A 49,920-nucleotide genomic window follows, 5' to 3' on the forward strand; every position below is an offset into this window, starting at 1 on the left:
AGGGACGGCCCATCGCGGCGACCCACGGAGCAATGCCGGAGAGAGGGCATGCCGAGCCTTAGCGAGGCACCAAGTGGTGGGGCAAAGCCTTTTGCTTACTTTTCGCTGGGCCGGCACTCCGGCGTTTGGAAAAGTGAGTCGCTGTAAGAGCGAAACCATAGGCGGCCGTTACCGCAGCAATGGATATGCCCCCAATCCAGTGCTTATATACAACCCCATGCCTAACTGAACAGCACTACACTAAAGACCCCCGCTGTTCAGGTGGAGAACACGATGGATCGGTCAGGACTTTCACGCACGATAACGTTGCTCGGCATGCTGCTATTCGCCGCAGGCAACAGCTCTGCAGCAGATCAGATGCAACCCGGTGATCAGGACATCGCCGATTCGTACATTTACCTGCTCGGCCGCCTGCACGTGACGCGCCAGCAACAACTGGATTTCCAGAAAGGTTTCAAATGGAATGAAATCCTCCACCGCACGCCCGGAGCAGTCGATTGGCCCAACCCCAACCTTGATGTGGCCTATTCGGAAGCCTGGGTCGCGGTCGATGAGTCCAGTTGCACCATCGTGTCGGTGCCGAAAATCCAGGATCGCTACTTCACCGTGCAGTTTCTCAACGGCTGGGGCGAGACGCTTGCCAATATCAACGAGCGGGTGTTTCCCAGGCAGTCGTGGGGCGATTTTGCCGTGTGCCTCAAAGGCGCCAAGGTCAAGTTGCCAGACGGCCTGACGAGCCGCATCGATTTGCCGGTCAAGCAGGCGCGGATCCTGGCGCGTGTGGCACTGGGCAGCGACCCGGAGGCCGCCGTTGCCCTGCAGCATCAGTTCAAGCTCGCGGCCACCGGCAGTCCCAAGCTGCCAGAGATCCCCAAGACGCCGATCTTCGAGCTGGAGACGTTGCCCGGCGTCGAAGCCTTCGATGCCGCGCAAGTTGCACTCGATAGCGAGCCGGACCTCAGTGTAGGCCTGGAGCCGCTGCAACAGACAACGCGCGCGGTGGCCAAGGCCATCAGCGATCCTGCCGAACGGGCGCGTGTCGACAAGATCATTCGCACCGTGGCCTTCGCGCAGATCGGCAAGGCCGGTCGACTCATCGGCCATGGCACCGCTGAAAATGGCTGGGCACGTCCGGGGGTCGTTGGAGAATACGGGCTCGACTATCTGGCGCGGACCCTGGTCAACCATGGCGGGATCTGGGCCAACATCAAGCCCGAGGTCCTCTACTATCGAGGAGGCAGCGATTCGACGGGCGCCGAGCTCAATGGCAACAACGTCTATACGTTGACGTTCCCGGCCGACGCCTTGCCAACCCGGTTTGCCAAGTACTTCTGGTCGGTCATTGCCGTCGACAGCGTGCTTTTTCGCGTGCTGCCCAACCCTGAAAAACGCTATTTGCTCAATGAGCAGACCAAGCCCCAGCGCGGGGCGGATGGTTCGCTCACGCTGTATTTTGCTGCCGAGAAACCGGAGAACGCGCCGCCGGGAAACTGGCTTCCCACGCCCAAGGGCAGTGTCTACCGCCTGACGATGCGTTTCTACGGCCCGCTGGACGGCGTGGCCAACGGGACTTACTTCCCGCCGCCACTGGTCAAGGTCCTGTAGGAGCCAGCGGTGCGGCGATCCGACTTGCCGGCGAAGAACGATGACGCGGTATTACTGCTACACCGCGGCGTCTGGTTCGCCTGTAGGAGCCAGCGGTGCGGCGATCCGACTTGCCGGTGAAGAACGATGACGCGGTATTACTGATACACCGCGGCGTCTGGTTCGCCTGTAGGAGCCAGGCTTGCCGGCGAAGAACGATGACGCGGTATGACTGATACACCGCGGTGTCTGGTTCGCGGGCAAGCCTCGCTCCTACAGGGGAGCGAGTTCATTCGCGGGAACTGGCGTTTTACAGGCTACCGACCAGATGCCCGCCGTCCACCGCCAGCACCGCGCCTGTCATGAAGGCGCCAGCCTCGCTCGCAAGCAGGAGAAACGGGCCTTCCAGTTCCTGCAAAGTGCCCAGGCGCCGCATCGGCACGGTGTCGCGTAAGTACGCCTGGCCGCCTTCGCTGTCGAACCAGTCACCGGTCATTTCGGTCTTGAAGTAACCTGGCGCAATCGCATTCACGCGGATCTGGTAGCGCGCCAGTTCCAGCGCCAGGGATTTGCTCAGTTGCACCACGCCAGCCTTCGCCGCGCAGTAGTGGCTGTAGCCGGTGCCCACGCGCAGGCCGAGCATCGAGGCAATGTTGACGATGCTGCCGGGTCGCTGTGCCTTGGCGAGCCGTTGCGCCGCACACTGGGCAACGCGCCAGACGCCGTCGAGGTTGGTCGACAGCATCGCGCGCCAATCCGCCTCGCTGATCTCCAGCACCCGCTGGCCATTGCCGATACCGGCATTGTTGAGCACCACGTCCACAACACCGAAAACGCCTTCGGCGGCATCAAACGCGGCTTCAACGCTGTCCCGATCGGTAACGTCCAACGCCACGGCCAGAGCCTCACCACCACTCTGGCGAATCTCGCCTGCCAGCTGTTGCAAGCGCTCGACACGTCGGGCGCCCAGCACCACGCGCGCACCCGCATCGCTGGCCACGCGCGCCAGATGCGCGCCGATGCCGCTGGAGGCGCCAGTGACCAACACCGTTTTGCCTTTCAGGGAAAAACCGAGGTTTTCTTTCATCGTATTGCTCCTGTTGGGGAGTGGTTCGGCCACCCTGGGTGGCCGATCCGCACTCAGATTCGTTCGATGCGGGTCTTGCCGGCAGCGACCAGGCGCTCCAGTAACGGGGCAGGGTGGAACCACATCTCGCCGTATTCGCCGAGGGCCTTGCGGTAATGGCGGATACCGGCCAGCACCTTGTCCAGGCCGATCTGCTCGGCATAGTGCATCGGCCCGCCGAGCCAGGTCGGGAAGCCGTAGCCGTTGATCCACACCAGGTCGATATCGCCACTGCGTTCGGCGATGCCTTCGTCGAGAAGCTGCAGGCCTTCGTTGATCAGCATGAACAGGCAGCGGTCATGAATCTCCTGCGTGGTGATCGGCCGGCGCGGGATGTCCAGTTCGCCGGCGATGCGTTCGGCCAGGGTGATGACCTCGAAGTCTTCCTTGCGCTCGCGGCCCTCGTAGATGTAGGCGCCGCGCTTGCTCTTCTGGCCGAAGCGACCGAGGGCGTTCAGTTCGTCAGCCAGACGGCAGTAGCTCAGGTCATGGGCAATCGCCTCGCGGCGCGACTCGCGCACCAGGAAGCTGACGTCGATTCCGGCCAGGTCGTGCATCGCCATCACCCCCATGGCCAGGCCCAGGTCAGTCAGCACCTGGTCGATCTGCGCTGGGGTCGCGCCCTCCAACACCAGGCGGTGGGCTTCGCGGGAGTAGGGTTCGAGCATGCGATTGCCGATGAAGCCGAAGCACACGCCGGACACCACGGGAATTTTTCCAATGGTCTTGCCCAGTTTCAGCGTGGTCGCCAGCACCTCGGGCGCGGTGAGTTTGCCGCGAACCACTTCGAGCAGGCGCATCACATTGGCCGGACTGAAGAAGTGCAGGCCGATGACATCTTGCGGGCGACGGGTGACCGCGGCGATCTGGTCGACATCGAGGGTGGAGGTGTTGCTGGCCAGAATCGCCCCTGGCTTGCACACCTCATCCAGGGTGCGGAACACTTGCTGCTTGATCGGCAGGCTTTCGAACACCGCCTCGATCACCAGGTCGCACTCGGCAATGTCGGCATACTCTAGGGTGCCGGTGAGTAAGGCCATGCGCTGGTCAAGCTGTTCCTGGGTCAGCTTGCCGCGTTGCAGGCTGATCTGGTAGCTGTTGCGGATCTGCCCCAGCCCGCGCTCCAGCGCCTCGGGCTTGAGCTCCAGCAGCGTGACGGGAATGCCGACATTGGCGAAGTTCATGGCGATGCCACCGCCCATGGTCCCGGCGCCGATCACCGCCACTCGGGTGACCGGACGCAAGGCTGTAGACGCGCTGACACCGGCCACTTTGCCGGCTTCGCGCTCGGCGAAAAACACGTGGCGCAGGGCCTGGGATTGCGTCGAGGCTTCGGCTTCCTTGAACAGCGCGACTTCGCGCTCCAGGCCGGCCTGCAACGGCAGCACGCAGGCCGATTCGACGGCCGCCAGCACCAGCCGCGGTGCCAGGCGGTTTTTCCAGCGCGGTTCGTGGCTGGCGCGATAGTCCGTGAAATAGCCATCGGGCAGGGCGGCAGCCGGATTGGCGTGACGTTCTGCGGGACGCGCCGGTGCGCCTTCGCTGATCAGTTCGCGGGCGAAGGCGCGTGCGCCGTCGTGCAGGCAGTCGCCTTCCCCGAGCAGGCAATCGATCAGGCCAAGCTCAAGGGCACGGCCCGCGCTGACAGGCTGGCCGGACATCATCATCTCCAGTGCCGGTTCGGCCCCGATCAGTCGCGGCAAACGCTGGGTCCCACCCGCACCGGGCAAAAGGCCCAGGTTGATTTCCGGCAGGCCGAGGCGGCTGTCGGCAGCGCTGATGCGATAACCGCAGGCCAGCGCCAGTTCCAGCCCGCCACCGAGGGCGAAGCGGCCGATGCTGGCAATCAGTGGCTTGTCGATCTGGGTCAGGCGCAGCAGCAGGTCGGGCAGGGACGGGGCGGCGAACGACCCGGGGAGTCCGAATTCGCTGATGTCGGCACCGGCGCAGAACAAGCCGTTAGCACCGTGCACGATGATCGCCGAGATACCAGGGTCGCTGGCGGCGCGCTCACAGGCCTCGAGAATGGCCGCGCGCAGGGGTTGTCCCAATGCGTTGACGGGCTTTGATGCCAGGCCGATCAGGGCGAAATTGTCTTCGACGTGGTAGGTGACCAAGTTGCTCATGATGCTTTCCTGAAATTTATTGTTATCACCGACCCTTGTAGGAGCGAGCCTGCTCGCGATGGACTAAAGAACACCGCGTGAACCCAGAAAGCACGCGTTATCGTTGACGACCATCGCGAGCAGGCTCGCTCCTACAGGGGAGGGGCGTTAGAACCAGCGGTCCTGCATGTAATAGGCGACATGGTTGGCTTCAGTGAGCAGGCGCCCCTGGGACGCCAGCGACGCCAGTTCCCAGGTCATGAAGTAATGCGCGGCCTGCAACTTGCCTTGATAGAAATCCGCGTCGCCATCGCCTGCGCCCGTCACCAGGGCGCGGCTGGCCAGCAGCGCCTGGCGCAACCAGATCCAGCCGACCACCACGCGTCCAAACAGATCCAGATAGGGCGTGGCATTGGCCATGCCGAGATTGGCATCGGCCACCACCTGCGCTTGCAGGCTGGCGGTGACTTGCTCGAGCACGCTCAAGGCATCGGCCAGCAGTGCCGCGAGCGGCGCGCAGTGTGCGTCGCTGTTGGCGGCTAGCAGGGTGGCAAGCACTTCGGCGGTGAACAGTCGATAGCCGTCACCCCCGCGCGGCCCCAGTTTGCGACCCAGCAGGTCAATCGCCTGGATGCCTTCGGTGCCTTCATGGATCGGGTTCAGGCGGTTGTCGCGGTAGTACTGCTCCAACGGGTATTCGCGGGTATAACCGGCACCGCCAAGCACCTGCACGCCAATCTCGGACGCGAGCAGGCCGTAGCGCGAAGGGTAGGTCTTGACCACCGGCGTCAGCACGTCGAGCAGTTCGGCGGCGTTGTTGCGCTCAAGCGGCGTGGAGCCGGTGTGGGCATCTTCCACCAGGCTGCTGGCATACAGGCACAGCGCCAGGCTGCCCTCGGCATAGACCTTCTGTTGCAGCAGCATCCGGCGCACATCGGCATGCTCGACGATGCGCACCTGGGGCGCTGCCGGGTTCTTGTTCCCGGGCAGGCGACCCTGTGGGCGCTGGCGGGCATAGTCCAGGGCGTGAATGTAGCTCTGGTAGGCGAGGCTCGCGGCCCCCAGGCCGACACCGATGCGGGCCTCGTTCATCATCTGGAACATGTAGCTCAGGCCCTGATGCGCTTCACCGACCAGGTAACCCACGGCGCCATCGTGCTCGCCGAAACTGAGCACTGTGGACGTGGTGTTGCGGTAGCCCATCTTGTGCAGCAGGCCGGCCAGGGCCACGTCGTTGCGCGCACCGACGCTGCCGTCGGCATTGAGCAGGAACTTGGGCACCAGGAACAGCGAAATACCCTTGGTACCGGCCGGCGCGCCTTCGATACGGGCCAACACCATGTGCACGATGTTCTCGGTCAGTTCGTGATCGCCACCGGAGATGAACATCTTCTGGCCGAAGATCCGGTACGTGCCGTTTTCGGCCGGGCGTGCCAAGGTGCGCAAGTCGCCCAGCGCCGAACCCTGGCCGGGCTCGGTGAGGGCCATGGTGCCGCTGAAGCGGCCGTCGAGCATCGGCGCCAGGAAACGCTCGCGCAACTGTGGACCGGCAAAGGCTTTGAGCAAATTGGTCGCGCCAATGCTCAGGAAGGAATAGGCGACCGTGGAGATGTTCGCCGCATTGAAATACGCCATGCAGGCGCGCAGGACCACTTCGGGCAGTTGCAGGCCGCCATCGGCAAAATCGTGGTGCGCGGCCAGGAACCCGGCCTGGGCAAAGGCATCCCAGGCGACTTTGGTCTCGGCGATCATGTGGATCCGCTCGCCATCGAAGGTCGGCTCGTTGGCATCGCCCTTGTGGTTGTACGGGGCGAACAGCTCGGCGGCAATCTGGCGGGCGGTGGTGAGAGAGGCGTCGAACACGCCACGGTCGTGGTCCGCGTAGCGCGGGCGTTGCAGCAACGCTTCGGTCTCGAGCAGCTCATAAAGCTGGAAGCGCAGTTCGCGTTCGTTGAGCAGCAGGTCAGTCATGGCATCTCTCGTCAGACAGTGTCGAGTGGGCCATGGAAGGAATTCGTGGCCCGTTACAGGCGTTCACAATAGAGGCATGTGCCGGGCATTTATCCCCCTCCTTTGGGGTAGGCCCGGACGTTGTCAGTTGATGGGTCGGGCTACGGGAAACGACTCGTTGCCATCCAGTACTTCGGTGTGTGCAGGCTAGTCCGCAATCCCCTGTGGGAGATTCCAAGTTGCCCGGCAACCCGAGGCGGCGCTGCAGGCGCTGGACATTGTCGAGCGCTGCGCCAGTGAGCTGGCAAGGCGGTGTTATGATCTGAGCGTCTATGCCTGGCCAAGAGATCGCCCATGGATCGCCTGTCTACCTTGTTTTCGCAGTTCGGTGTGCGCGCAAACCTGTTTTACAACGGCAGGTTGTGCGGCCTGGCGTCCTACGATGGGACGCAGCGGCGTGGTTATATCCACCTGCTGCAGGCGGGTAGCGTGACGTTGCTGGGCGCCGATCGCAAGGACGTGCTGCTGACCCGGCCCAGCCTGATTTTCATGCCACGCCCCAGCCGGCATCAGTTGTTCGCCGGTGAATCCGAGGGCGCTCAACTGTTGTGTGCCTCAATGGAGTTCGAGGGCGGGGTCGATAATCCGTTGGCGGCGTCGTTACCCGATTGCCTGGTATTGTCCCTGGATGAACTGCCCATGCTCGCCGATACCCTGAAATGGATGTTCGGCGAGGCGGCGGGTGCGCACTGTGGCAGGGAGGCCGCGCTGGAGCGCTTGTTTGAACTGCTGATCATCCTGTTGTTTCGGCACCTGCTTGATCACCAACAGTTGCGTACCGGAATGATGGCTGGCCTGGCCGATACGCGCTTGGCGCGCTCCCTGGTGCAGATGCACAACGCACCGGAGCGTGCCTGGTCGATCGCGCAACTGGCGAGCGAGTCGAATATGTCGCGCGCGGCCTACGCGGTGCATTTCCGGGACGTCATCGGGCAGACGCCTGCCGAGTATCTGTTGAGTTGGCGGATCAGCCTGGCGCAGAAGCGTCTGCGTGAAGGGCGCTCGATTACGCTGATCGCCGCCGAGGTCGGCTATGAAAGCCCTTCGGCACTTGCACGCGCGTTTCGACGCAAGACGGGCTACAGCCCGCGGGACTGGATGAAAGATCTGGCGGGGGAAGATGATGGGGCAATGGCCTGAAAGCATCGAATTGCTCCAGGCCATCGCGCAGGGTCGATCATCGGTTCAACGGCTTTGCAACTCGGTCAGGGAATGGCCGGCGACAAAGATCGAGGCGGCCAGCAAGCCGATGTCCTTGAGCAGAAACTGCCCCGGCGCCACCGAAATGCCTGGAAAACCGAGGCTGGGTTCAATCACGCCGGGGGTCGAGAACATGAAGCTCAAGGTGGTGAAGAACAGTCCGGCCGACAATGCACCGCCGATCAATGAAAGCTTGGGTGACAGCAAGCGACCCGCAATCAGGGCACCGATCGAGACCTCCAGGATGCCGAGCAGGCTGGAGAAGGTATCGACACTGAAAATGTCGTAGACCCAACCCAGGAAAGGGCTGTTGCTCACCAGCGGCACCAGCCCGGTGGCTTCGTAGTGGGTGAACTTCATCCCGCCGAACCAGAAGTAAATGACGGCAAGTGAAAAGTAGGCACCGTAGGTGCCAAGCGCCATGGTTTTGATCCCGAGCGTGGAAGGGATCTGTACGTTGTTGGTGCTGCTGTTCTCGATGCTTAAGGTTTTCATGATCAAGGCTTCCAGGAGTGGTGAGGAACACTAATCAACAACCCGGCGCGGTGTGCGTTGGGCGTGCAGACAGTGTTGCCTTTGATGCCACTCCCGTGGCGTCAGAACGTATTGCATTCAGTGCAGATCGTCTTGACATCGGCGATGTGAAAAACCATGAAAACACTGGTCGAGGTCGTGATGCGGTCTGATTCTGATCGTTCCCACGCTCTGCGTGGGAATGCCGCCAGGGACGCTCCGCGTTCCGCTGACGACGCATGACATGAGCCATGCGCAACGGTGACGCGGAGCGTCACAGGATGCATTCCCACGCAGAGCGTGGGAACGATCATGGCGAGTCGTGAATATGGCCAGGCAAACGTTCCATCATCGTCCAGGCTGCCATTGTGAGTAGCCTGGCAGACCCTCTCCATTCAGCCACGCGACGTCTTGCTCCGTCCAGATGTGATATTCGGGCCTGGAACCAGGATCCTCGTCCAGCGTCGCCACGCGCACGATCATCGCGTTTGAGCCGTTACGCTCAGCCGCCAGGTGCGATCCGCAGAGGGAGCAGAAGTGTCGGATCTTCCCGGGGGATGACTCGAAAGGCCTCAATGCGTCCAGGCCTCGTGTCCACCGGAAATGCTCTTTCAACACGCCAGCCGTGGAGACATAAGCAGCGGCATGGGTCTTGCGGCAGGTACTGCAGTGACAGTGGCTGATGGGCATATCAATGCTGTCGATCTCATAGCCTACAGCCCCACAAGCGCAGCTTCCTTTCATTTCATTCTCCGGTTTCGGCACTGTGTGAAGATCATGGCTTTTTACAGTCTGATGGCGTTTGCCAAGCGACAAGCTCGACGTAGCTAGACTCCCCACCTCCCGTCGCGCCCGACAACCAACCCCATACAAAGGACAGGGTAGTGCGCCCCTCGTGATCTACGCCTACCGTGCCACGAGACCAGCCGGACAGAATTTCACCCTCCGTGGTCAGGCAATGAAAAAGCAGCTCGATGGTCTCGGGGCCTGTCACGCGGCCGACTTGATGGCCCATGCGGATCTTGCCACCCTGGTAGGTGCCCCAAACGGCATCTCCCTCGACATGGTAATGAAACACCGTGCCTGTTCCAGATAGCCCGTGGGTGTTGCCTGCTACGGTGAATCGGCGGTCGTTCAAACGCTCGCTGACTTGAGAAAAGGTGATGTCCATGAACGTTAAGTCCTTATAGTCGAGAGAGTCCATTCCAGCGTTCGCTGCACGGTTGATGGGACGATTCATCCCTGCCGGGTAGAAAAAATGGCGGGCATCTGAAGATGCTTGTAAATGGCCAAGAACCGCAGGCCGAAGGTGAAAATCAAGGCAATCCAGCCGCCAATCCAGATTGACGGGAATACGTCTCGCAACAGCACGTAGAGCGTACATCCCAACAACAGCGGCGTGGCGTAAATCTCTCGCGACATCAGCAGCGAAACGCGTCCAGCCAGCACATCCCGGGCGATACCGCCGCCGATGCTGGTCAGCACGCCCATCATCACTGCCAGGGGCGCCGCAAGCTGCAATGCCAGGACTTTTTCGGTCGCCGACAATGCGAACAGCGCAGCCGCCAAGCCATCGAGATAAAGCAGCAGACGGTAGCGCCGTTGTAGTCTCTGGGTCAAAAAAAACGCCAGCAGCGCAGCGAACAAGGCGACCCAGATGTAATTGAAGTCGGCAATCCAGAAGATCGGCTGATCCAGCAGCAGATCGCGGATCGTGCCACCACCAATAGCGGTGATGATGCCTAGCACCACAGCACCGAACAGATCCACATCGGCTTTCTTGATGGCCAACACGCCGGTGATGGAAAACACGGCAATGCCCAACATTTGCTGGAAATAAAGCATTCTGAATTCCTTTCTCGCGCAGCCGTTAATCTAAAAAAACCATATCAAACAGTAGGTTGCCATCATATATATCGGTTGATATATGGACGCATCCGGTCGTCGACGTTTAGCTTGAAACCGCAAACCTGCACTGGATTATCACTGAGGAAAACAAAAATGGGGCGACTGGCAGGAAAGGTAGCATTGATCACCGGAGGGGCAGGGGGCTGTGGCCTGGCTGTTTCGTTATTGTTTGCCAAGGAAGGCGCGAAGGTGGCGATCCTGGACCTTCCCACCAGCCAGGGCGAAGAAGTGGCTGCGCAGATCAACGCTGCCGGCGGCAGTGCCTGTTTCCTGGCGACGGATGTCTCCGTTGCCGATCAGGTGCATCGCGCAGTCAGGCAGGCCGAAGAACGTTTTGGCGCGATCACCGTGTTGATGAATCATGCGGGTACGATTGCCGCCGGGCCTTTTTTGGAGACCGACGAGGCGGACTGGGATCGCCTGATGAGCATCAACGTCAAAAGCATGTTCCTCGTCACCAAGGCTGTCCTGCCGGGAATGATCGAGGCGGGTGGCGGCAGCGTGATCTGTACGTCTTCCATTTCCGGGGTGGTCGGCACGCCCATGGAAGTCTTGTACTGCACCACCAAAGGGGCGTGCCATATGTTCGCACGGGCCATTTCGGTGGAGTTCCGCGATCGAAACATTCGCAGCAACGCCATCTGCCCGGGGTTTATCAGCACCGCTCATGGCAAGCGCGAACTGGACCTGCTGCGCAGTTTTGGCGTGGACGCTTCCGACGAGGCCATCGGCGCAATGCAGGGGCGCCTGTGTGAGCCTTCGGAAGTGGCATCCGCCGCATTGTTCCTGGCCAGCGATGATTCCAGCTTCGTCAACGGCACGCATCTTTTCGTCGACAACGGATACACCGCACTCTAAGTCAGATGACTGACTGCCAATAATAAAACCTTGTGCAACTCAATTCTGCCAAACAATAAACTCTTAATAGCAGAGGCAGCAATGGAACATATAGGCACCTATGTCATTTACATCATCATGGTGTGCGCCGTTATTGGCGGTCTGGCATCGATCTTCAGTACAGAATCCGAACTCGCGAAGGAATTCAACGCAGGCATCAACAGCATCGGGCCGATCTTCTTGCCCGTCGCGGGCATCATGGCGGCCATTCCCTTTATTTCCAGTTTCATAAGCCAGGTCCTGGCGCCGATTTTCCTCGCGATGGGCGCCGATGCCGGCATTGCCGGGCCGATTTTCATCGCCGCCGATCTTGGCGGGTATCAGTTGGCCCATGCCCTGTCTTCAAGCCCCGAAGGCTGGATCCTGGGCCTCATAACCGGCTTCCAGTCCGGCTCTACCGTGATCTTCGTGATACCTGTCGGATTGGCGATGCTCAACAAGGCCGACCACAAGTACATGGCGTTGGGCATCATGGCGGGTTTATTGAGCATTCCGCTCAGCATCATCATTATCGCGATGAGCATGCAGTTTCTCGGGCTGGGCGTGCGTCCCGACATTGCCACGGCAGGTGACGCCACCCAGGCGCTGCATTTCAACCTGGGGATGCTGGTGCGCAACCTGATGCCGTTGATTCTGTTCTGTGTCGCGCTGGCGGCAGCCTTGCGCTACCTGCCCAACTTGATGGTGCAGTTGTTTCTCCGGTTGGGCCAGGTCGTATACGGGGCGGTGACATTGGTATTGGTGGCCTCGATCGTCGAATACTTCACCTCGTTTTTCAGCTCGGTATTCGGCACCTGGGGTTTCGCCCCCATCATTGCCGACAAGGAGGATCAATTCCGCGCGCTCGAAATCGCAGGCTATGTCGGCATCATGCTGTGCGGTGCCTTCCCGATGGTCTATCTGATCAAGCGGTTTCTTTCCCGGCCCATCGAAAAGGTGGCTTCCCTACTGGGCCTTTCTCCTGTGGGAGCAGCCGGTCTGCTGGCGGCGTCCGCGAACATATTGGCGATGTTCCGATTGGTCGCCGACATGCCGCCCAAGGACAAAGTGTTGGTGATCGCCTTTTCAGTGTGTGCCGCATTCACCTTTGGTGACCATCTGGCCTATTCCGCCAACTTCCAGCCTTCGCTCATTCTGCCGCTGATCATCGGCAAGCTCAGTGGTGGCCTGATCGGCATGCTGCTCGCTTACTGGCTTGCGGTACCCAAGGCGCTGGAACTGGGCGAGAAGGACACTCCCGCGCGCGGGCTCAGTGCCGCCCCTGAACCGACCTGATACCAGCGGCATCCGGGCGCTCCCTGGTTGAGTTCGAACGTATCGCGCGAAGGTCTTGTCAGCTATCGTGCGCATGCATTCGAGCCACCGGGGTGGCTCGATTTCCGGAGCGCAAGCGAGCGAACATGAAAGCCTGTGACGCAAGAATGCTATCGACCCTGATAAACGCCGTGGGTACGGATCGACTGGGAGCAGCCATTGATCTGGCCCTGAGAGATTCATTGGGTTTCGATATGAGTTGCGGTTATCTCTTCCGCTTCAATCACGCGCCGATATTGATCCACAACGGCTACAACAAGTCGGTCCCCGAGAAGACGCTCAATGCCTACATTCGCGGTGGCTACCTGCTCGACCCGTTCTATGTGGCCTGTATCAACAATCACCCGGCCGGTTTATGGCGGATGAGCGACCTGGCACCCGACAGTTTCTTTTCATCGGGCTTTTCCATCTCCAAGGACCTGCATCCCTGTGTGTCCTCGGAGTACGGTACGCTGATTGAAGAAATTGGCTTCATCATTCCCGTCCAGCCACGCGTCGCGATTGTCTATTCACTGATGCGCAACCTGAAGAATGGCGCCTTTCTGAGCACGGAAATGAAGGCGCTGGAAACCCTGGCACCGGTCATCGATTCCCTGCTGCAATTGCATTGCCGGCTCAGGCACAGCGATTTTTATACGGGCATTGAGAATACGGAGGCGAGGTCGGAGGATGCGTTCGTGCACATCCTCAAGGGGCAACTGACGGAAACCCAGCGCTACATCGCCAAACTGATCCTGCAGGGCCACAGCAGTACGTCGATCGCGGCGGCACTGAAAATATCCGAAGGCACGGTTAAAGTTCACAAGCACAACATTTACCAGCGCCTCGATATCTCCACCAACGCCGAGCTGTTTCGCCTGTTCATCGGCTATCTGACCGGGCCCCTGTGAACGCCTGTCAGGATGAACGCAAGCGCAGGATGCGCGCGCCGTCGAAGGGGTCAATGAGGTAGTGCGCGTGGACGCCGAAGGTGTCCAGCAGGCGTTGTGGGGTCAACACTTCGAGCGGCTTGCCAAGGGCCACCAGGCGGCCCTTTTCCAGCACCGCCAGACGATCGCAGGTGAGTGCCTGGTTAAGATCGTGCAGGGCGATCACGGTGGTCACCGGCAATGCATGAACCACCTGCAGAATCGCCAGCTGGTGCTGGATATCCAGGTGATTGGTCGGTTCGTCCAGCAACAGGATCCGGGGGCGCTGGGCCAGCGCGCGAGCGATGTGCACGCGCTGACGCTCGCCGCCAGAGAGGCTACGCCAGGTGCGCCGGCAAAGATGCGTGGCATCGACGTCACGCAGGGCTTGATGGACGATGTCTTCGTCCGCCTTCGACCATGGACTCAAGGCCGACAGCCACGGCGTTCGGCCCAGGGCCACGGCATCGAACACGCTGATCGCATCCAGAGTGTCGGCCTGCTGCTCAACCACCGCCAGGGTTTGTGCGATGGATCGCCGTGACAGTGCCTTGAGGTCTTGGCCGTTGAGCTGGATGGCACCCCGGCTGGGCTGGCGCACGCCGGCCAGCAGCTTGAGCAGCGTGGATTTTCCTGAGCCGTTGGGCCCGACAAGGCCCAGGGTTTCGCCACGGCGAATGTCCAGGTGGATGTCGTGCAGTAATTCAACGTCGCGGATATGCAATCCGAGGCTGGAACAACTCAGCACGGCTTCGTCGATAACCGGTGCAACGGCATTCATCGGGCATTCCTCCGACCGACCAGGATCAACGCGAATACCGGCGCGCCAACCAATGCGGTAATTACGCCGACCGGAATCACCTGGCCCTTGATCAACGTGCGCGAGAGCACATCCGCGGCCACCAGGAACACCGCACCGCCCAGCGCACTGGCCGGCAGCAGGCGCGTATGCCGAGTGCCCAGCAACAGCCTGGCGGCGTGGGGAATCACCAGTCCGACGAAACCGATGGAGCCGACAATCGACACCATCACCGCCGTCACCAGGGCGGCACAGCTGATCAGCAGAAATTGCACGGGACGTACGGCAATGCCGAGCGAGGCCGCGGAGTCGGTGCCAAAGGTAAAGGCATCCAGTGCGCGGCGGTGCCACAGGCACACCGCGAGACCGGCGATCGCCACCGGTACGGCCAGCCACACGGAGGGCCAGCGCACGCCACTGAGATTGCCCAGCAACCAGAACATGATGCCGCGCGCCTGTTCGGAGCTGGCCGACTTGGTGATCAGGAACGCGGTGAGCGCATTGAACAGCTGCGAGCCGGCAATCCCCGCCAGGATGATCTGGCCGTTACTGCCAGGTGAACCGCTGGCACGACCCAGCAACACAACCACGGCGAAGGCGGTGACGGCACCGGCAAAGGCCCCGGCCGACATCGAAATCGCGCCGGCCCCCAGGCCCAGCAACGCCACCAGCACCGCGCCTGTCGAGGCCCCGGCGGAAATGCCGAGCAGGTAGGGGTCGGCCAACGGGTTGCGTAGCAGCGATTGCAGGATCACCCCGCAGGTCGCCAGGCCAGCCCCGCAAGCCGCCGCCACCAGCGCGCGGGTCAGGCGATAGTTCCAGACGATGCCCTCGTCGATGGGATCGAGGGCGTACCCGGCCGTCCACAATTTGTTGGCCAGCACCTGGAACACCACAGCGGGTTCGATGGGGGTTTCACCGATGGCCACACCGGCAATCACGGCCACAAGCAATATCACCAGTGCCAGCAGAGTACGAATCAGCGTCGCGGTCATTTTGGCAGGTCGTAGCTATTGATGGCCGTTGCCAGCGATTCGAGACCGTCGAAGATTCTCACGCTGGCCTGCATGGCCATGGCGTCGAGAATGATGATGCGGTTGTTTTTCACGGCGTCCATGTTGCGGGTCACGGGATCGCTGCGCAGGAATTGCAGCTTCTTTTCATAGTCGTCAGCCGGGAAGCGACGGCGATCCATGCGGGCGATGACCAGGAACGTCGGGTTGGCCTTGGCGATGGTTTCCCAGCCAACGGTTGGCCACTCTTCGTCGGACTGCACCACATTACGCACGCCCAAAGTACCCAGCATGAAATCGGGAATGCCCTTGTGCCCGGCGACATAGGGATCGATATCCAGGCTGGCACTGGAAAACCAGACCAGCGCGCTGGTGTGGGTGAGGTCTTTGTCTTGCACCGCGGCAATGGATTTGGCCAGGCTGGCCTGCAGTTGCGCGTTCAGTTGCTGCCCACGCGCCTGCACATCAAAAATCTCGGCCAGCTGGGTGATGCTTTTGTAGAGGCTGTCAATGCGAAACGGCTGCAGGCGGGTGCCGTCGGCGCCTACCAGGTTGTCCTTGGACTCGCAGTCCGAGGGCATGAGATAGGTCGGAATCTGCAGTTCGTGAAACTGCTCGCGGGTAGCAACGGCGCCTTGCGGGCCGACCATCCACTCAAGCTCGACGGCGACCAGCTCCGGGCGTTTGCCGATCACCGCCTCGAAACTCGGCTCGTTATCGGCCAGGCGTTCGATCCTGTCGTTTTGCCCCTTGTACTTGCTCAGTACATCATTGAACCACAGCGAAGTGCCGACCAATTTGTCACCGAGTCCCAGGGCAAAGAGCATTTCAGTGCCGGCCTGGCCGATCGTCACAGTGCGGGCAGGGGCGTGGGCGAACGTCAGTGTGCTGCCGCAGTTCTCGATCGTCAGCGGGTAATGGGTCGGGGAGGCGCAGGCGAGGGCGGAAAGACCCAGGCCTGTGACGAGGGCGAAAAGGCGCGGCAACAGCATGATGCAATCTCCATTTGAACCGTACACGCAGCGAGGGTGCAAGGTCTGGAAAACACATCATCGAGCGCTGCCGAAAAAAGCAGTGCAGGGGCGATCACCGAAGTGACGCGCGCGCAAGGATGTCCTTCCCGGACACCCCGCCGGTTAGTGATTGTTGCTTGGCCGGCAGGTCTCCTGACTGATGCGTCATGGCACGCTCCAGCCTTCCCGGGATCGATCCCAGTGGCAGTTCAGGAGCAGGCTCGGCACCTACAGTTGCGGGGGCAGTTCCGTTTGATGCGTTGGCAGCATCTCGGATTCCCTATTATTCCCATTTGGGAACCGGCGGCGGCATGGTAGTCGATCATGCCACCCGAGGCGAATCCATCTCCCAATCAGAAGTATTTGAGCCAAGTGATATCGCGACGACTGGCCTTCAATGCAGCGAACCAGCGCACCGGTAGATACAGCATTGCCGCCAGGAGCACGGCCGTCAGCCACACGGCCCCTATGCCGTCGAAGCCGAAGTAGTCGCCCTGGTTCAGGCCGAACAACGCCACGCTGAGCAGATACAGCATTTTCAGCACGTAAAGATGGAGCAGGTAGAAGAACATCGGAGCCGCGCCAAACACCGCCAGGATGCTGATCCATTGGCGCTGCCGGGCCCGCTCGAAGCCAAGCAGCAGCAACAGTCCCAGACCCAGCGTCAGGCACAAAAACAGCAGGGACGGTGGGTATTTGGTGATGTTGAAGAAACTCATGAGGGTGTGCGTGGTGCTTTCATGCACCACCCACTGCGCCTCGCCATAACCGTTGACCAGGCGCAGGGCGATGAAGCCGATCAATGCGCCGGCCCCGGCCAGCAACAGATAGCGCTGACGCACGGCAGCGGAGGTTGAGCGCGCGAACCAGGGGCCGATGCCGTAACCCAGGGCGATGACCCCGATCCACGGCAGCACGGGGTAGGAGGTGCGCAGGCGCAAGTGCTCGGAGAATTCGATCCAGCCGCGATCATGCAAGATCGCCCAAGGCAGGTGCAGCGCCGATCCGGGCGGGAAGTGCAGGGGATCGAGCAGGTTGTGCCCGCCGACTATGGCCAGGCCCAGGATGCACAGGATGGGCCGAGGTAGCCAGACCAGTACAGCGAGGGCAATCATGCTGACGCCAATCGCCCAGATCACCTGCAGGTAGATCACAGTGGGCGATAACTGGAAGGTCCAGGCGAAATTCACCAGGGTGAACTCCAGCACAACCAGGAACAGGCCTCGCTTGAACAGGAACATCGACGGCTTGCCCTGGTGCTTTTCACCGTACAGGAAGGCTGACAAGCCAGTGAGAAGAACGAACACCGGCGCACAGAGATGGGCGAGGGTGCGGCTGAAAAACAACGTCGGCTCGGTGCTGTCGATGAGCATCGGGTCGGTGACCTGGCGGTGCAGGAAGAAGGTTTCGCGCACGTGGTCGAGCAGCATGAAAATGATCACCAGGCCCCTGAGGGCATCGATGGACATCAGGCGTTGGCTCAGGCTGGTGATGGGCGGAATCTGAACAAGGTTTGTCATCGAAAATCGCAGGCAGGGGGTGGGTCGCACTGTCGGTCAACAACCGATAGCTGATGTATTGATATAACATAACACGAAAGGCTGGCGTGTGAACGTAATGCTGTGACCGAATTTTGAGTCCCAAACTTGTGGCGAGGGGATTTATCCCCGTTGGGTCGCAAAGCGGCCCCGAGCGATCGTTCAAACAGAACGAGTTGTCCGGACTGGGGCCGCTTCGCAGCCCAACGGGGATAAATCCCCTCACCACAGACACCGCTCGCCGTTCTAGAACCACAGCCGAACGCCGAGGACCAGGCGTGTTTCGCTGCGATCCTTGCCGTCTTCGTTGGCATAGTCGGCGGTTTTGCCATAGCTGCGGTTCCAGGTCACGCCGATGTAAGGCGCAAATTCCCGGCGGATTTCATAGCGCAGGCGCAGGCCCGCTTCGCTGCTGGACAGGCCGGAACCGATGCCTCGTTGCGGGTCGTCCTTGCTGTGGAAATCAAGTTCGGCGATGGGCTGCAGGATGAGCCGGTTGGTCAGCAGGATGTCGTACTCGCCTTTCAGTCGCGCGGCGGTTTGGCCGCCTTCACCGATGAAGGCCGTGGCTTCGGTCTCGAAGTTGTACAGCGCCATGCCTTGCACGCCGAACGCCGCCCAGGTTTGCGGGGCGCCGGGTTTGAAGTCCTGGCGAATGCCACTCACCACGTCCCACCACGGGGAGATGGCGTGACCCCAGAGGGCCTGGATTTGCGCTTCTTCGGTCTTGCTGTTGGTGCGTTCGCCTTCGGAGCGCAGCCACAGGCGGTCGATGTCTCCTCCGATCCAGCCCGAGATATCCCAGGCCAGGGCACTGCCGTTATCGGCGTCCTGCCATTCGAGTTTGTCGGCAAGCCAGTAATGGTTGAGCGCGGAGTCATGGATGTTGTGGCCATTGGGGCTTACGAACACGGCGGCGCGGTCGGCATCGGTCAACGCCGGGATCGGCGTGCGGCTTTCGGTGGGCGCAGCAGGTTGCATCTGGCTGTGATCCATGTGCTGCATGTCTTCGGTGGCGGCCATGGCCGACGAGGGTGTGAGGTTCGCGGTCGCGAGTGCCAAAACGCCAAGTGTGAGTCTGGTCATTGGTAGCGCCTCATTCTTCCACGCGAACTTCACGGAACATGCCCATTTCCATGTGATACAGAAGATGGCAGTGATAAGCCCAGCGACCGAGGGCGTCGGCCGTGACCCGATAGCTGCGTCGGGTACCAGGTGGCATGTCGATGGTGTGTTTGCGCACCATGAACTCACCGTTTTCGTCTTCGAGGTCGCTCCACAGGCCATGCAGGTGAATGGGATGAGTCATCATCGTGTCGTTGACCAGCACCACCCGAACCCGCTCGCCATATTTGAGGCGCAAGGGTTCGGCATCGGAGAATTTCACGCCGTTGAATGACCAGGCGAACTTCTCCATGTGGCCAGTGAGGTGCAGTTCCAGGGTGCGGCCGGGTTCGCGGCCGTCCGGGTCTTCGAAGGTGCTGCGCAGGTCGGAATAGGTCAGGACGCGACGACCGTTGTCGCGCAGGCCGAGGCCAGGGTCATCGAGCCGGGGCGAGGGGGGCATGGCCTGCATGTCCACCAGCGGGTTGTTGTTTTCCGTTGCGGGATGGGACTGCATCTCGCCCATGCCAGCCATGCTGCCGTGATCCATTCCCTTCATGTCGCCGCCCATGCTGCCGTGATCCATGCCGCCCATGCCCATGTCATCCATGGTCAGCAGCGGTCTCGGGTCCAGGGGCGGTATCGGCGCGGAGCTACCGGCCTTCACCGCCAGGGTGCCGCGGGCATAGCCGGTGCGATCCATCGACTGGGCGAACAGGGTATGGGCATCCCGGGTCGGCTCGACGATCACATCGAACGTCTCCGCCACCGCGATGCGAAACTCGTCGACGCTGACCGGTTTGACGTGCAGACCGTCCGCCGCGACCACGGTCATTTTCACACCGGGGATACGCACGTCGAAGTAGGTCATGGCGGAGCCGTTGATAAAGCGCAGCCGCAGTTTCTCTCCGGGGCGGAAAACACCGGTCCAGTTCATGTCCGGTGCCTGGCCGTTCAACAGGTAGGTGTAAGTCGCGCCGCTGACGTCGGCCAGGTCCGTGGGGTTCATCTTCATTTCGGCCCACATCGTTCGATCCGCGACCGTGGCCCCCCAACCGTTCTCGCTGACGTCGTGGATGAAATCGCCCACGGTGCGCTTGTGGTAGTTGTAGTAACCAGACTGTTTTTTCAACGTCTTCATCAAGCCGACTGCGTCTTCGTCGCTCCAGTCGCTCAGCATCACCACGTAATCACGGTCGTACTGGAACGGCTCCGGTTCCTTCGCATCGATCACCAGTGGGCCATAGACGCCCGATTGTTCCTGGAACCCCGAATGGCTGTGATACCAGTAAGTACCGTGCTGCCGAACCTTGAACTGGTAGACGTACAGGCCACCCGGTTCGATGCCCTGGAAACTCAGGCCGGGCACACCGTCCATGTTGGCCGGCAGCAGGATGCCGTGCCAGTGAATGGAGGTGTCGGTGTTGAGTTTGTTCCTCACCCGCAGCGTGACCGTGTCGCCTTCACGCCAGCGCAGCAAAGGGCCGGGAATACCGCCGTTGACGGTCATGGCCGTGCGCGGGTTGCCGGTGATGTTGACCGGCGTTTCGCCTATGAACAGCTCGAAGTCGGTACCGGCCAACACATTCGCCTCACCGGCGCTGGTGACCGCCCACACGGGCGAGCGCCACAGCCCGAGGCCTCCGAGCATTGCGCCAGCGGCGAGTCCCTTTACAAAAGTCCGTCTTGAAGTTTGAGGTTGCATGCTGCTTGGTTCCCGGTCAGTCGGATGACAGTGAATACAGGAGACGCTGAGGCGAAGCCGGACGGGCAAAGCCAGTCAGCTCGATGAGGAGGTTAATGGGCTCAAGCTTTCATGAGGCTGAGTTGAAGATTACGGTTTTGACAGCTTCGTTATGTGTGACGGCAGTCAGTGCAGGGGAATCAGGTTGCCCAGCAGTCAGGGTCGTTCAAGGCCGCTCGCGGATTTCAACCCGACCGCAAAGAAAATCTCCAGGAATCCGGCAGCGATCAGCAGTAACCAGGATGTGTTGCAAGTCATTCGCAGAAGTTGCATGGGCAAAAAAAAGCGAGCCGATGAAGGCTCGCCAAAGAAGCAGGGATCCCGGCGCTACTTGACCTCCTCAACCTCATAATTCACATAGCCGAACTCGTTGCTGCGAGCCGCCATGTATTTGCCGTTTTGCTCGAATACCATGGCCTCGAAGGGTGTGCCGCCGATTGTTGTCACCAGGTGCCCGTCCTTGATTTCATATTTGGCCGGCACGCCAAACTGGCCGTCATGCAGCATGTTCAGATACTCCCCTTGCGTCGGCGGCTTGCCATCGACGCTGGTGACCAGGCGTTGGCCATCGCTGCCATAGACGACCTCGAATGTCTGGCCGGTGACGGTATTACGCACCTTGATGGTTTTGCCCACCACGTAGGCTTGCAGCTGCTCATTAGTGAGTGCGTTGGCGCCTTCGGATTTCAGCTGGTCGATGGTTTTGCCAGCAGCGACAAGCTTGCTGTCCTCAACGGTCGGCGTGTACCAGATGGGCGAGGTCCACGCACGCTCCTGGACAGTGGCCGAGACGTCGGCCGGCGGCGGTACTTGCAGCTTGGCCGCGTCATAGGTGCTCCAGCGCGGGGTCGGAATCTGTAGCACGCGGGCGTAGTAGAACGCGTGTTGGGCCGGATCGAAATCCGGATCGACCCAGACTTTTTTCAGCTCGGTGGCACCAATGGTATTGGTGTAAGTCGCCTTGGAAACATCGACCGTGGAGCCCACCGGCGGGATTTTGCCGGTGGCCTGGTCCGGTTGGCGATCACCGGACCAGGCAACGTCGTAGATCTTCTCGAAGGTCTGGCCGTTTTTGGTCCAGCCCTTGATGATCTGGATTCGGTCGAGGTTGCCATCGTCGACATCCTTGACCGCCCACACCACGAAAGACGGTGTCTGTTTACCCTGTTTTGCCGGCAAGTCACCCCCCATGGGAACGCCCTTGGCGTAGGCGGCATGCACCCAGTCTTTTTCATTCCACAAACTGCTGTCGAAACCCCAGCCACCAAACAGGCGCACGGGGATACGCACGCCGCTGGTGCCATAGACTTCTTTACGTTTCATGGCATCGAAGATCGATTCACGGGTGTTTTCTTCGGCCCAGACGCCGGCCAGACCGGAGGTGCTGGTTTGCAGGGCAATCATGCCCGAGTTCTGTTTGTCGGAAAGACGCGCCGCCGGGGTGCTGTCGGTAAAGCCGTGGGAGCCAAAGTTGTAGCTCTGCGAATAAGGAATCACACCATTGTGCGAGTCGCTGGCGCCGACCACGCCCATTTTGTAGGGGTTGTATCCACGAGCTTGCTGCAACGCCATGCCGTTTTGCCAGGCTTGCCTGATGTAACTGCCATTGAGTTTCGACGTGCTGTTGTCGAGGCCGAGCAGGAAACTCATGATTTCATAATTGGCAAATTCGTCTGTAGGCGACAGTTCGGGGTGGGTTTCCGAGGTGCCCTTTACCTGGTGAATCTCGGTGAGGGATTCATTGCGCATCCGCGTCTCGGCCCAGGCGGCATCGATGGGGCGGCCACGGTCATCGACGTCCACCGGAAACATCAGGCCGTTGCTGAGGTTGGCATTGTGGGAGATCGCCAGCACCTCGTTGCCTTTTTTGCGTTGATCGTCCATCCAGCCCCACAATTCTTCCGGTTTGTCCGAATCGAGGGCGGTGAAAGGCAGGTCCGGCACCTTCTTCGAGTCGCGGAAAAACACATTGCGGTGCATGTTTTGATTGTTGGGGGCGGAGGTCCATTCATAGGCGACAAACGTGGTGAACTTGCCGGGCTTATAGTACTTGTCGGCGATGGCGATGCTCTGCTGCCAGATATTGCCGGCAACCTTCGGATCAATCAGCTCCTTGATCGGGTGGCTCAAGCTGCCGGCGATCCATTTGAACACGCGGTTGAAATCTTCCGGGGTTTTGACAACCAGCTTTTGCGCGATGGGCAGCTTGCTGAAGTCTGACGTCGGATCGTTGGCCAGCGCGATCACGCCCACGTATTCCGAGTGGTCGGTCACGCCATGGAAATCCAGCGGGCGACCCTTGAGTTGCACTTCAAACCCCATAGGATGCTTGATCGGCATCCCAAGTGAGTATTGGTACGTCTGCTCGGGATCGACCTGGTGGTTGCCGATCAGGTAGGCATCGATCGACCAGGAGCTGTGCGAGTGCGTCTGGCCAAAGTAAACCTCGCGATCCGGGTTGCCCTCTGCCAACGCCAGCGCGCTGACCGTCAGCACGGCGCAACCGAGCAGTGTGGGCGCGGTGAAGTGTGTAGGGTTTTTCATATTCCACGTCTCCGGAATACGGCAATGACAGGGTGCAACTCAGGACAAGAAACTCGAGACTCTTTCGAAAAACCAGAAGGCAGCCAGCGTGCCCAACCCGTAAGAAGCAATCGGTCGGGCATACAGGACTGCGCGTCGTGGCAGTCGGCAACGAAGCAACAGTGCGCGCAGGCTCAACACGACGGCGACGAACATCAGTTGGCCGATCTCGACGCCGATATTGAAGGTGAGTAGCGCCAGCGGCAGATCGCGCTGCGGCAAACCGATTTGCGCCAGCGCACCGGCAAAACCGAAGCCATGCAACAAGCCAAAACAGAACGCCACCACCCATGGCCACTGGAGGGTGAAACTGGTTTCGTCACGGTTCTTGCGGGCGATTTCCACTGCCAGCAACAGAATGCTCAGCGCAATCGTCGCTTCCACAGGAGGGCCGGGCAGCCGCACCGCACCCAGTGTGGCGAGTGCCAGGGTGATGGAATGGGCGAGGGTGAATGCGGTGATCGTCTTCACCAGCATCCAGCCATTACCCACCAGCAGCAGGAGGCCGAAGACGAACAGCAGGTGATCGAAGCCCCCGAGGATATGCTGGATGCCATGGACCAGAAATGCACCGGCCACCGAAAACGTTCCTGGCGTGGCCGTGATTTCTATCCAGGGTTGCGCGGGGTGGACGAGGGTGGTCGCCAGGCTGCCATCCAGGCGCGAGACACGCACCAGCACATCGGTGATGCTCGCTTGCAGGCCGATGAATTCAATACGTTGCCCGGCCAGGCCAGCGGGACCGGCTTCAATGACCCGACGCTCGATCAGTGAGTCGTTCAGTTCGCTTTCCACGGGCTCTACGACAGTGCGCACACCTTCGGCAAACCGCAGCGCAATCGGCAATCGCATGCCTGAAAGCACAGGCGTGCGCCACAGTACGTCATAGCGCCCGGCGGCCGTTTCGTTGAGTTCCAGGTAAGCGGGGCGCGACTCATGGGCGATGGCCGTTAGCCCCACGAACCAGAGCATCAATAGCAGCCATACCGTGCGTCGCATCACGGCCGCTCCGTGGGTGTGGCGGCAATCGCACCGGAGGAAGCCGGTATCATGACCTCGACCTTATAGCGTGCTTTCAGTGCATCGAAATTCGCGCGTTTCGATGCGCTGCGTTGTTCGGACAACCAATCGGACTTGACCTGCTGGGCCACGGCTTCGAAGGGCGCAGGAGGTGATTTGGCCAGCGCGTCAATCCAGACCAGATGCCAGCCAAAGCCCGACTCCACAGGCCCCACCCACCCCCCCGGCGGTTGCTTGAACAATGAAGTGGCGAACGTTGAACCAAAGACCCGCGCCACCTGATCCCGGGATTGTTCTGTGTAGGCGTTTTTAAACATGAATGCATCGCCTTCACCACTGTTTTTGTCTGACAGCCCACTGAGTGCGGTCTGAGCCTGCGCTTGCGCATCGGCACCGCGTTTGTCCAGGGCGAAAAACAAATGATGGAAGGTCAAGAGTGGCGGCGGGGCATATTGGTCCTGATGCTGGTTGTACCAGGCCTCCAGCACACCGGGTGCCGGTTCGCGAAGTGACGCTACATCTTCGGCGAGGAAGTCCATTTTTTGCGCCAGTCGGCGGCGAACAATCGTGTCGTCTTTATCCAGGCCAAGTTTCAGTGCTTCGCGATAGAGGATTTCCTCTTTCACATACTCATCAATCAGGCCCTGCAACTGTTGCTCCGATGGGGGGCGTTGCCATCGCGCCATCCAGGCAGTCGCGATCCGCTGAACAACGTCAGGCGTGATTTCGATGCGTTGCGGATCTTGATCAAGGGTTGAGCGGTGTAGACCTCCGTACACTACAAAGAGCGCAAAACCGGCGATTAGAAAGTGCAATAACGGCTGGCGAAGGCATCGCTTGATTAGCGGAAGTCGAGATGCTTTCGCTTCACCTGCACCCAAGCTCATGACTTGTTGCCCCACGATATACTGTGAGTAGTTTTCGCAGCACAGTGGAGTATTACTGCTGTACCGGAACTTTCCACCAAGGCTAATCACGATAGGCACTAAGGCTTAGTAGCAATCGGATTAACCATTTCTCCAGGTCCGTCCAGTCTTGCACTTGCCTCTGGCCGGTTGCTGCCGGTCAGGAAGGGCAGCCGTCGACCCAAAGCCGACTGTGATGCCAGGCGGCTTTGGGTTGAAGCGGTCATGTCCTCGGCCTTTTGCGTTTGCAGACGACATGACCAGCCGTTTGATAGACGACGCTAGCCTCCGCTGCCGCTGCTATTTCCCTGGTTATTGTTGACCTTGACCTGTGGCCCCACGCCATCTCCGGTGCGGAATGTCGGTAACGCTACCGAGTTGACGAATTTCACGCCGTCCCAGCTGGGTAATGGCGTGGGCATCAACTGAAACTGGCCCGGGTGCTCGGAGTCCCAGCGCAGCAGCATCGAGGTGTCCTCATGCTGTGTGTTATGGCAATGCTCCATGTAGGTACCGGCAAACTCACGGATGTGCATGGCTATTTCGACGTTGTCGAGGCTGTCGGGATCGGGTCCTATACGGTAGACGTCTTTGCGCGCCCCTTTTTCCCATTCTGGCGGTGTCTTGCCACCTCGACTGAGAATGACTCCTTCCTCGAAATGCACATGCACCGGGTGAGTCCAGCCATTGCCGCCGTTCTGGATCTTCCAGACTTCCAGAGTGCCTTCACCCTTGAACCCCGCCGGTGTCGGGCCAGTGGCCAGTTGCGGTGCGGCTGAAATCCGCCGCGGGTCCATGTTGAAGCCTGGGCCGCCGTCGGTCTTGATTGTCCAGGGCGTAAAATCTGTGCCGTCGGAGCGGCCAAAGATAAAGGTGCGGTGCCGCGCCTGGGCAAGCCGGGCGATATCAGCGGGGTCATCACGGTGCAAGGGCAGCGGGATCATGAACTTGCCCTCGGGCTTGCCAGGCTTGGCGGGCTCGAAGTCGACCGGATTCATGCTGACATCCTGGCCGGTGTAAGGCTTGACGTTCAGTTGCATGAACCTGCCCACGCCCGGGTCACCCTTGTCCCACTGTGGCCCGTGGCTGGTTTGCCTGACGACGGGCAGGTACTTCTCGGAGAGTACATCCGCCAAGGGAATGTCACGTTTCGGAAGCTTGCCGTTTTCATGCTCCTCGATATTGACGAAGAAAATCCTGTCGCCCGGCTTGATACCGTTTTTCGAGAAATCGATGACGATGTCATAGCGTTCGGCAATGCTCAGCATCGGCAGAATGGCATTGTGGTCCTGTTTGTCGCCGTTGCCATTGAGGTCCAGGCTGCCATCGAACGGCACCGCGTGCTCCATGATATTGCCGTCGTTGGCAATCATGTGGAACGGCACCCGGTTATAGGAAACCCCGGAGTTTTTCGGGCCAGGAAACTCGCCACCATCACCATTGACCTGACGGACCACCGCCAGCTTGAAGAAGCGAGAAACCGATCCGTTGAGAATCCGGAAACGGTAGCGGCGGGCTCGTACGTCCAGGAAGGGCTTGTACTCCCAGTTGGTCAGCACCTGGTCACCGAGAAAGCCGTCGGTGTTGAAGGGGTTGAACCACAACTGGCCGGCCTGGTCCCAGGCCTTGTCGGCGATCGTCAAGTTGATGTCATAGTCACGGTTACCCCAGCCCAGCGCCGAACCGCTGGGCAAGCGCAGGTTGACCCCGTCGTCGACTGACTCGTTGCCACGGTCCACGGCGCTGTAGTAGTTCATCATCGTCGCATTGCCCTTGTAGACATTCTGCGCGGTGAAATCGAGCATGTGGTCGTGGAACCAGTGGGTGCTCATGGTTTCGCGCCAGTCGCCACGGATCTTGATGGTGCCGTGGTCGCAGGTCTTGAAGCCGGGGTTGACGTCGTTGACGAAAAGGGTTTCACCAGGGTCGCACGGGAACGCTGCCCGTGCGTCCTCGGCCTTGGTATTGATGGTGTCGTAACCGGCCAACTGGATCGGCCAGCGATAGTCGTAGTACTGGCCGGGGAAGAAGAACGCGTTGGTAAAACCGTCGCTTTCCGCGGGCGAGTGGCCGTTGTGCTCATGGGTGCTGATGGTGTGCAGGCCAAAGCCCCGGTTGGCCGACGGGTCAATGGGCAAGGCATCGTAATGACGCATCAGCATCGCCTGGCCATAGCGCACCTGGAGCAGTTTGGCTGGAAAGGTGCCGTCGAACGTCCACAATGCATTATGGTCCTGGACAGGGAAGTTGGGGTGAAACTGCACTTGAATGCCCTTGGTCGTGCCCTCGTTGGCCGGGTTGCCGTTGGTGTTGTGATAGAGCCCGCCCGGGCCAAACTCCCCCACGGCGTAATTATGCCGTTGCATACGATCACGCAAGCCGCTGTTGACGTGTGCGCCTGCTTGCACAGTCTTGAAGGCGTTGCGCGGGAAAAACTCATTGAAACGCTGGTGCGACCAGCCTTTTCCCGGTGGCCGGCCTTCTGCGGGCGAACTGACCCGGCGATTGAGGAAATCTTCGATCTGCGCCTTCCAGGGGTTGTAGTCCAACACATTGGAGAACTCAGTCGGAAAGGGCGTCAATGCCGGTTGCCTGAGAAAGGCATCCAGCGCATCCGGCGACGGGCCGCTACGCGCCACTTTCAACGGATCTTGAGCCGGTGCGGGGCCCACCGTCGGGATCGGAAACGGAACGGGTGATGGCGGGTCTTTCGCATCCAGTGTGTTCGAGCCGAACTCCTCGAAAAGTTCAAGCTTCTGTGAGAACGGTTGAGCCCCGAACACTGGGCTGGCATTGCCGTTAGTGGGGATATTGAAGCTGGTTTGCAGATTGGGTGGCAGCACATTGTCGGCCAAAGGTGTCTTGCGGTTACCGACCACGCCATTGGGCAAGTCGAAGGCGCCGATGTTTGCCGGAGGCTGCTTGAGCAAGTCCCTTAATGCGGCATTGGCGTCGGCAGGCGGGTTGGTGAACGCCGATGGGTCGGTAGGCGGCGGTGGATCGGTGTTGTCCAGGGGGGCTGCCTGAGTCCGGGACAAGCCCAGCCCCAGCATGATCGCGGCAGCAGAGATACTCAGCGCCAGCCTGTTTTTGGACAATGGACCAGGTTTCAGCCTTCCGGTATCCAGTTTCATCGCAAACACCTCTAAGGGGTTCCTCGGAGCGCGTGGCAATACATGGGCAACGAGCCACTGCCTCTATCCCGGCTGCGAAACGTTTTATTTCGAGCCTGGACGGTGACGTGGCAACTTTCCTGCCAGAAGGTATAGGAAGTGAGAATTAGTTCTGCGCCGCGCTTCTTTGCTCGACGGCTTTGCGCGGGCGTATGAAAAAACGGCGTGAAAGGCCCGATGGCGGGGAGTATTCCCCCCAATACAGGGTGAGTTAGTGCGGGTTTTTTGGCTAAGAGAAGGGGTTACTTTCTGAATGTATCGATGGCCGCTTCTGGCCGATTATTGCCTGTCGTGAAGGGCAGCCATCGTCCCGATCCTGACAGTCAAACCTGCTCTCAGGCCCCCTTGTGTGTCCGGGGCCTGGCGGCCAATTGCGAGCGAGGCGTCAAGATGGCCAAGGCAACCGCCACGATGAAGAGCGCCGGCACGTCACCTGCCAAGTGCCCCATTTGCCCCGCCTGGGTGAGCGCCTGGACGGCCATGATTGCTCCGTGTACGGCGCTAGACCACACGGTGAACCAGATCAGGCTCAGATTGGCTAATGGATCACGTGCGGCCAGGATCAAGAACACGCCAAGTGTGGCGTAGATGCCAACGATCATCATCGGGTAGTCCGAGTGACCGACGTGCCAGGCCCAGCCGGACGGCCAGAACAACATCAGTGGGTGGAGCGCAAGGCACGCGAGGCCAGCCAAAACCAGAACGACGCGTAAATACCTGAGGCGATCGACTACGGTCATGGCGGGCTCCTCTTTGGGCCTGACTCTGAATAGACCCCAAGTGGGGTGATAACGCGTTCACGGGCTGGGTGGATAACATGCCTTGTTCTGTCATCTATCCCTTGCCAGGCCGGGTATTGTGACAGTCGGGTGACCGCTGAAGGGGTTTATCCACCATGGACGCAAAGCCCAATCTGATCGATCAGTTCCAGCAGTAGACCCAGCATAGCTACTTCTTTGCTATCGCTCCGTCCACCGATTGCTGCCTTTCTCGACGGGCCGCAAACAACGCATCTAAACTTGTCCGTAGGCTCGGGGTTTCCGGCTGTTTATGGATGCGCGAGGCGAAGAAACGAGCGGTAGGCGTCGAGGTTCAACCTGGCGAGGAGGGAAGGCGATGAGAGCAGTGCGATGGGGCATGTTGATAGGGGTGGCCTGGGTGACCCTGGTGGCGTCGGGTATTGCCCGCGCCGAACAGGTTGCCATGATCACCGGCGAGCAATGGGTGCAGTCGTCGGAGCAGCTCAAGAAGGTTTATCTCATCGGCATCGCCAATGCCTACGAGGTGGAGGCCGCCTACTACGGGGCGAAACCGCCATCTGATGAGCAGAGCCTGATTCCACGTTTCGGCAGGGGCTTGAAGGGCCAAACGCTCGATACCGTACGCGAAAGGCTCAACCAGTGGTATGCCGCCAATCCCGACCGAGTGAAACGCCCCGTCCTCGAGACCATCTGGTTCGAGATGGTCGTGCCCGGCCTGAAGCAGAATAAGTAGCGGAGGTGCACATGAAGAGGTTTCTATTGTTTGCCGCAGCCCTCAGCGCAGCGAGCGTGATCGGTTGCACCTCGATGACTGCCCAGCAGCAGGGGACGGTGAGCGGTGCGGCCATCGGTGCCGCGGCAGGCGCTGGCATTGCCGCGATCTCCGGTGGCAGTGGATGGACTGGCGCTGCGATCGGTGCCGTCGCCGGTGGGGTTGCTGGCAACATCAAAGGTAGTCGGCAGCAGAAGTAGGCGGGCCAATCCCAGTTATGGCAAGGGCTTCGCTGTGACATGGATCAAGTCTCGCGAACTTCAAAGCCCTCCGCCGAAGCGATATTGCCAGACGATGCCAATGGCATCGTATTCGCTGCCGGTACGGGTATGCGCACCCTCACTCGCAAACAGTTTTAGCGAGTTGTTTCGGTTCAACGGCAGCGAGAGGGTGCCCCCGTAGCGTGTATTTTCCTGAAAGTCGTGGTTACCGATCCCGTCGACCGAGGTACTCCCGCCAGCGAAGTAGGTCCCATCCAGCGAGGCCCAGACACCGTTGCTAAAGGCATAGATAAGATGCACCTGCGCCTGGTAAGTCGGGTCCTGGGAAAAAGTACGGTCACCCAGGTACTGGTCATTGTCGGTATAAAAGGTTCCCGCGGCGGATAATTCCAGGGTCACGGGGCCCAGGCGCTTGGAAACCCCAAGTTCGGGCTTGAATGACCAGCGATTGTTGCCGAGATTTACCAGCTTGCTCGAGTCGTATTGGCCAAGTGGCGCCGTAATTGCCAGGCTGGCGCCGATGATCACATCTTGTTGATAGCTGGGGAACTCAGCCAGGGACATCGCCGGGGCGCCATACAAGTTGACCGAGAAGCGCAATCTTGGATCGATCAACCCGGTAACATTGCGCTCCCTGGGTTCACCGGCGAACAGGGCCGAGCCCGTCAACCTGGCTTCAGGCACGACGATATCGAACTTTCCGGAGCGGCCCCAGACGTCCAGGGACCTGGCAAAGGCAAACACGACCGTCTTGATGTTGAGCTTGGCATTCTGGAGTGGGACGGAGGGGTTGGCGGTCACGTTACCCTGGAGATCGCTGTAGCCCATCAGCAGGAAGTTGATACCGACCGGCGTATTGGCGTAGGACCTGGGCTCGAGATCCTCAGCGATTGCACTGGGGGCTACGATGATGAGCGAAGCGGATGCGAACCGGGCCAGCCTGACGACGCAAAGTTTGTGTTTCATCCACATTCGCGTGCTTCCTGTCGGGACCTCAGGGTTCTATCTATTGTTGTAGAGCATCTGCATTGGCTTTGAAAGGTTCGGGGCTTGGTGCGAGCAACACATCCAGCTCGTCTTTGGTAGTGACGAGCACTTAGGGGTCGAAATCTGACACATCTTGATGGTTCCTGATGCCGACAATCGGGTGAATTCCTGACACCTCTGAAGCGGCACGGAGATCGACGATGGCTATCAATGTTTTTGACGGGTTCAAGATTGGAGTCGGCCCCGCAAGTTCCCGCCAAGGCGAGCAACTGACTGAATCCGAGCGTCCACAACCACCGATGCTGCGTATTGGCTTCTGGTTGATGGAAGCCTTCGATATGTACACCCTGGCCAATGCACTGGAGCCACTGCGCCTGGCCAACCAGTTGGCAGGGTACGATGTTTGCCAGTGGCAAATGCTGAGCCTGGAAGGGCAGCAACTGAACGCCAGCAACGGCATTGCAACCACCACCATGCGACTGGATCAGGCACAAACCTTCGATGTGTTGATCCTCTGTGGTGGCGATAATCTGCACCTTGATCCAGAGCTGCGCCAGCAGCTGAGCCACTGGGCGGCGCAACCGATCAGCCTCGGGGCCTTGGGTGAGGCAGGCTGGTTGCTGGCGCAGATTGGCGCCCTGGAGGGCGTCCGTTGCAGCTTGCCAGAGCCCGCCGCAGCACTGGAGTTTGCCGCTTTCAGCAAGTTGACACCGGTGGCTGCGCCGTTCTGCGTCGACCGCCAACGCCTGACGTGTGTCGGCCCGCAGGCTGTTCAAGGGTTGATGCACGAGCTTCTCGCAAGGTTTCACGGTCGTGGCTTGATACTACGGATGGAAAAACATGCAGCGCGCCAGGCCCGGCCGCTACTGCCCGTGCAGGACACCCCGAAAAAACTTCAGGCAACCCTGGCGTTGATGAACGAGCATTTGAGTCCAATGTTGGGCATCGACGAACTGGCCGAGACCATGGGTATTTCCCGACGGCATCTGGAGCGGCTATTCAAGCGCAGCCTGGGTTGCACACCGTCCAGGCACTACCTGGACTTGCGGCTGCAACAGGCGCGCCAGATGTTGCGGGCCGGTGAGCTGTCGCTGTCGGATGTCGCTACGGAGTGCGGGTTCGTCTCGCTGCAGCATTTCTTTCGCTGCTATCGCCAGTACTTCGGCGCGCACCCTCGTGAGCATATGGGGGCGAAAGCGCACAGTCAGCGGGTTTCAACGTTGAATGCACCGGTTTCATCGAGAGCGGGTCGATTCGTCGCGCCGTCGCTCCCGCACTGACCTTACCCATTGGCCAATGCCCCCGCCAAGCGGCCTTTACCGCGCTTGCCGGGGGCATTTTTGTTTTTGGCGCAGGGTCCTGGGCAGGCCGTTTCGCAAACAGCGGATATGGCCAACTACAGGTCGGATTCGCGCAAAAAACCTCGCTTTGCATCTGTTCGAATGATCTTCAGCGGCCCGCCAGATTGGCGCCATCTGTAGATCAACCAATGACAAGGATAAATGACATGCAAATGCCGAAAACCATCCAGATCAAGAACGGCGAGAAGGTAAGCCCGACGTTCTCGGCTCAGGAATATGCCAACCGCCAGGCCAAACTGCGGGCTTATCTGGCGCAGAACAATATCGACGCGGCCGTCTTCACCTCCTATCACAACATCAACTACTACAGCGATTTCCTGTACTGCTCCTTCGGGCGTCAGTACGCGCTGGTGGTCACCCAGGACAGCGCCGTGACCATCAGCGCCAACATCGATGGCGGCCAGCCATGGCGCCGTACCGTCGGCACTGAAAACATCGTCTACACCGACTGGCAGCGCGACAACTACTTCGTCGCGATCCAGCAGGCCTTGCCCAAGGCCGGGCGCATCGGTATCGAGTTCGACCACCTGAACCTGCTCAATCGCGACAAGCTCGCCAGCCGCTATCCGCAGGCTGAACTGGTGGATATCGCCGCACCGTGCATGCGCATGCGCATGATCAAGTCCGCCGAAGAACATGCGATCATCCGTCATGGCGCACGGATCGCGGACATCGGCGGTGCCGCCATCGTCGAAGCCTTGCGTGATCAGGTTCCGGAATACGAAGTGGCCCTGCACGCCACCCAGGCCATGGTGCGGGAAATTGCCCGCACCTTCCCGGATTCCGAGCTGATGGACACCTGGACCTGGTTCCAGTCCGGCATCAACACCGACGGTGCGCATAACCCGGTGACGTCGCGCAAGGTCAACAAGGGCGACATTCTCAGCCTCAATTGCTTCCCGATGATCGCCGGTTACTACACCGCGCTGGAACGTACGTTGTTCCTGGACCATTGCTCCGACGAGCATCTGCGCTTGTGGGAAGTTAACGTCAAAGTGCACGAGGCCGGCCTCAAGCTGATCAAGCCGGGCATGCGCTGCTGCGATATCGCGCTGCAATTGAACGAGATCTTCATGGAGCACGATCTGCTGCAATACCGCACCTTCGGCTACGGTCACTCCTTCGGTACGCTGAGCCATTACTACGGCCGCGAAGCCGGACTGGAACTGCGCGAAGACATCGACACAGTGCTGGAACCGGGGATGGTGGTCTCCATCGAGCCGATGATCATGTTGCCCGAAGGCCTTCCAGGTGCCGGCGGGTATCGTGAACACGACATCCTGATCGTCAACGAGCAGGGTGGGGAAAACATCACCAAGTTCCCGTATGGCCCGGAACACAACATCATCAGGAAGTAAGGCCCTGCGCCGCACAGTGAACCTGTGCGGCGTCTGTGGCGAGGGGTTTCATCCCCGTTGGGTGGCGCAGCCACCCCATTAACAATGCGATTTTACGACTGCTGCGCAGCCGAACGGGGATAAATCCCCTCGCCACAGAACGCGCAGCATCTACCGAGCCTTAACCCTGCCAAGTAAAACAATAGAGGGTTTTGTCATGTCCTACGTCCCGAGCTTTCATTTCGATAACCGCACCTCTACCACCGGAGGTGCACAATGAGCACCCAAACCGCAAGCCTGACGCCAACCATGGCAGACAAACTAGAACAGACAGCCGAACGCAAGGCCCTGCGGCGCGCAGCCAGTGCCAGCTTCATGGGCAACTTCGTCGAGTGGTTCGACTATGCGGCCTACGGCTACCTGGCAACCGTCATTGCCCTGACGTTTTTTCCGCAAACCGACAAGGCGACCGCGCTACTGGCGACGTTTGCAGTGTTCGCGCTGTCGTTCATCGTCCGCCCGCTGGGGGGACTGGTCTGGGGGCATTTCGGTGACAAATACGGGCGGCGCAGTGCGCTGTCCTGGTCGATCCTGATCATGTCCATCTCGACCTTTTGCATCGGCATCCTGCCAACCTACAACCATATCGGCCTGTGGGCGCCGGCCCTGTTGTTGCTGATTCGCTTGTTCCAGGGCTTTTCCGCTTCAGGTGAGTACGCCGGGGCTTCGGCCTTTCTCGCCGAGTATGCGCCCGAGGGCAAGCGCGGTTTGTACACCAGCATTGTCCCGGCGAGCACAGCGGCGGGCTTGCTGTTCGGTGCGGTGTTTGTCGCCGGCCTGCATGCGTGGATGAGTGTCGAGGACCTGCACAGCTGGGGCTGGCGCCTACCCTTTCTGCTGGCGGCGCCATTCGGGCTGGTGGGGCGTTATATCCGCATGAGTCTGCAAGACACGCCCAAGTTCCTGGAGATGGAAAAACGCCTTGAAGCGAAGGAGTGCGCGACCCACGCTCCGGTTCGCGAATTGCTGACCGTGCACCGCCGCAGCGTGATGATCGGGATCGGCGCGACCTGCCTGAATGCCGTGGCGTTCTACCTGTTGCTCAGCTACATGCCGACCTACCTGTCCACCGAAATGGGCATGAGCGAAAGTGATTCGTTCCTGGCGTCGACGGTGTCGCTGGCGACCTATATCGGTCTGATTTTCCTGATGGGCAAGCTGTCGGACCGGTTCGGACGCAAGACCATGCTGGTGACCGCTTCGGTACTGTTCCTGGCGCTGACATTTCCGCTGTTCGGGATGTTGGAGAATCAGCCTTTGATCGTGATTCTGATGATCCAGATAGCGTTTGGCGCGATCCTGGCGATGAACGACGGCACCTTGCCGTGTTTCCTCGCCGAGATATTCCCCACCCGCGTACGCTTCAGTGGTTTTGCCTTCAGCTTCAACATCGCCAACGCGGTGTTCGGCGGCACCGCGCCGTTTATCGCGACCTGGCTGATCCAGCTGACCGGCAACAAAATGGCCCCGGCCTGGTACCTGTTGGCGGCTGCCGCGGTGGCGTTGATTGCCATGCTGGCGAGTCGGGAGACGGCGCATAAAGCCTTGCAGGACTGACCTTCATACGGTGATCTCAGGGACGCCATCGCGAGCAGGCTCACTCCTACAGTTGACCGAGTTGTCCTGACGGACGCGGTTCAATGTAGGAGTGAGCCTGCTCGCGATGAGGCCAGTGCGGCCAGTATCAATGTACGGCTGCCACCTGCTTGCGCTCACCAATCGGCGATACACCAAAGAACCGGCTGTAGCATTTGGAGAAATGCGCCGGCGAAACGAAGCCGCAGGCGAGGGCGATGTCACGTACCTGCGATTCGCTGCGCAGCAATAGCTGTCGCGCCCGTGCAAGGCGCAACTCCAGGTAGTACTGGCTCGGCGTGCGTTGCAGGTGCTTGTGAAACAGACGTTCCAGCTGGCGCACCGACACCTCGTTCAACCGCGCGAGTTCCTCAAGGCCCACCGGCTCCTCGAGATTGGCTTCCATGATCGCCACCATCTGGCTGAGCTTGGGCTGCGAGGTGCCCAGCTTCTGCCGCAATGGCACACGCTGCTGTTCCTGCGCACCCCGGATCCGGTCACACAACAGCAACTCGGCCGTGTGGGCAGCGATGTCCCGACCACCGGGTTCGCGGGCGATCAACTGCAGAGTCATGTCCATGGACGCCACGCCACCGGAGCAGGTGTAGCGATCACGGTCCAGCTCGAACAGCTGGTTGGAAATGATGATCCCCGGGAAACGCTCCTTCAGTGCTTCGATGTCTTCCCAGTGAATCGTGCAACGATAGCCCTTGAGCAGATCGGCGCGTGCCAACAAGTGGCTGCCGGTGCAAATCCCACCCAATGGCACCTGATCATGCGCCAGCTTGCGTAGCCAATTGAGCAGTGGTCGGCTGCTGTGATTGGAGACGATCGGATTTGATCCGACAACGAACAGCATGTCCAGCTTTGGTGCATCGATGATGCTGTGGTCGGGCAGGATGCGCATGCCGTTGCTGGCCGTCACCGGGTCCAGGCTGGCGGCGATGATAACGGTGCGGAACATCGGTTTGCGCGCGGCCAGGTTGGCCATGCGCAGGGTTTCCACGGCGGAGGCGAAGCCGATGGTGGTGAAGTTGGGGATGACCAGGAAACCCACGGTTTTCACGGGCTGTTGTTCATTCGCCGAGCGTCCTGCGGCGGGTTTCGCCACCTGGAGTTTCGCCATTGTTACCGCTCCTCAACTGCATCAGTGACGTGCTCCGCGGCAAACTGCCAATACGGGTAACGTCATCTCGTTTTTGTGATTGTAAGCCCTGTTTACGGGCTTCAGGATTTTACATCGAGTGTCCGGTCAATAGACCGTGACGAAAGGAATATGCACGCAAGATGCCATGAGCCTGGATTGTCTGGAGGAAGCTTGGAAAACCTGTAGGAGCTGGCTTGCCAGCGAAGACGTCGCGACATCCGAAAAATATGTCGCCTGACACACCGCCTTCGCTGGCAAGCCAGCTCCCACAGGGATCGCGGTGTTAAGCGTTTTCGGTTTGAGCCATTTCAACGGTTTGAGCTGTTTTTTTCCTGGAATTGAAGATTGCACCCATGCAGACGATGGACAGGGTCAGTGCCCCCGTCGCAATAACCTCCATGCGGTGCTTCGGCAAGATCAGCATGATCGCCAGGATGCTCAGGATGCAGGCAATGACCCCGACTGTGTGAGGTGCAACTCTGCGGCTGCCTTGTGAAGCTGCCCAGCCGGGCGGCTTCAAAGCCTCGAAGGGTGCCGAGAGGCGTGCAGTGCTTGAGCATATCGATAAGTACCTCTAATCATTTCCCTGCAAAATACATCGTTTGTTTACCTGTTTTTGCAGCCGTAGCATGCCTGCCAAGACCGCATGGGTCATTCTTCCTGGTGATGTCACCTGCGAACGATTGATCCCGGGTGAATTGAGAGATACGTACATGTCGACACGTCGCGAGTTCATAAAACAGGTATCGGTAGTTGCCAGCCTGGGCGCAGCCGCGTCCATGGGACTGGGCCTGAGTGCCTCCCGAGTGCAAGCAGCCGTCAAGGGCCGCTGGCATATGCCGGATGAGGGCGACAAACACCAGCGGGCCTTCGTCGCCTTTGGTGCACAGGAGGCCATCTGGGAAGACTTCACGCCTAACGTGCAAGATGCCCTGGGCCTGATCGCTCGCACCATCGCCGAATATGAGCCGGTCACCGTGTTCTGTCGCGAGAGCGAGCGGGATCTGGCCGAAGAAAAATGCGGGACGGCCAACATCACGTTTGTTACCACGGAGCTGGACGATATCTGGATGCGCGATATCGGGGCCAACTTTGTCATTGATGACGAAGGCAGGCTCGGTGCCGTGGATTTCAACTTCAACGGCTGGGGCAACAAACAGCAGCATGGCGATGATGCGCAGCTGGCCGCTCTGGTTGCCAGGAAAGCGGATGCCAGCTACATCCGCAGCGAGCTGGTGGGCGAGGGTGGCGGTATCGAAGTGGATGGCCACGGCACGGGGATCATGACCGAAAGCAGCTGGATCAATACCAATCGCAACCCTGACTGGAGCAAGGCAGAGGTAGAGGAAGAACTGAAAGCCCGACTGGGTTTGCGCAAAATCATCTGGCTGCCTGGAATCAAGGGCAAGGACATCACCGATGCCCATGTCGACTTCTACGCCCGCTTCGTCAAGCCCGGGGTAGTGATCGCCAACCTCGACAACGACCCTGAGTCATACGACCACAAGGTGACGCTTGCCCATTTGGACATTCTCAAGAATGCCACTGATGCGGACGGCCGCAGGCTGCAAGTGCATACAGTCTCTCCACCAATGAATCCACGTCAGAACAAATTCAGCAAAAGGAATCCAGACTTCGCCGCCGGCTACATCAATTACTTCGTGATCAATGGTGCGGTCATTGCGCCCCAGTTCGGTGATAAGGCAGCCGATACGAAAGCCTTTGATCTGTTGTCTGAACTCTACCCGGACCGTGAGGTGGTGCAGCTCAACATCGACGCAATCGCCGCAGGTGGTGGCGGCATCCACTGTGTGACCAGTCACCAACCTTTGGCTTAGATCCGGAGACCCCTTCCCCCTGTAGGAGCGAGCATGCTCCGGGCGGCGTTCCGACGATGGACATCAACAATGACGTGGAACTCCTGGATACACGCGGTGCATTTGAGATCATCGCGAGCAAGCTCGCTCCTACAGAGATCAAAACCCCACATCCAACACCACACTGTCCAGATAAGTCCCCGCCGGCGGAGTCGCCTGATCGGTATAGATCTTCGCGTTGTAATTGAAGATCTGGCTTCCCGTCCCCCCCAGTCCATTCCCCGGATTGACCTCGGCATCGGAACTGGCCCGACGTGCACTGCCCACGCTTCCCCAGCGTGTCGTGCCGGCACTTTTGAAAATGTCATAGGCCAGATAATTACCGCTCGAGATCATCCGGCGTCGCCCGCCGACACTCACCGGGTTTTGCCCATCGCTCAGTCCCACGGTGTAAGCGCTGCCTTTAGTACAAACCAGGTTGATGGTCTGTCCGGTGACCGGGGCGAAAGCACTGACCACCGGCGCGCTGCCGAAGGCGATGTTCGGGGCGGTGATGGTGCAGTCGTTGGCCACCGTCAGGTTGATCGTCAACGTGGCGGTGCCGCTGCTGTTGTCGCGTCCCAGGCAAATCCCGCCGATGCCGATGCCCGCGCAATAGTTCCAGTTCCATAAAATGCTCAGCGTTTCGCTGTAGATTCCGGCTGCGACGTTGCTGCCGATGGTGGTGCCGAAATACAAGGGCACGGTTTTTGGCACCGTGCCACCGAGCAGGCCAAGCGCATCGATGATGCCGTTGCGTGCGAAGTCGTAGGCGGTGCCGCGGGTCAGCGGGAAGCTGGTGCTGTTGTTGGCGTAGATCGTGTAGCCGATGACGTCGCCGGTGGGACCGCGCAAACCGCTCTGGGGCGACGTCACCGTGGCCCAGAAGTGATCGTCGGTGGTCAGTAGCGTCAACAGCGAGCCGGTGCAACTCAAGCCGCCGTTGAGCGTGGAACCGGGTTGCGATGTGGTGCGCACCGCAATCGAACTCAATGACCCGAATCCCACTGGCGTAGTGCTGACCACCGAACACAAGGCCCAGGCGGGGACGGGCAGCCAGAGCGCCAGCAGCATCAGCCACTTCATCGGCACACCAACGGCCCGATCAGCGGGATCTGATCCTGCGTCGGGTCGGCGGCGAACTGCACGTGGCAGGTCTTGCCATCGGCCAACGTCACCCGCAGATCGTTCTGCGCCTGCAGGTTTTCCAGGTACACCAGGCCGTCCCAGCCGACCACGGTTTGTGTGCCGCTCTGCTCATGCACCACACTGCTGCCCAAGGGCAACTCCTGCTGCTGCGCGTTCACCAGCACGATGCTCGCCGCGATCACCCGGCTTAGCGGAAACTCCAGCAGATAGCCGCTGCCACGCCGCACCGCGATGCGTTGCTCGACGTTCGGGCTGCGCACGTTGGCCGGCAGGTTGAGCGGATCGATCTCGTATTTGCCGCGGTAGTAGGCACTGCTCCACGGTACCAGCAAGTGGCCGTTGCGATCGGTCTGGCCCACCTGCTGGTTTTCGTAGCGCACCGGAATATCGGCGTAGCCATCGGTGCTGACCACCACAAACGCGTCGTCGATGCGGTTCGCGGCGAACACTTGGCGGTCCATCCACACCAGCGAACCGCTGGCATCGGCCCAACGGGTTTCGGCATCGCGGGTGCCATAGACCCCAGCCTGCAATTGCACCGACTGCAAGCGCCAGGTCAGGTCGGCCTGCCGGTAATCGGGGCCGTCGCCCTTGGCGTAGCCGAGATTGAAGCCGACCCCGCCCTCGGTCGGCACGGCGCGGCTGTAGTTGACCCGCTGCTGCGATTGGCCGGTCTTGCTGCGTTCACTGGCGATGGCCAGGCTGCCCCGCAGGTCGAACGGAATCACCAGTTGCGCCTGCACCGCCCAGTTGCTGTCGCCGATCTCACGGTTGGCCGACAGGTAAAAGCTGGTGTTGCGCCACAAGGGTTTGCTCCAGGTCAGGTTGAGCAGGCGGGTGCGCGAGTCGTCCGCCGCGCGCACGTCGAAATACCCGGCGCCGAGGCTGCCCCAGGTGTCGAGATTAACGCTCAGGGTCGCCTGTTCACTGCGTTTGCTGAGGGTGGTGAAGGGGCTGTCGACCACGGTCAGGTCGGCATATTGATCACGCCGTTGCAGGCGCTGCCAGGAAAAGCTGTAGCGCTGGTTGCTGTATTGATAACCGAGGCTCAGTTGCTGGCCAGTTGCCCCGTCGAAACGGCTTTGGCTGACGGCGCTGTTGAGCACGCCGAAATTGCCCAGCTGCACATTGCCGCCAACGCCGCCGAGCGCCAGCGCGTCCGAGGCTTCAGCGTGGCTTTCCAGGGTGAAGTTGTCACTCAGGCCGTATCGCAAGCTGCCGGAGGTGACGCCGGGGCCATAACTGAAATCCCGCAGGCCGTAGTCCTGGCGCAAGGTGCCGGCCGCCACGGAAAAGTCCGACAGGCCTTTTTGCAACAAACTGCTGGTGACGTAGAACGGCACCGTGGTCGAGACCTGGCGTCCCAGGGCGTCGGTGGTGACCACCACGGCTTCGCCGGCACCGTTGATGAACGGAATGTTGGTCAGTGTGTAAGGGCCAGGTTGCAGCTCGGCGCTGCTGGACTTGTAGCCGTTGATGAACAGGTCCACCGACGACGGCACCGCGGCCTCGCCGGCGAACTGCGGCAAGGGGTAGGTCACCAGGTCCGGGCGCACGCCGAAGTCCCGCGACAGTTGCACGCCACCCAGGCGTACCGAACTGCTCCAGGGCAGGGCACCGCTGACCAGGTCGCCTGCTTCGTAGGTCAGCAACCGATCATCATCGGAATAGCGCCAGGTGGTGTCATAGCGCAGGTAACCATTGCTGCGCGTGTCAACCGCGTCCCCGGACACGGTGCGCCGATATTGCCCGGTGTTGGACAGCGTGCCCCAACTGTCGAACAGCCGCACTTCGTTCCACGCGGCCAGGTAAGTGCCGGCATCATCGGTGTCGTTGAGGTACAGGTCGTAATTGAGCAGGGCGCCGAAGCTGCTCAGGGCCTCGGTACGCGGATAGTTCTGGCGACGGCCGATAAACTGCTCCGGCAGCCAGTCGGGCGGTACCTCCAGCAACAGGCGCTGCGCGTTGCTGTCGTACTCGCTGTGCAGGCCCGGCAAGCTGTCGAGGCCGACTTCGGCGCCGATGTCTTGCGGCAGTTTCATGCCGGTTTCATGCAGTGCACTGGCGGGCAGGAAAAATTGCCCGTTGCGCTGTTCGACCGCCACGACTCGTCCGGTGTTCATCTGGTTGACCACCAGTTCCAGGAACAACTGCGCATCGGCAACTGCCTCCATGCCGCTGGGCGGAGGCGGCAGGTCACCGGCCTCTGCGTGATGAATAAACACCAGGCAATACGCACAGCCCATGGCCCACAACGGACGCCGCAAACTGCGAGCCCAACCCTGGCTCATTACCGCTTTCCGTCCGTCAATGGACTTTATCTCCTTTACTCCACCTGCAATTCAACCGCAGGCAAAAGGCTCCCACAAAAGCATCAAAAGCCGGTCACCGTGCCGGCGCAATACTCTGCACCTGCGGCGCACCATTGACCCGCACCTGCAACGCCGGGTCGCCAGCCACCGGGCCGGGCGCGGGCCAGCGCATGATCGCGCCGGGCAGCACATACCCCAGCAATCCGTCCACCAGCGGCCGGGTCTGGCTGCCGTGCTTGAGCGCCACATCGGTCAGGCGCGCATGCACCGCGCCCTGGTTGCGCACCTCGACATAAGGACGACCGTCCACGGCCACCGTGCGCCAGCTCAAATCCGGCAGGCCGATGCCTTTCGGGTCGCGCTGGCGGGTGGTGTCTTCCTTGCTCCACAGGCCCGCGCCATAGGCGAACAACGGCACCGAATAACGCATCTGGAAACGAATCGCCGCCGCGGTCTTGCCGTCGTCCGCTTCAGGTGGCTTCGCCGAGGGAATTTCATCGATGATGATGCGGTAGGCCAGTTCCTGACCCGGCGGGATTTCCCGGGTACGGGTCAGGCGCACCAGTTGTTTCTGGCCCGGTTCGATCTTCGCCACCGGAGGGCTGCCGATCACGTCGCGCTGGTTCTGGTATTGATCGCTGAAGCCGCTCTGGCTCCAGGCAAACACGCGTATCTGCAGGTTGGCGGTCTCGCTGCCGCGATTTTCCAGCCACAAGGCACTGGCCTGTTGATCGGCCTCCAGCACCGGATCGATCGGCCAGATCAGCACCGAACTGGCTGCCTGCGCCTTGGTTGCCCCCAACCACAGCAGTGCCAACAGCGTATGACTGACGACCAACCGTCGTCGCGAAAGTGAATACATGTGCCTGTTCCTTTTTGCCAGTCTGGCCTTATCGGTTCGCCCCGTCACCACGACAGCTGCACTTGCAGCACGTCGCTGTACGTCCCCCCGGGTTGATTGCCCGGTAACTGCACCTGGCCGTAAATCGGCAGGCTGATGTTGTTCGCATCGCCATACGCCACCGCCACGCTTTGCCCGATCCCCAAGGCCTGGCTGTAGGCCGCATCGCGAAACAGTTGATACGCCACCCGGTTGCTGCCGGTGGTCAGCTGCATGTGTCGCCCTCCGCTGTTGTACTGTCCGCCATCGACGCTCATGTTCAGGGTCACGCCCGGCGTGCATTGCAACTGCACGCCCCCGGTCAGTGCGACTTGCACCGTGGCGGTGGCCAGCGCCGAACGGTTGCCGAAATTCAGGCTGCCGTAATTGGAGACTCCGCCGACCACCAGGCAGCCGGCCGTCACCGTGGCGCTGACCTGGAAGCTCTGGCTGGTCGCCGCCGTGAGCGGCAACGGCAGGACACCCGCAGCCAGCAGGAGCAGTGCCGCACAGCGATGCCGGCGCATGGCGCTAGAACGTCAGTTCGACGGAAATCGTGTCGGTGTAGGTGCCCGCCGGCAAACCGGCCTTGCCCACCGCCTGGCCGTAGATGTTCACGGTCTGCGCCACGCCGGTGCTGGCGGCGAGGTTGATCTCCCCGTCGATCGCCAGGAGCTGCGAGTGCCCGGCATCGGTGTACAGGTCGTACGGCACATAGTTGGCGACACCGTCGTACAACGCCCGGGTCCCGCCCGGCGATAGTCCATCGTGGGCCCCTGCGCGCACCTTGACCGTTGGCGTGGTGCCAGCCGAGCAAAGAATCGACAGCGCGCCGCCGCCTCCGCCCAGCACTTGCCCGGTGGCCGTGGTGAACAGGCTGTTGGCGGTGCCGAAGTTCAGGGCGCCGAAATTGAGCCCGGTAGAACCGCCGGAACCGTTGACCTGGCAACTGCTGGTCAGGATCAGGCTGGAGGTGATCTGGCCGGTGACCGTGGTGGCAGCCTGGGCGCCGGACGCCAGCGTCAGGCCAAGCAATGACAAACCTATCCTTGATGCAAACGTACGCATGGTGTCCGTCCTCTACGGGGTTACCAGTCGAGCGTTACCGTCAGGGTGTCGGAATAGACACCGGCGGGTAACGCGCGGGTATTCGCCACCACCGAGCCGAATACCGGAATCGGTATCTGCGCCCCGCTGGTGACAGCGAAATTGTGTTGTTGGCCGATGCTGTAGCTGCGGTTGCCGGAAGCATCGAGGAACAATTGATAAGCGATGGTCTGGCGGCCGTTGCTCAGGCGCCGGGTGGTGCCGTCGCCATGGGTGCCGCCATCGATGGTGACGGTGAAGCCGGTGACCGAAGGGTTGCAGGCCACGTTCAACTTGCCGCTGGCTTCGTCACTGATGCTGGCCTTGATCGGTGCGCTCCACGTAGGACCTTGCTGGCCGAAATCCAGGGTGCCGAAATCGCTGAGAGGGCTGTCGGGATTTGCGCCGTTAGTCACTTCGCAACCGGCGATAAGGGTCAGCCGCGCCTGGATCTGCCCGCTGACGGCCGCTTGTGCGACACCGGTCAACAGCACCAGTGCGCCCAGGGTGTAAATCTTCCAGTACCTGGTCATGACACCAATCCCAATTCCCTCAGGATTAAACACACGGTCGTTCGCTGGCGAACGCCTCCGTCCCTGCACAACCCGGACTCCGCCTGGGTCGTTGATTGCTCATGCGATTACCAGGTGAGCGTCACCTTCACCAGATCCGAATAGCGACTGACCCTGGGTATCTGCGCCAAGGGTTCGATACGGGCGTACAACGGCAGATCCACCGAGCCGCTATCCGGCACCCGACCGCTCACAGGCACATCCACCGCCAGCGGAATTCGCCGCGCCGGGTCCTGATAAAGTCGATAGGGGATGGGTTTGCTGTGTTCGGCGCTACCGGCCATGTAGCGAACGTCGCCGACGCCACCGTGCAGGCCGCCATCGACGCGTAATTGATAAGGGGTATCGGGATTGCATTCGAGCCTTGGCAGGCGCTCGTTCATCAGGGCCGCCCCGAGCGGCCCGGCGGGATTATCCAGGCGCGCGCTGCTGCCGAAGTCGAGCACGCCCAATTGCTCGACACCCGCGCTGCGTTGTTGCCCGACCAGTTGGCAGCCACGTTGCACATCGACCCGCACCTCCACCTGGAGTTCGGCGGCCGACACGGTTGCACTGAGCCCTACGCCCAAGACTGCCAATACTACACGTCCATCCACGGCCCCACTCCTTGTGAGGGATGTCTTGTAGGACTGAGGGTAGCAATGCTCGGGAAAATCGCCAGTGATCCGGCGGAAATTGGATCCATTGACCGCTGTTTTTTAAACGCCCCAGTATTTCAGTGCCCACAATGCACCCATCCCGACCGCCAGCGTCAGCAACGTGCTTTTTGTTCGCCAGGCCACCAGGCCTGCGAGTATGGCCGCGGGGATTTGCGGATTGCTCCAGTCGAACGCCGCGTGTCGATCCGGGTATACCACCGCCGGCACTACCAGCGCAGCCAACACGCTCGCGGGCACGTACAGCAAGGCACGGCGCAGTAGCGGTGGAATGCGCAAGCTTCCATAAAACTCGATGAACGACAGACGAATCGCGAAGGTGCCGGCGCCGATCAACAGGAACAGGCCCCACTGGGATAGTTCACTCATGATGCCTCCTGTTCGGCGTCATTACCGTGTGCGGTGCCCGGGTCTTTTCGCAGGTGCTCGACGGTCAGCCCGACGATGACGCCGCCAAGGGAGGCCGTCAGCATGCCCAGGTTGTAGGGTAAATCGACTGCCAGCACCGCCAGCGCACCTCCCGCCACGGCGGCACAGAGCGTTGCAACATTGCGGATACTGGGAATCAGCAGCACCAGGAATGACAGCGGGATCGCAAAACCCAATGACCACGCTTCGGGGATGCGCGCGCCCAGGATGACCCCCGTCAGCACCGCAAGCGTCCAGCCGAGCCACATCGTAATCGCCGCCCCGGTGTAGTAGTGAAAAGCGTATCGCCCCAGGTCGCCACAGGCCGATCTCAGGCTGAACAACGCGAACACCTGGTCGGCGAGCAGGTAGGACATGGGCCAGGTCTTGCGCCGGGGCAAGTGGTGCAGGTGCGGCGCCAACGATGCGCTGTACATCAGGAAGCGAAGATTGATCACCAGCGCGGTGACCACCATGGTCACGGGCAGGGCGCCATTTTGCAGCAGCTGCAGTACGGCGATCTGCGCCGACCCGGAATAGAACAGCAGCGTCATGCCCATGGTGGTGGTGAGTGACATGCCCATTCCGGCGGCGCTGACGCCAGCGATCAAGCCAAAGGGAATGACCCCGGTGGTGAGCGGGGAGGCGGTCTGAGCACCGTGCAGGAAGGCCTGCGTCCCACTTCGATAGTTCATTTGAGTTCCTTGAAAGTGATCAGGCTGATCGTTGCGCGCAGAGAGCCGTATCAGAGCGGTTGCCTGATCAAAATAATGCGCGTGCCATCTGGGAACAACGGCAGATTTCTGAAATATTAGGCCTAGAAAAAATGAGGCTCGCCATATGTTTCTCGACTCACCCATCAGGCACACCCTGCAACTCAATGCGCTGCGCGCTTTCGAGGCCTCCGCTCGCCTTGGCGGTTTCGCCCGGGCGGCAAGCGAGTTGAAGGTCACGCCAGGCGCAATCGCAGCCCAGGTCAAGGCGCTGGAAAATGAATATGGCGCCGCCTTGTTCGAGCGACACGCAAAGGGTGTGCGGCTGACGGCACTGGGCGAGAGCATAAAGGCACAGTTCATCGAGGCCTTCGATGCGGTCGAAGACGCCGCCCGCACCCTTCGGCAACTGTCCGCACCACAGCGGGTACATATCGTCACGTCCCCTGCGCTGGCGCAGTTGTGGATCGGACCACGCCTGCCACGCCTTACTGAAATGCTGGCCCCCATCGAAATTTCGGTCACCGCCGTCGACGAGCCGCCCAACCTCAAACGTAGCCCGTTCGACCTGTGCCTGTTCTACACCGAACAGCTCGAGCGTGGGCAGCGCATGCTCGCCGTCGAAGAGCTATTGCCGGTTTGTGTGCCTGCCCTGGCTGCCGGGATCAAGGATCCTGGCGATCTGGCCAACGTGCGCTGTATCGCGGATGTGGTATGGAGTGACTGGGAGGTATGGACCCGCTCGGTCATGCCGACGCAGAAATTCGTCGCCCGCGGCCCCGGTTTTTCCCTGTACTCCATCGCCGTGCAGCAAGCCCTGCTGGCCGCGGGTGTGCTCATTGGTCGGCGCAGCCTCATCCAGCGCTATCTGGACAGCGGCGAACTGGTTGCACCGTTAGATCAACCGGTTCCACTGGGCATGGTCATCGCTTCCTGGAAGCTGCCAGGGGCCAGGAGCAACCGCCTGGTGGCTGCGGTGGAGGATGCGCTGATGCAGTTGGCATAAATACGAATCGCGCCGACACCATAGGTTCTCCTGCGTAGAAACCGAGATGAGCGCGCTGTTTTTCAAACGCCAAGTCAGTGCAATCACCCAGTTGATAGGACCGCAGTGATTGGGAAGGACGCCTTCGCGGGCAAGTCGGATCGCCGCCCGCGAAGAGGCCAGATCAAACACTACAAATTTTTGAAAAAAATAAATCTGTCCCCTTTACGAGGAAGGGGTTTGCGTCAATGATGGGAGCCGTTTCGCTCCCACATTTCGTTACGCCGCGCCGTCGAGAAACTGCTCGGCGTAGTGGCAAGCCACCTGCCGGTTATCCAGAGGGCGCAGGGCCGGCTCTTCGGTTTTGCAACGCTCGGTCGCATACGGGCAGCGCTTGTGGAACGCGCAGCCGGGTGGCGGGTTCAGCGGGTTGGGCAACTCGCCGACGATCTTGATTTTCGGCTTGTTGGGGTCCGGGTGAATGGTCGGGGTGGCCGACAGCAGCGCCTGGGTGTAGGGGTGCAGCGGGCGCTCGTAGATGTCGTTCTTCGGACCGATTTCCACCGGGCGGCCGAGGTACATCACCATCACGTCATCGGCGACGTGTTGCACCACCGCCAGGTTGTGGGAGATGAACACGTAGGCGGTGTTGAACTCTTGCTGCAAATCCATGAACAGGTTGAGCACCTGCGCCTGGATCGACACGTCCAGCGCCGAGGTCGGTTCGTCGGCCACCAGCACTTTCGGTTGCAGCATCATCGCGCGGGCCAGGGCGATCCGTTGGCGCTGGCCGCCGGAGAACATGTGCGGATAGCGCTGGTAGTGCTCAGGGCGCAACCCCACCTGCTTCATCATGGCCTGGACTTTTTCGCGACGTTCGGTGGCCGACAGGTTGGTGTTGATCAACAAGGGCTCGGCCAGTTGGTCACCGATTTTCTGCCGTGGGTTCAGCGAGGCGTACGGGCTCTGGAACACCATCTGCACGTCTTTGCGCAGTTGCTTGCGCTGGGCCTTGTCGGCGCCGGCGACTTCCTGGCCGGCGATTTTCAGGGAGCCCGAGGACGACTCCTCGATCAGGGTCAGGGCGCGGGCCAGGGTGGATTTGCCGCAGCCCGACTCACCCACGACGGCGAGGGTCTTGCCGGCTTCCAGTTCGAACGACACGCCGTTGAGGGCGCGTACGGTGGCGTGCCCCTTGAACAGGCCACGGGACACTTCGTAGTGACGGGTCAGGTCGCGGGCGGTTAGTACGACGGCCATTACGCCACCTCCTGGTTCAGCGGGTAGAAGCAGCGGGCGAGGCTGTGGCTTTTCGGGTCAAGGGCTGGGCGCTGCACGCGGCAGTTTTCCTGCACGTAGGGGCAGCGCGGCGACAGCAGGCAGCCCTGCGGACGGTCGTAGCGACCCGGCACGATGCCCGGCAGGGTTGACAGGCGCGAGGCGCCGAGGCTGTGCTCCGGAATCGCCTTGAGCAGCGCTTCGCTGTACGGGTGCGCCGGGATGTCGAACAGTTGCGGCACCTGGCCGACTTCGACCGCTTGCCCGGCGTACATCACGCACACGCGCTGGGCGGTTTCGGCCACGACGGCGAGGTCGTGGGTGATCAGCACCAGGCCCATGTTCTGTTCTTTCTGCAACGCCAGCAGCAGGTCCATGATCTGCGCCTGGATCGTCACGTCGAGGGCCGTGGTCGGTTCGTCGGCGATCAGCAGTTTCGGCTCGCCGGCAATCGCCATGGCGATCGCGACACGCTGGCTCATGCCACCGGACAGTTGATGCGGGTAGGCGTCCATGCGGCTGGCGGCGCCTGGGATTTCCACTTTTTCCAGCAGTTCGATGGCGCGTTTGCGCGCTTGCTTGCCGGACATTTTCAGGTGCAGGCGCAGCACTTCCTCGATCTGGAAGCCGACGGTGTAGCTCGGGTTGAGCGCGGTCATCGGGTCCTGGAAGACCATCGACAGGTCTTTCCCGACGATCTGCCGACGCTGGCGGTTGTTGAGCTTGAGCATGTCCTTGCCGTTAAAGCTGAGCGAGTCGGCGGTGACGATGCCAGGATGTTCGATCAGGCCCATCAGCGCCATCATGGTCACGGATTTACCCGAACCCGACTCGCCAACGATGGCCAGCACTTCGCCCTTGTCGACTTTCAGGTCGAGGCCATCGACCACGGGCGTCGCGTTCTTGTCGCCGAAGCGAACGTTGAGATTCTTGATTTCTAGCAGTGACATGGGAATCTCCTCAGGCGGCGTTCTTGAGTTTCGGGTCCAGCGCGTCGCGCAGGCCGTCACCCATCAAGTTGATTGCCAGCACGCTGAGCAAAATGGTCAAACCAGGCAGGCTCACCACCCACCAGGCGCGTTCGATGTAGTCGCGGGCCGAGGCCAGCATGGTGCCCCACTCAGGGGTTGGCGGTTGTACGCCAAGGCCGAGGAAGCCCAGGGCGGCGGCATCGAGAATCGCCGACGAAAAACTCAAGGTCGCCTGCACAATCAGCGGCGCCATGCAGTTAGGCAGCACGGTGACGAACATCAGGCGTGGCAGGCCGGCACCGGCCAGGCGCGCGGCGGTCACGTAGTCGCGGTTCAGCTCGCCCATGACCGCGGCGCGGGTCAGGCGCACATAGGA

The 49,920-nt window shown here is 60.6% G+C and carries 44 protein-coding genes and 1 riboswitch; of the genes, 12 read left to right on the forward strand and 32 right to left on the reverse strand.

Features of this window, described 5'->3' with window-relative positions; all coding sequences use genetic code 11:
• The first annotated feature begins 273 nt into the window (after positions 1-273).
• Complete coding sequence (locus tag HFK74_RS27310; protein ID WP_180206209.1) at positions 274-1,605, forward strand: DUF1214 domain-containing protein; 1,332 nt, start codon at positions 274-276, stop codon at positions 1,603-1,605.
• 289 nt (positions 1,606-1,894) lie between these two features.
• On the opposite strand, the gene HFK74_RS27315 is transcribed toward HFK74_RS27310, so the two are convergent.
• From HFK74_RS27315 to HFK74_RS27325, 3 genes are all read right to left on the reverse strand, one after another.
• A complete protein-coding gene (locus tag HFK74_RS27315) occupies positions 1,895-2,671 on the reverse strand; it encodes an SDR family NAD(P)-dependent oxidoreductase (protein ID WP_180206210.1) in 777 nt (258 codons plus the stop codon).
• A gap of 53 nt (positions 2,672-2,724) precedes the next feature.
• Complete coding sequence (locus HFK74_RS27320) at positions 2,725-4,836, reverse strand: 3-hydroxyacyl-CoA dehydrogenase NAD-binding domain-containing protein (RefSeq protein ID WP_180206211.1); 2,112 nt, start codon at positions 4,834-4,836, stop codon at positions 2,725-2,727.
• 147 nt (positions 4,837-4,983) lie between these two features.
• Entirely contained in the window at positions 4,984-6,786 is a 1,803-nt protein-coding gene (locus HFK74_RS27325) for an acyl-CoA dehydrogenase (protein WP_180206212.1), read from the reverse strand.
• 333 nt (positions 6,787-7,119) lie between these two features.
• Between HFK74_RS27325 and HFK74_RS27330 the strand changes: the two genes are divergently transcribed.
• Positions 7,120-7,965 (forward strand): AraC family transcriptional regulator, encoded by an 846-nt coding sequence (locus tag HFK74_RS27330; RefSeq protein ID WP_180206213.1) that lies wholly within the window; start codon positions 7,120-7,122, stop codon positions 7,963-7,965.
• Between the two features lie 45 nt (positions 7,966-8,010).
• On the opposite strand, the gene HFK74_RS27335 is transcribed toward HFK74_RS27330, so the two are convergent.
• The 4 genes from HFK74_RS27335 to HFK74_RS27350 form a co-directional block, all read right to left on the reverse strand.
• Complete coding sequence (locus tag HFK74_RS27335) at positions 8,011-8,520, reverse strand: YkgB family protein (protein WP_180206214.1); 510 nt, start codon at positions 8,518-8,520, stop codon at positions 8,011-8,013.
• Between the two features lie 366 nt (positions 8,521-8,886).
• A complete protein-coding gene (locus tag HFK74_RS27340; protein ID WP_180206215.1) occupies positions 8,887-9,282 on the reverse strand; it encodes a GFA family protein in 396 nt (131 codons plus the stop codon).
• Between the two features lie 31 nt (positions 9,283-9,313).
• Positions 9,314-9,709, reverse strand: coding sequence for a hypothetical protein (locus tag HFK74_RS27345; RefSeq protein WP_180206216.1), 396 nt, complete (start codon positions 9,707-9,709; stop codon positions 9,314-9,316).
• A gap of 65 nt (positions 9,710-9,774) precedes the next feature.
• Entirely contained in the window at positions 9,775-10,383 is a 609-nt protein-coding gene (locus tag HFK74_RS27350) for a trimeric intracellular cation channel family protein (protein ID WP_180206217.1), read from the reverse strand.
• Positions 10,384-10,539: 156 nt separating this feature from the next.
• On the opposite strand from HFK74_RS27350, the gene HFK74_RS27355 reads away from it, so the two are divergent.
• From HFK74_RS27355 to HFK74_RS27365, 3 genes are all read left to right on the forward strand, one after another.
• A complete protein-coding gene (locus tag HFK74_RS27355) occupies positions 10,540-11,304 on the forward strand; it encodes an SDR family NAD(P)-dependent oxidoreductase (protein ID WP_180206218.1) in 765 nt (254 codons plus the stop codon).
• A gap of 81 nt (positions 11,305-11,385) precedes the next feature.
• Complete coding sequence (gene eutH, locus HFK74_RS27360; protein ID WP_180206246.1) at positions 11,386-12,618, forward strand: ethanolamine utilization protein EutH; 1,233 nt, start codon at positions 11,386-11,388, stop codon at positions 12,616-12,618.
• Between the two features lie 125 nt (positions 12,619-12,743).
• On the forward strand, positions 12,744-13,547 hold the full coding sequence (locus HFK74_RS27365; RefSeq protein ID WP_180206219.1) for a helix-turn-helix transcriptional regulator: 804 nt from the start codon (positions 12,744-12,746) through the stop codon (positions 13,545-13,547).
• A gap of 7 nt (positions 13,548-13,554) precedes the next feature.
• Here the strand turns inward: HFK74_RS27365 and HFK74_RS27370 are convergent, their stop codons facing one another.
• The 11 genes from HFK74_RS27370 to HFK74_RS27420 all read right to left on the reverse strand — a co-directional run bounded on the left by HFK74_RS27370 (position 13,555) and on the right by HFK74_RS27420 (position 29,197).
• Entirely contained in the window at positions 13,555-14,346 is a 792-nt protein-coding gene (locus HFK74_RS27370; protein ID WP_180206220.1) for an ABC transporter ATP-binding protein, read from the reverse strand.
• Entirely contained in the window at positions 14,343-15,347 is a 1,005-nt protein-coding gene (locus tag HFK74_RS27375; protein ID WP_180206247.1) for an iron ABC transporter permease, read from the reverse strand. Before HFK74_RS27375 ends, HFK74_RS27370 begins: the two co-directional genes overlap by 4 nt.
• 8 nt (positions 15,348-15,355) lie before the next feature.
• A complete protein-coding gene (locus tag HFK74_RS27380; RefSeq protein ID WP_180206221.1) occupies positions 15,356-16,369 on the reverse strand; it encodes an ABC transporter substrate-binding protein in 1,014 nt (337 codons plus the stop codon).
• Between the two features lie 146 nt (positions 16,370-16,515).
• A riboswitch (cobalamin riboswitch) is annotated at positions 16,516-16,710 on the reverse strand.
• Positions 16,711-16,743: 33 nt separating this feature from the next.
• Positions 16,744-17,910, reverse strand: coding sequence for a DUF1624 domain-containing protein (locus HFK74_RS27385; RefSeq protein ID WP_180206222.1), 1,167 nt, complete (start codon positions 17,908-17,910; stop codon positions 16,744-16,746).
• A gap of 264 nt (positions 17,911-18,174) precedes the next feature.
• Positions 18,175-19,014 carry a copper resistance protein B gene (locus tag HFK74_RS27390; protein ID WP_180206223.1) on the reverse strand — a complete coding sequence of 280 codons (840 nt, stop codon included), beginning with the start codon at positions 19,012-19,014 and terminating at the stop codon, positions 18,175-18,177.
• A gap of 10 nt (positions 19,015-19,024) precedes the next feature.
• Positions 19,025-20,737 (reverse strand): copper resistance system multicopper oxidase, encoded by a 1,713-nt coding sequence (locus HFK74_RS27395; protein ID WP_180206224.1) that lies wholly within the window; start codon positions 20,735-20,737, stop codon positions 19,025-19,027.
• 366 nt (positions 20,738-21,103) lie between these two features.
• The gene (locus tag HFK74_RS27400; protein WP_180206225.1) at positions 21,104-23,320 is read right to left on the reverse strand and encodes a DUF3604 domain-containing protein; all 2,217 of its coding nucleotides are present in this window, start codon (positions 23,318-23,320) and stop codon (positions 21,104-21,106) included.
• 39 nt (positions 23,321-23,359) lie between these two features.
• A complete protein-coding gene (locus HFK74_RS27405) occupies positions 23,360-24,358 on the reverse strand; it encodes a HupE/UreJ family protein (protein ID WP_180206226.1) in 999 nt (332 codons plus the stop codon).
• On the reverse strand, positions 24,358-25,266 hold the full coding sequence (locus HFK74_RS27410) for a peptidyl-prolyl cis-trans isomerase (RefSeq protein ID WP_180206227.1): 909 nt from the start codon (positions 25,264-25,266) through the stop codon (positions 24,358-24,360). Before HFK74_RS27410 ends, HFK74_RS27405 begins: the two co-directional genes overlap by 1 nt.
• 299 nt (positions 25,267-25,565) lie before the next feature.
• Positions 25,566-28,418 carry a multicopper oxidase domain-containing protein gene (locus tag HFK74_RS27415; protein WP_180206228.1) on the reverse strand — a complete coding sequence of 951 codons (2,853 nt, stop codon included), beginning with the start codon at positions 28,416-28,418 and terminating at the stop codon, positions 25,566-25,568.
• 374 nt (positions 28,419-28,792) lie between these two features.
• Entirely contained in the window at positions 28,793-29,197 is a 405-nt protein-coding gene (locus tag HFK74_RS27420; RefSeq protein ID WP_180206229.1) for a DUF6632 domain-containing protein, read from the reverse strand.
• Between the two features lie 376 nt (positions 29,198-29,573).
• On the opposite strand from HFK74_RS27420, the gene HFK74_RS27425 reads away from it, so the two are divergent.
• Both HFK74_RS27425 and HFK74_RS27430 read left to right on the forward strand, forming a co-directional pair.
• Positions 29,574-29,951 (forward strand): hypothetical protein, encoded by a 378-nt coding sequence (locus HFK74_RS27425; protein WP_180206230.1) that lies wholly within the window; start codon positions 29,574-29,576, stop codon positions 29,949-29,951.
• Positions 29,952-29,962: 11 nt separating this feature from the next.
• The gene (locus HFK74_RS27430; protein ID WP_008059889.1) at positions 29,963-30,190 is read left to right on the forward strand and encodes a YMGG-like glycine zipper-containing protein; all 228 of its coding nucleotides are present in this window, start codon (positions 29,963-29,965) and stop codon (positions 30,188-30,190) included.
• Positions 30,191-30,250: 60 nt separating this feature from the next.
• On the opposite strand, the gene HFK74_RS27435 is transcribed toward HFK74_RS27430, so the two are convergent.
• Positions 30,251-31,183 (reverse strand): transporter, encoded by a 933-nt coding sequence (locus HFK74_RS27435; RefSeq protein ID WP_180206231.1) that lies wholly within the window; start codon positions 31,181-31,183, stop codon positions 30,251-30,253.
• Between the two features lie 215 nt (positions 31,184-31,398).
• Between HFK74_RS27435 and HFK74_RS27440 the strand changes: the two genes are divergently transcribed.
• The 3 genes from HFK74_RS27440 (at position 31,399) to HFK74_RS27450 (ending at position 35,513) form a co-directional block, all read left to right on the forward strand.
• Positions 31,399-32,478 (forward strand): GlxA family transcriptional regulator, encoded by a 1,080-nt coding sequence (locus HFK74_RS27440; protein ID WP_257230437.1) that lies wholly within the window; start codon positions 31,399-31,401, stop codon positions 32,476-32,478.
• A 227-nt stretch (positions 32,479-32,705) separates the two neighbouring features.
• Positions 32,706-33,917 carry a M24 family metallopeptidase gene (locus HFK74_RS27445; protein WP_180206232.1) on the forward strand — a complete coding sequence of 404 codons (1,212 nt, stop codon included), beginning with the start codon at positions 32,706-32,708 and terminating at the stop codon, positions 33,915-33,917.
• Positions 33,918-34,172: 255 nt separating this feature from the next.
• Complete coding sequence (locus HFK74_RS27450) at positions 34,173-35,513, forward strand: MFS transporter (protein ID WP_180206233.1); 1,341 nt, start codon at positions 34,173-34,175, stop codon at positions 35,511-35,513.
• Positions 35,514-35,640: 127 nt separating this feature from the next.
• Here HFK74_RS27450 and HFK74_RS27455 read toward each other — a convergent pair whose 3' ends face one another.
• Positions 35,641-36,657, reverse strand: a complete 1,017-nt coding sequence (locus HFK74_RS27455; RefSeq protein WP_180206234.1) for a GlxA family transcriptional regulator — start codon at positions 36,655-36,657, stop codon at positions 35,641-35,643.
• A gap of 734 nt (positions 36,658-37,391) precedes the next feature.
• Here HFK74_RS27455 and HFK74_RS27460 point away from each other — a divergent pair.
• Complete coding sequence (locus HFK74_RS27460) at positions 37,392-38,516, forward strand: agmatine/peptidylarginine deiminase (RefSeq protein WP_180206249.1); 1,125 nt, start codon at positions 37,392-37,394, stop codon at positions 38,514-38,516.
• Positions 38,517-38,654: 138 nt separating this feature from the next.
• Here HFK74_RS27460 and HFK74_RS27465 read toward each other — a convergent pair whose 3' ends face one another.
• The 9 genes from HFK74_RS27465 to HFK74_RS27505 form a co-directional block, all read right to left on the reverse strand.
• On the reverse strand, positions 38,655-39,620 hold the full coding sequence (locus HFK74_RS27465; RefSeq protein ID WP_180206235.1) for a spore coat U domain-containing protein: 966 nt from the start codon (positions 39,618-39,620) through the stop codon (positions 38,655-38,657).
• Positions 39,617-41,974 (reverse strand): fimbria/pilus outer membrane usher protein, encoded by a 2,358-nt coding sequence (locus HFK74_RS27470; protein WP_180206236.1) that lies wholly within the window; start codon positions 41,972-41,974, stop codon positions 39,617-39,619. The genes HFK74_RS27465 and HFK74_RS27470 overlap by 4 nt, the downstream gene beginning before the upstream one ends.
• 94 nt (positions 41,975-42,068) lie before the next feature.
• The gene (locus tag HFK74_RS27475; RefSeq protein WP_180206237.1) at positions 42,069-42,857 is read right to left on the reverse strand and encodes a molecular chaperone; all 789 of its coding nucleotides are present in this window, start codon (positions 42,855-42,857) and stop codon (positions 42,069-42,071) included.
• Between the two features lie 44 nt (positions 42,858-42,901).
• Positions 42,902-43,402, reverse strand: a complete 501-nt coding sequence (locus tag HFK74_RS27480) for a spore coat U domain-containing protein (RefSeq protein WP_180206238.1) — start codon at positions 43,400-43,402, stop codon at positions 42,902-42,904.
• A 4-nt stretch (positions 43,403-43,406) separates the two neighbouring features.
• Positions 43,407-43,943, reverse strand: coding sequence for a spore coat protein U domain-containing protein (locus HFK74_RS27485; protein ID WP_180206239.1), 537 nt, complete (start codon positions 43,941-43,943; stop codon positions 43,407-43,409).
• A gap of 20 nt (positions 43,944-43,963) precedes the next feature.
• A complete protein-coding gene (locus HFK74_RS27490) occupies positions 43,964-44,494 on the reverse strand; it encodes a spore coat U domain-containing protein (RefSeq protein ID WP_180206240.1) in 531 nt (176 codons plus the stop codon).
• 107 nt (positions 44,495-44,601) lie between these two features.
• Positions 44,602-45,129: a spore coat U domain-containing protein gene (locus HFK74_RS27495; RefSeq protein ID WP_180206241.1), complete on the reverse strand. Its 528-nt coding sequence runs from the start codon at positions 45,127-45,129 to the stop codon at positions 44,602-44,604.
• A 102-nt stretch (positions 45,130-45,231) separates the two neighbouring features.
• Positions 45,232-45,558 (reverse strand): AzlD domain-containing protein, encoded by a 327-nt coding sequence (locus HFK74_RS27500; RefSeq protein ID WP_008059854.1) that lies wholly within the window; start codon positions 45,556-45,558, stop codon positions 45,232-45,234.
• Positions 45,555-46,292 (reverse strand): AzlC family ABC transporter permease, encoded by a 738-nt coding sequence (locus HFK74_RS27505; RefSeq protein WP_180206242.1) that lies wholly within the window; start codon positions 46,290-46,292, stop codon positions 45,555-45,557. Before HFK74_RS27505 ends, HFK74_RS27500 begins: the two co-directional genes overlap by 4 nt.
• A gap of 145 nt (positions 46,293-46,437) precedes the next feature.
• On the opposite strand from HFK74_RS27505, the gene HFK74_RS27510 reads away from it, so the two are divergent.
• On the forward strand, positions 46,438-47,316 hold the full coding sequence (locus HFK74_RS27510; protein WP_180206243.1) for a LysR family transcriptional regulator: 879 nt from the start codon (positions 46,438-46,440) through the stop codon (positions 47,314-47,316).
• A 258-nt stretch (positions 47,317-47,574) separates the two neighbouring features.
• Here the strand turns inward: HFK74_RS27510 and HFK74_RS27515 are convergent, their stop codons facing one another.
• From HFK74_RS27515 to HFK74_RS27525, 3 genes are all read right to left on the reverse strand, one after another.
• Entirely contained in the window at positions 47,575-48,555 is a 981-nt protein-coding gene (locus tag HFK74_RS27515) for a peptide ABC transporter ATP-binding protein (RefSeq protein ID WP_180206244.1), read from the reverse strand.
• Positions 48,555-49,523: an ABC transporter ATP-binding protein gene (locus HFK74_RS27520; protein ID WP_180206245.1), complete on the reverse strand. Its 969-nt coding sequence runs from the start codon at positions 49,521-49,523 to the stop codon at positions 48,555-48,557. Before HFK74_RS27520 ends, HFK74_RS27515 begins: the two co-directional genes overlap by 1 nt.
• Before the next feature lie 10 nt (positions 49,524-49,533).
• Positions 49,534-49,920 (reverse strand): ABC transporter permease subunit (locus HFK74_RS27525; protein ID WP_180204408.1); only part of this gene is annotated, 387 nt, incomplete at its 5' end.

The organism is Pseudomonas sp. SbOxS1 (assembly GCF_013416725.1).
In the GTDB taxonomy this organism is placed as follows: Bacteria; Pseudomonadota; Gammaproteobacteria; order Pseudomonadales; family Pseudomonadaceae; genus Aquipseudomonas.

Excerpts from the sequence above, each read along its gene's own strand:
- HFK74_RS27435 (WP_180206231.1), bottom strand. The coding sequence starts at position 31,183 with ATGTGGATGAAACACAAACTTTGCGTCGTCAGGCTGGCCCGGTTCGCA.
- HFK74_RS27320 (WP_180206211.1), bottom strand. The coding sequence starts at position 4,836 with ATGAGCAACTTGGTCACCTACCACGTCGAAGACAATTTCGCCCTGATC.
- HFK74_RS27510 (WP_180206243.1), top strand. The coding sequence starts at position 46,438 with ATGTTTCTCGACTCACCCATCAGGCACACCCTGCAACTCAATGCGCTG.
- HFK74_RS27420 (WP_180206229.1), bottom strand. The coding sequence starts at position 29,197 with ATGACCGTAGTCGATCGCCTCAGGTATTTACGCGTCGTTCTGGTTTTG.
- HFK74_RS27520 (WP_180206245.1), bottom strand. The coding sequence starts at position 49,523 with ATGTCACTGCTAGAAATCAAGAATCTCAACGTTCGCTTCGGCGACAAG.
- HFK74_RS27335 (WP_180206214.1), bottom strand. The coding sequence starts at position 8,520 with ATGAAAACCTTAAGCATCGAGAACAGCAGCACCAACAACGTACAGATC.
- HFK74_RS27445 (WP_180206232.1), top strand. The coding sequence starts at position 32,706 with ATGCAAATGCCGAAAACCATCCAGATCAAGAACGGCGAGAAGGTAAGC.
- HFK74_RS27430 (WP_008059889.1), top strand. The coding sequence starts at position 29,963 with ATGAAGAGGTTTCTATTGTTTGCCGCAGCCCTCAGCGCAGCGAGCGTG.
- HFK74_RS27380 (WP_180206221.1), bottom strand. The coding sequence starts at position 16,369 with ATGCTGTTGCCGCGCCTTTTCGCCCTCGTCACAGGCCTGGGTCTTTCC.
- HFK74_RS27460 (WP_180206249.1), top strand. The coding sequence starts at position 37,392 with ATGTCGACACGTCGCGAGTTCATAAAACAGGTATCGGTAGTTGCCAGC.
- HFK74_RS27395 (WP_180206224.1), bottom strand. The coding sequence starts at position 20,737 with ATGCAACCTCAAACTTCAAGACGGACTTTTGTAAAGGGACTCGCCGCT.
- HFK74_RS27410 (WP_180206227.1), bottom strand. The coding sequence starts at position 25,266 with ATGAGCTTGGGTGCAGGTGAAGCGAAAGCATCTCGACTTCCGCTAATC.
- HFK74_RS27485 (WP_180206239.1), bottom strand. The coding sequence starts at position 43,943 with ATGCGTACGTTTGCATCAAGGATAGGTTTGTCATTGCTTGGCCTGACG.
- HFK74_RS27400 (WP_180206225.1), bottom strand. The coding sequence starts at position 23,320 with ATGAAAAACCCTACACACTTCACCGCGCCCACACTGCTCGGTTGCGCC.
- HFK74_RS27365 (WP_180206219.1), top strand. The coding sequence starts at position 12,744 with ATGAAAGCCTGTGACGCAAGAATGCTATCGACCCTGATAAACGCCGTG.
- HFK74_RS27415 (WP_180206228.1), bottom strand. The coding sequence starts at position 28,418 with ATGAAACTGGATACCGGAAGGCTGAAACCTGGTCCATTGTCCAAAAAC.
- HFK74_RS27425 (WP_180206230.1), top strand. The coding sequence starts at position 29,574 with ATGAGAGCAGTGCGATGGGGCATGTTGATAGGGGTGGCCTGGGTGACC.
- HFK74_RS27330 (WP_180206213.1), top strand. The coding sequence starts at position 7,120 with ATGGATCGCCTGTCTACCTTGTTTTCGCAGTTCGGTGTGCGCGCAAAC.
- HFK74_RS27405 (WP_180206226.1), bottom strand. The coding sequence starts at position 24,358 with ATGCGACGCACGGTATGGCTGCTATTGATGCTCTGGTTCGTGGGGCTA.
- HFK74_RS27390 (WP_180206223.1), bottom strand. The coding sequence starts at position 19,014 with ATGACCAGACTCACACTTGGCGTTTTGGCACTCGCGACCGCGAACCTC.
- HFK74_RS27515 (WP_180206244.1), bottom strand. The coding sequence starts at position 48,555 with ATGGCCGTCGTACTAACCGCCCGCGACCTGACCCGTCACTACGAAGTG.
- HFK74_RS27505 (WP_180206242.1), bottom strand. The coding sequence starts at position 46,292 with ATGAACTATCGAAGTGGGACGCAGGCCTTCCTGCACGGTGCTCAGACC.
- HFK74_RS27325 (WP_180206212.1), bottom strand. The coding sequence starts at position 6,786 with ATGACTGACCTGCTGCTCAACGAACGCGAACTGCGCTTCCAGCTTTAT.
- HFK74_RS27470 (WP_180206236.1), bottom strand. The coding sequence starts at position 41,974 with ATGAGCCAGGGTTGGGCTCGCAGTTTGCGGCGTCCGTTGTGGGCCATG.
- HFK74_RS27345 (WP_180206216.1), bottom strand. The coding sequence starts at position 9,709 with ATGGACATCACCTTTTCTCAAGTCAGCGAGCGTTTGAACGACCGCCGA.
- HFK74_RS27465 (WP_180206235.1), bottom strand. The coding sequence starts at position 39,620 with ATGAAGTGGCTGATGCTGCTGGCGCTCTGGCTGCCCGTCCCCGCCTGG.
- HFK74_RS27490 (WP_180206240.1), bottom strand. The coding sequence starts at position 44,494 with ATGACCAGGTACTGGAAGATTTACACCCTGGGCGCACTGGTGCTGTTG.
- HFK74_RS27355 (WP_180206218.1), top strand. The coding sequence starts at position 10,540 with ATGGGGCGACTGGCAGGAAAGGTAGCATTGATCACCGGAGGGGCAGGG.
- HFK74_RS27340 (WP_180206215.1), bottom strand. The coding sequence starts at position 9,282 with ATGAAAGGAAGCTGCGCTTGTGGGGCTGTAGGCTATGAGATCGACAGC.
- HFK74_RS27440 (WP_257230437.1), top strand. The coding sequence starts at position 31,399 with ATGGCTATCAATGTTTTTGACGGGTTCAAGATTGGAGTCGGCCCCGCA.
- HFK74_RS27315 (WP_180206210.1), bottom strand. The coding sequence starts at position 2,671 with ATGAAAGAAAACCTCGGTTTTTCCCTGAAAGGCAAAACGGTGTTGGTC.
- HFK74_RS27370 (WP_180206220.1), bottom strand. The coding sequence starts at position 14,346 with ATGAATGCCGTTGCACCGGTTATCGACGAAGCCGTGCTGAGTTGTTCC.
- eutH (WP_180206246.1), top strand. The coding sequence starts at position 11,386 with ATGGAACATATAGGCACCTATGTCATTTACATCATCATGGTGTGCGCC.
- HFK74_RS27480 (WP_180206238.1), bottom strand. The coding sequence starts at position 43,402 with ATGCGCCGGCATCGCTGTGCGGCACTGCTCCTGCTGGCTGCGGGTGTC.
- HFK74_RS27385 (WP_180206222.1), bottom strand. The coding sequence starts at position 17,910 with ATGACAAACCTTGTTCAGATTCCGCCCATCACCAGCCTGAGCCAACGC.
- HFK74_RS27310 (WP_180206209.1), top strand. The coding sequence starts at position 274 with ATGGATCGGTCAGGACTTTCACGCACGATAACGTTGCTCGGCATGCTG.
- HFK74_RS27450 (WP_180206233.1), top strand. The coding sequence starts at position 34,173 with ATGAGCACCCAAACCGCAAGCCTGACGCCAACCATGGCAGACAAACTA.
- HFK74_RS27350 (WP_180206217.1), bottom strand. The coding sequence starts at position 10,383 with ATGCTTTATTTCCAGCAAATGTTGGGCATTGCCGTGTTTTCCATCACC.
- HFK74_RS27475 (WP_180206237.1), bottom strand. The coding sequence starts at position 42,857 with ATGTATTCACTTTCGCGACGACGGTTGGTCGTCAGTCATACGCTGTTG.
- HFK74_RS27500 (WP_008059854.1), bottom strand. The coding sequence starts at position 45,558 with ATGAGTGAACTATCCCAGTGGGGCCTGTTCCTGTTGATCGGCGCCGGC.
- HFK74_RS27455 (WP_180206234.1), bottom strand. The coding sequence starts at position 36,657 with ATGGCGAAACTCCAGGTGGCGAAACCCGCCGCAGGACGCTCGGCGAAT.